Origin of the sequence: Heminiphilus faecis (assembly GCF_008728965.1) — a bacterium.
Taxonomy (GTDB): Bacteria; Bacteroidota; Bacteroidia; order Bacteroidales; family Muribaculaceae; genus Muribaculum; species Muribaculum faecis.
On the sequence record NZ_VSMC01000014.1, the window covers coordinates 1 to 57,671 of the forward strand.

Below are 57,671 nucleotides of genomic sequence, written 5' to 3' on the forward strand. Positions count from 1 at the left end.
AATAGAGAATTAAAAGGGTAAAATAAAATTGACCCCTAACACCAGGACTTTAAAGGGTCAATCATATTATGGCCAAGGTGGGTAAATTCTGTTTGGCCAAAAGGGTCAAAGTAGAGTGGCTTTTCCAACGCCGAGGATTGGAAAATTTACTTTGCCTTTCGGCATTCTCGGCTATATTGCCGAAGGATCGCCCTCTCTTGGGTCTGACCCTATTCTTTTTCTCCTAAATACCGCTCAAGAATATTGCAGACTATTTCTTTGGCTTGACCGATTCCATCCTTATAGCCACTGGCGTAATCCGATTACTGCGAAAGATGGGCATGACTACTATTTGCCCATAGGCGTATTTCCTCAAGAGCCATGTGTTCGGCGTTATCTTTATTCCTTAACTTGAATTGTTCAGCTTGACTGAGCTCGAAGTTCAAATGGTTAAGTTCATTGATGGCAATCGTCAGTTCTGATGGCGTATGAGCCTTGTCTACTTTGCGCTTTGCAACGCAGATATCTTCCTCGATTTCCGATATTGTTCTCATCTTTTTATTCACTTAATTTTATATAGTCCTAAAATTCGTTAATCTCACGCTTTTTTTGTATCTTTGGCGCAGTGGTAACATTGTAACCACATCGCAAAGATAGATGATAATTTTCAACCCACAAAATAAAACGGAGTAAATTTTCAACAGATGTGTAAAATTCTTCCCCGCCTAAAGGACATAGCAGACCACGAAGGCATAACGATAGGCGCTCTTGAACGAGCCATAGGTGCCAGTAAAGGCGTGATTTCTCGCGCTATTGCCAACGGAACAGACATACAATCAAAATGGATTCAAGCGATAGTTGAAAATTATCCCCAATACTCACCCGCGTGGCTCTTGACCGGAGAAGGTGATATGCTCAAAACAAAGCGGTCTGCCGACAGTGACTCCACGCTTCACGAGTCTAAAATTGATAAAAAAGAAGTTATATCGCAGGAAACCCGACCTCGGATCCCTTTTGATGCCGCAGCCGGAAGTCTCTCTATTGCGTTAGGCTCAGTATCAGAAAGCGACTGCGAACGATTGCCATTAATCCCCATCCTGCCACGCTATGACTTCACGATTATAGCACGTGGCGAGTCCATGGAACCGCAATATATGTCCGGCGATGAACTTGCTTGTTTATTCATTAAAGAATCATCGTTCATACAATGGGGGCGTACTCATGTTCTCGACACAGCGCAAGGTATAGTCGTAAAACGCATCTATGATCACGGCACATCCATCACGTGCAAATCCAACAACCCCGACTATCCTGATTTTGACATCCCCAAAGAAGACATCTACCGCATAGCCCTCGTGGTCGGTTACTTACGAATTGAATAAATATTTTGATAATGAATAATATTACCAAGATTATTTGCTATCTATTTTTCACCCTTTCAATATCATGCGCCCCCTCAAAAGAAGAAAAAGCGCAGAATTTAATTCGCGCTTCACTAAATCAGATGCTACCAAATATTGAAAGTTATGAAGCAATTGAATTCGGAGAATTTGAGCCGGCAAAAATTTGTTTTCAAGAAACAGATGAAGCTTTCACTCTATTAAATGAACTTCAAGAGATTAGTGATAATATGGAGCAGGAAATAGACAATGCTAAGTGTTCCTACAACCCTGTTATTGCTGAAAAGCATTTGGAAACGTTTAAAAATCTTGATATACAATTTAAAGCACTATCCGATTCTATAAACAAGAGATCTGAAGCATTTCATTATGATACGACCATGGTATCTATATTTCACAAATTTAGATATTATGATGATAAAAGAAAATGTTATCAAATAATACCTATGACATTTTATTTTGATAAAAACATAACAAAAATCAAGGGTGTAAAATATTTATACAACGATGATAGCGGACCTGAAATATACTCCGAAATGCCATAATTTATATGTTCAAACATATCCATTCGACACAGATGCACGGCCTCATAATACCCTATTTACACGGCACGCACATGTTGTTTCGGTTATTCGAGGGCATAGACAGTAATAATGCGCTAAAGTACAAAGCATTACGCCATAAAATCAAATCAAAAAGTGGCGGGTATTTTCCTACTTGTATATTACCATATTTTTAGGTTATAATAAATTTTGGAGTCGCTATCATATAAAATATTAACCTAAAAAAAATCGGAAATGTAACCCTAAATGTAACCCTAAATTTTATTTTGGTGTAACCCTAAACCATAACCCTAAATGTAACCCTAAATGTAACCCTAAACAATATAAGCACAAAAAAGGGAGCGAAAACCGCTCCCTTCAGCATAAAAATGAATAACGCACGAAAACAATTTTAACAGCGTTATTTTATCGTTAAAATATCATCCGGATCTACTGCCACTGATGAGCGTAGATTGCTTAATTATAGCCCTTTTAGTTATAACAGAGCCATTGCCTGACAGCCCGGCATGAAGCAGATAGCTCTTGGATGCTCCTACTTGTTCCGGTGTCAAGACAGAATACACCGCAGAGATACTGGCAAAGTACCAGTCCCGCTGTTTTTCACCCACTATCGGGCATATAAGATGTACATGTATAATCTTGCTCATTACAGCAACAAAAATAGCCAAAATATTCCAAATAGTGATTATTTGGAATATTTTTGAGAAAAATTTTAGAAACTGGGGCAAAAAAATGCGATCAATATACCATAGATCGCCTACACTTCAAAAGACCTCCTATTTGGATAAAAAGGCACGCACACGCCAACAAAGTGCCATCCAAGCCCATTTATACACAAATTGCACAGGCGATGTAAAGAAACCGAGGCGTTTTCGCCCCAAACAGCCCCATTTTGTAAAGCTGATGTAAGAACCATGTAAAAGAAAAACCGCTTGGAAATATCGCTTCATTTTTCAGATAGCCACCTAACCTATTGAACTGCAAATCGTTTAACATCATTTGCCCGACCAACAAACAAATCGCTTCGTTTTATGCCCCATAAATGGATCTTGTAATCGGGAAGGGTCAGAAAAGCGCGGTCCTTACAATGATCGAGCGCAAGACAAACATGTTTCTGCAGTCTAAGCTGACATCGAAAAAGCCGGAGGTCGTCGCTATGGCCGCATGGCGGTTATTGCTGCCATACAAGGCCAATGTGCTCACGATCACAACGGACAACGGAAGTGAATTCATGAATCATCAATGGCTGGCACGACGAATCGGAGCCTCGGTCTATTTTGCCGACCCGTTCTGCTCAGGACAAAAAGGCGCGGTTGAAAACGCAAACAAGCTGTTGAGGCAATACTTCCCAAAAGGCACCGACTTCCGTGATGTCGAACAGGCAGAACTTGACAGAATACAAGCAAAAATCAACAGAAGACCGCGAGAAAAATTAGGTTTCTCAGCGCCTCGTATTGAGTTCTTCAAACTATTGACTTAATTTTGCACTTGCTTGTTGACTCTACATTTCGCTCGGCAAAAGACAAATATTTGGTTTTGCCCCGACTTATCGCTATCTTTGTAAGTTAATCAGCAAACACAATTCTATGAATTTTCAACTTGAATCGCAGTATAGTCCCACCGGTGACCAGCCACAAGCCATAAAAGAACTTGTGGAAGGCCTCAATGATGGAACTGCGGCACAGACACTGCTTGGCGTGACCGGCTCGGGTAAAACCTTTACCATGGCCAATGTCATAGCGCAGATAAACCGTCCGACCCTTATCTTAAGCCACAACAAGACTCTCGCCGCACAGTTGTACGGTGAGTTCAAGCAATTTTTCCCCCACAACGCCGTGGAGTATTTCGTAAGCTATTACGACTACTACCAGCCCGAAGCATATATACCATCATCGGACAAATATATAGAAAAAGACCTGATGATAAACGACGAGATCGACAAGTTGCGTCTCGCTACTGTCTCGGCCCTGCTGTCGGGGCGCCGCGACGTAGTGGTGGTGTCGTCGGTGTCATGCCTTTACGGTATGGGCAATCCCGAGGACTTCAATGCCGGCGTAGTCGAAATCAAAGTCGGTCAGAAGATAGCGCGCAACGCCTTTCTTCGCAAACTGGTTGACGCTCTTTACAGCCGCAACGAAATAGAACTCGCACGAGGCACATTCAGAGTAAAAGGCGACACAGTAGATATACGCCTCGCTTACGAGGAGATAACTCTGCGCGTAATATTCTGGGGCGACGAAATCGAGTCAATCTCCACCATACACTCCGAGGACGGAACTTCGCTCGGCAGCCATGACCGTTTCAACATATATCCGGCCAATCTTTTCGTTACTTCGCGCGAAAGGACAGGACAAGCTATAGCACGCATGGAAATAGACCTCGGCGAGCAAGTGAATTTTTTCCGCCGTGAGGCAAAGGAACTTGAAGCAAGCCGCCTATATGAACGTACCACCTATGATATAGAGATGATACGCGAAATCGGTCACTGCTCCGGTATAGAAAATTACAGCCGTTATTTTGACGGTCGCCAGCCGGGCATGCGTCCGTTCTGTCTGCTTGACTATTTTCCGAAAGACTTTCTTACCATAATAGACGAAAGCCATGTTACAATACCTCAGATAAGAGCTATGTACGGAGGCGATGTGTCACGCAAAATGAATCTTGTGGAGTACGGCTTCCGACTTCCGGCAGCACTCGATAACCGACCGTTGAAGTTTAACGAATTTGAAGCACTGACGCGGCAGACCATATATGTAAGCGCTACGCCGGCCGACTACGAACTTGAAAAGAGCGAGGGTGTTATTGTCGAACAGATAATACGTCCCACCGGATTGCTTGACCCGCTTATAAGCGTAAGACCGTCGTTGAATCAGATTGATGACCTGCTCGAAGAGATACAACAGCGCATAGAGCGTGACGAGCGCGTGCTTGTCACCACGCTTACCAAACGTATGGCGGAAGAATTAAACGAGTATATGCTGAAGCTGCGGGTCAAAGCGGCCTATATCCACAGCGATGTAGACACCCTTGACCGAATAAAGATTCTCGATGATCTGCGGGCCGGGACATATGACGTACTTATCGGCGTGAATCTGTTGCGTGAAGGTCTCGACCTGCCTGAAGTATCGCTTGTAGCCATCCTTGATGCTGATAAGGAAGGCTTCCTCCGCAGTCACCGATCGCTGACACAGACCGTAGGACGCGCCGCCCGAAACCTAAACGGCACGGTCATCATGTATGCCGATAAAATCACCGACTCCATGAGGCTCACCATAGAGGAGACAGAACGCCGACGCTCGCTTCAACTCGCGTACAACGAAGAGCACGGCATAACACCTCAGGCTATCGTAAAAGCACGTCAGGCCATTATAGGCATAGATGACGAAGACTCAGTACCGGTACATCAGACGAGAGCATCAGGTAAACACGAGAAAGGTAAATCTGACAACAAGAAAGTACCATATCTAAGTGAATATACTCATACAGTAAATATTGCCGCCGACCCGGTCATACCATACATGAACAAAGCCGAACTGCAACGTGCCATAACCAGATTGCGAGGAGAGATGGTCGAAGCGGCAAAGCGAATGGAGTTTATGGAGGCCGCACGCATGCGTGACGAGATAATGAAAATGGAGGACCATTTAAATACTATGGCATGAGAGCAGAACAATCAATATGGCTCCCTACCTCGGCAAAAGAAATCGAGGCTCTTGGCTGGGATTATATAGATGTCATCATATTCTCCGGTGACGCTTATGTGGATCACCCTTCATTCGGAGCCGCGGTAATAGGACGTACACTTCAGGCACATGGGCTAAGAGTCGCCATTGTGCCGCAGCCCAACTGGCGCGATGATCTGCGTGATTTCCGCAAGCTCGGTCGCCCGCGTTTATTTTTCGGAGTATCGGCCGGAGCTATGGACTCGATGGTCAACCACTATACGGCCGCTCGACGCAGACGGAGTGACGACGCTTATACTCCGGGAGGCCGCCACGGCATGCGACCCGACTATCCAACCATCGTCTACTCCGAAATACTGCGCCGGCTATATCCCGATACCCCAATCGTGGCAGGCGGTATTGAAGCCTCGTTAAGACGGGTGTCGCACTATGACTATTGGCAAGATCGGTTAAGACCATCCATACTTCTTGATGCACCGGTGGATATCGTTATCTACGGAATGGGCGAAAAGCCCGTAACTGAAATTGCCGACAGATTATCGGCCGGCGAGCCTATACAGAGTCTTACCGATGTACCGCAGACAGCTGTTCTTGTTACGGCATCTGAAATTCCAGCAGCCGACGAAAACAATATAATATTAAGTTCTTTCGAGGAATGTCGGCGCGACAAGAAAAAACAGTCCGCCAATTTCAAGCATGTCGAGCAACAGTCCAACCGCATGCAAGGCGCCGTCATATGGCAACGTCACGGTGACAAAGCGGTAAAAATCACGCCTATGTTGCCTCCGATGACTACACGCGAAATCGATGCCTCATTTGACCTGCCCTACACCCGTCTGCCACATCCTCGTTATCGTGGAAAAACCATTCCGGCATGGGACATGATAAAACACTCGGTCAACATGCACCGTGGATGCTTCGGCGGTTGCGCATTCTGTACCATATCGGCCCATCAGGGCAAGTTCATCGCATCACGCAGTAAAGAGTCGATATTGCGAGAAGTACGGCAAATAACCGCAATGGATGATTTCAAAGGGTACATAAGCGATCTTGGTGGCCCGTCAGCCAACATGTACCTCATGGGCGGCAAAGACCTGTCGATATGCCAAAAATGCCTGAAGCCCTCTTGTCTTCATCCTAAGCCATGCCCTAACCTGAACAATGACCACGGTCCGCTGCTTGACATATATCATGCCGTCGACTCCCTGCCGGGTATCAAAAAGTCATTTATAGGCAGCGGGGTACGCTACGACCTGTCAATGCACCGCTCAGGCAACGATAAAACCGACCACACCAACAGACGGTACAACGAAGAACTCATCGAACGCCATGTATCGGGCCGTCTTAAAGTGGCACCGGAACATACATGTCCTCACGTGCTGGATATCATGCGCAAACCGTCTTTTGAGCTTTTTTACGATTTCAAAAAGATATTTGACCGCGTCAATCGCACAGCCGGCCTTAATCAGCAGCTTATCCCCTACTTCATATCATCTCATCCCGGATGTAGAGAAGTCGACATGGCCCAGCTTGCCGCAGAGACAAAAGATCTGAACATGCATCTCGAACAGGTTCAGGACTTTACTCCGACACCGATGACCGTCGCTACCGAAATTTACTACTCGGGCTATCATCCTTATACGGGAGAGCGTGTGTTTTGTGCCGTTAAACCGGAAGAAAAACTGGCTCAACGACGCTATTTCTTCTGGTACGACAAGACTTATCGAAGTGATATAATAAATGCATTACATCGTCTACACCGTCCCGACCTCATACGACGTCTGTATCCTGCCTATAGAGATCCACGCAATCGCCGATAGACTTTGGATGCGGGACATATATATAATCATTATTATCAAATGACTGCCATACGGTTCTGCGGGCGCCGATATTACGGCGCCCACCTTTGGGCAAGGCATATTTTTCAACAGATCAGCCGGGTTTTGCTGCTTCATTCTTACCGATGAAAAAATAAAAAGCCTTGATAAAAAATCAAGGCCGTCCGGCTTAATAAAGCCTTATAATAGTAGCAGGCGACATTTCCCTTAAATGGGGTAATGTTAGGTTTGGCATCATAGGATTAGGTTTATTTACATGCAAATGTAATCATTATTTTTAACATTACAAAATTTTAGTTAATTCCCCTCGATCATTTTACATACAAACACTGATACAGACCACTGTATGCTCTAAATATTAAAAATAGTTGCTTCTTGCAATAAACGTATAGGTTATGGAGTTTTATTGATAACTTTGCAACCGCAAAAAACGCATATTTGTATCTGATGAAAAATTCGCATAAGCATAGATCCCCTTCTCTCGTGGCCTCCCTCATACCCATATTTATATTGATAGCAGGGCTTGTCACGATCATATTGACCTATGGAGCCGGGGCAGTACAGGATATGAGCCATTATATATTACTGTCGGCGGCAGCCATTGCCGCTGCCATATCAATGGTTTTATATCGGCGCCCCGTGAGAGCCATGCGCATAGGGTTGTTGAAGAGTGCGGCACAAGTATTGCCTACAATACCCATATTGCTCATGATAGCTACTGTAGCGGCTACTTGGATGCTGTCGGGAGTTGTTCCCACTCTTATATGCTATGGCCTTGAGTCGCTTAATCCGTCGGCATTTCTTGTGACTGCATGTGCTGTATGTGCGGTAATATCGGTATTGAGCGGAAGTTCGTGGACTACGATAGCCACCATAGGAGTGGCCTTCATGGGCATAGGCTCGGTATGGGGCTATAATCCTGCATGGATAGCGGGTGCCATAATTTCGGGAGCCTATTTCGGTGACAAGGTATCGCCTCTTTCCGATACTACTGTACTCGCGTCATCGACATGCGACGTGAATCTGTTCACCCACATACGATACCTGATGTGGACATCAATACCAGCTATGGGTGTTGCCTTAACCGTATTTGCTATCGTAGGTACTACAGGCAATCATAATGCCGATCAGCAATCAACGATGATGCTCGTACATCTTCACGAGATGTTCAACATCACACCATGGTGTCTGCTCATACCTCTTGCCACAATAGGACTGATTGTATTAAGACTAAACACCGCCGTAACCCTCGGACTAAGCAGTATACTCGGTATAGTCGGAATATTCTTGTGGCAGCCAAGTATATTGGCCTCTTTATCCTCGTCAGCCGACATTACCGATGTCGCCACGGCCATAGTTAAACTGCTCGTGACAGAAACATCGCTAACCACAGGCGACCCTACGCTCGACTCTCTCATATCGACAGGCGGTATGAAGGGTATGTTACCTACCATATACCTTATACTAAGCGCAATGATATTCGGAGGGGTTCTTATGGGCTCGGGTATGTTGTCACGCATCACACACTCCATTACCAAACGTATTAATTCATCACGAAGCACTGTAACGACCACAATAGCTACAGGATTAATGCTTAACGGATGTACCGGTGACCAATATCTGTCTATTATATTAAACGGCAACCTGTATCGCAATCTGTATAGACGCAACGGACTCGAGCCGAGACTGTTGAGCCGTTCAATCGAAGACTCCACTTCGGTAACCTCGGTGCTTATTCCGTGGAATTCATGCGGACTGACCCAATCAACAGTACTCGGAGTAGCCACACTATCATATCTGCCCTACTGCATCTTCAACATTGCAAGTCCGTTGGTGTCGATTGCTACGGCATGGATAGGCTTCCGTATACGCCGCGTGATGAAACAGGTCGCGGCATGACACTGCGCAATTAATTGCCCTCGTTGAGGCATCGTAGTGAATTTCTTTGTAAATTTGTGCCGCAATACATTTGGCAATGGGAAAAACTATACTCATAACGGGCGGCCAGCGTTCCGGCAAAAGTGAATTTGCCGAACGATTGGCGATGGCCATAAGTGACCGTCCGGTTTATATAGCGACTGCGCGCGTTTATGACGAAGAGTTTCGACAGCGGGTAGAAGCTCATAAAGCCCGAAGAGGCCCATGCTGGATATCGGTCGAAGAGCCGTTGTACCCAAGCCGATACAGTCATATCGGGACTACCGTACTCGTCGATTGTGTCACCCTGTGGGCCACCAATATGTTTTTCGAGCATGGTGAAGATGTCAATAAAGCTTATGCTGCTTTCTGCGATGAGTTTGACTCATTTGTCACCGAAGACGCCGACTATATACTTGTAACAAACGAGATAGGCATGGGAGGCACAAGTGACAATCCTATGCAGCGTCGGTTCACGGACCTTCAAGGCCTCGTCAACCGATACGTGGCTGAAAAATCAGATGAAGTGTATTTGCTAATATCAGGCATCGACATAAAAATAAAAGGATAACCATATCATGACTACATTTAACATCGCGCGTCCCGACAAGGCCATAGAACATAAACTTATCGACAAAATCGACAATCTTACAAAGCCAAAAGGGTCGCTCGGAATGCTTGAACAGTTGGCGCTGAAAATAGGTATCATACAGCAGACCCTGACTCCTTCATTGAAAAATCCGTGCAATATACTGTTTGCAGCCGACCACGGTATAATAGAAGAAGGAGTGACTGTATCGCCCAAAGAGGTGACATGGCAACAGCTCAGTCACTTCTCCAAGGGAGGTGCGGGCATAAATTTTCTATGCGACCAACATGGATTCAAACTTGTACTTGTCGATGCGGGTGTTGACTACGACATTCCCGCCGGACATGGCATAATAGACCTCAAGGTAAGAAAATCGACACGCAATTTTCTCTATGAGGCAGCCATGACTGCCGACGAACTGGAACTGTGCATGCAACGAGGTGCCGGAGTTGTGGCTGATGTTCACGCCCGGGGATGCAATGTGGTAAGTTTCGGAGAGATGGGTAGCGGCAACACTTCCTCGTCATCGATGTGGATGCACCTATTCACCGATATTCCCCTTGACCGGTGCATCGGCGCCGGAGCGGGTCTTAACGGCAGCGGCATAAGCCATAAATACGATGTATTGTCGCGTGCACTCGCCAACTACAAAGGAGGCGACAGTGTGCAAGACAAGATGGCTTGGTTTGGCGGATACGAACTCGCCATGGCCGTGGGAGGCATGCTGAAAGCTGCAGAACTCGGCATGGTGATACTTGTAGACGGGTTCATAATGACAGCCTGTATACTCGCGGCGAGCCGACTCTATCCTGAAGTCATGGATTATGCCATATTCTGTCATCAAGGCGACGAGTCGGGGCACAAACTTATGCTCGAACATATGGGTGTAAAAGCCGTACTTCATCTTGACTTAAGGCTTGGCGAAGGTTCAGGCGCGGTATGTGCCTATCCCATAATACAGTCAGCAGTCAATATGATCAACAATATGGACTCGTTTCAAAGCGTGAACGTGACCAAATACTTCTAAACGATGTACAGCCTTCTTGCCGCCCTGACATTCTTCACCCGATTGCCGTTCTGGAAAATTGCCGAACTCCCCAAAGAGAGCTACAAACGGGTCGTTACGTTCTGGCCACTTACCGGATGGCTTACAGGCGGCGTCATGTGTGCCGTATACTGGATTATGGCTCAAATGTTTAATCCGATTATAGCCGCCGTGTTTGCCATAGTATCACGACTGTTTGTGACGGGCGCACTGCATGAGGACGGCCTCGCCGACTTCTTCGACGGCATGGGCGGAGGCACTACGCGCTCGCGCACACTTGCTATAATGAAAGACAGTCATATAGGCACATATGGAGTAATCGGTCTTATACTGTATTTTTTGCTTGCTACACTTTTTATAGCTGACATAGGATTCATAAACGTCATATATGTCATCGCAGTTCTTATTGCCGGCGATGCATGGAGCAAATTTTGTGCAGGACAGATTATAAATTTTCTGCCCTACGCAAGAAAAGAGGAGGAAGCTAAAAACAAAACAATCTACAACCGAATGTCAACGACCGACATTATAATATCTTTCATCACCGGTTCCCTGCCATTATTGTTGCTCCCACCGGCGCTGCTCCCTGCGGCTGCCGCTCCAGTAATGGTATCAGGCATTATAATCCTGTATCTGCGCCGGCGTCTCGGCGGATATACCGGTGATTGTTGCGGGGCCTTGTTTCTGATGTGCGAGCTGTCTTTTTACATTACCGCAGGTCTACTCGTAAATCATTCGTCATGAAAGTAACATTTATTAGACATACATCGGTCAATGTCGCTCCGGGCACATGCTACGGACAGACCGATGTAGCGCTGGCGTCTACTTTTCCGATTGAAGCGGAGTCGGTAAAAAAGCGTCTTGAAGGACGGCGGTTTAACAGAGTATTCACAAGCCCGCTGTCAAGATGCTGGCGACTTGCCGAATATTGCGGATACCCCGGCGCCATCATTGATGACCGATTGATGGAGATGGACTTCGGGGCTTGGGAAATGCAACGCTTCGACTCCATAAGCGACCCTCGTTTGCAGGAATGGTATGACGACTATATCAATGTCAGGGCTACTGAAGGTGAATCATTCATGGACCAACGCACCCGTTTCATGTCTTTTATTGAAGAAATAACGGCCTCGTCAAATGAAGATGATGAGGTTGCCCTTTTCACCCACGGTGGCATCCTTATACAGGCCATGATGCTTTACAACGGCCTGACGGCAGAAGAGGCATTTAACAGCCAACCCTCTTATGGAACTATAATGACAATCGAGCCTTAGTGAGGATGCCGATTTTCTTGTCAGATTATCACCAAGTTACAAGGTTTTGTTATAACTTCGCGTATGGCAACACTTTATAAGATATTGATTCTGTGTATTGACTTTACTCTCTCCACTAACCTATGGGCGCAAAGTCAATCATACCTGCTCTTTCAGAAAGGAGGCAAGCGATGAGACTGATATATCGGATGAATAACCGTATTGACATATATCCAAGTATTTGGCGGGTAATTGTATTGATATTTGTCAGCGCATTATTTGTCATGGGTGGTTTCCTTATGACTATTCATCCTCGTACGGGCATAGATATATTCATAGGGTATCTCGGTGTTGTCTTCTTCTCTTTCACCGCTATTATTGGAATTGTTTGGCTGATATTGAGAGCAATGCGAAAGCCGCTTGCAAGGATATATGACGACAGGCTCGAATATCTGATACCGGTAAAAATGAAGTATGAGATTATTCCGTTTCTATATGTCGAGATGTTTGTAACAGTAAAAGTGGGCGCAAAACTCATAAGAGCCGACTACTTGACTGGAGGCTGTAAAAATACAGGGATAATTAATACTCTTGTTCCTGTCGGAAAAATGTGTGATATGCTCAACGATCGGTTGGAAAAATTTTGGTCACAACCATTGAACAAAGCATCTGTAACAAAATATCTCTCAATGACGGGCATTGAGTCTTGGCGTTTTGTCCATTTCTGTACTCGCGAAAACTGTGCTTCACTGAAAAAGTGGAATTCTCTTGACGATTTCCTGACATCGGAGATTCATCGAATTTACACCTTGTTTGATGACAAAGGAGTTGAAATTGACGAATCAACTCCTACAATTCCAATCTGATTTACGATTAAAACAGGGATGAAATCTGACAGCAAAACATACAGGTTTTTCTTGGGGCGGCGGGGTAAGACACGCTTGCCTTTTGGTGTTATGCTGCTGATTCTCGTGCTGTTTATAATTGCAGGCCAGTATTTTCAAAATCGCAAATACAGCGCATTGTCGGCAAATCCGGAATTCACATCATCTGAAATTTCAAATATCAGCAGCATTGGAAACAGTGGTCCTATAATACATTATAGTATTATGGTAAATGGCATAGCTTATGACGGTGGAGCACATGCCAACGGTTTTGCCGTAGGCGACAGTATAGAAGTGGTGTACCAGAAGGACAAGCCGGAAAATAATATGACGGTGTTTGAATTTTATGATGGGCCAGAGTATGGATCTGTCGTAATATTTGTAATTGTTGCGATTGTCTTGGCCATATATCGTTGGCTAAGAATCAACCGAAAATACAACGACAGATGCCCCGAGTTGGAGAGTTCCGGAAGGTGTATGATATACCGCACTGACAAGGAGTATATATTTGTCACAGTATATTATGCGAACTCGAGTTATCCGATCAAATTCTTGCCTCTTGACTGCGATAATGGAGCGTTTGAGGATACCCTGACGGATATTTTCCATGCAAGTCTGCATGATAAATACACAGAGATAAAGACCTCCGAGCTAATCAAAGCGATGAAACAACGCTCATGGCGGCAGCTTTATATGCACTCTACCAGTGTGCGTGTTACTCACGATAGCCATCGACTGAAAATACTATCAACCCGAAAAGCCACCGACAAAGGACTTGATTGGGATTATGACCGGGAATTGTCTTTTGACCTTGACGGTGCCTCTTGGAAAGATATTATAAACTCAATCCGAAAACTCCTTGAAACCAATGAAACTGACCGATAAACGATTTTGGATATTTGAAGTATTTGTATTTCTTATCTCAGTAGGAATAGGTTATAGTATGTTGTATATGGAATGGGACATGTACTATACGGTCATATTCCTATTATGCGGTTTGTTGAGTGGCTTCATAGCTTATAAGTGGTTTAGAAAAAGCACTCTCAGACTTTCTTTGTCGGTTTGGATTGCCAACAGTCTATCTGTTGCAATTTGTTTTCTTTTACCTAATTTAAATAAATCCACAACACATTTAGATTACCTGATATTGTTTTTGATTGTATACTCGTTAATCTCACTCATTCCCTATATTGTTGTGACGAAAATTTATTCGCTTATTTCAAAATAGCTATGACATACATATTGAATGTGTTTTGGATAGCATATTGGACCGGTCAATTTAGTTGACCGCCGTACATTATAATATGGGGAATATTTCGTATCTTCGCGAAAAATATTCACGACATGGCAGAAAATTCCCTACTCTCACGTCTTGACGGTATAGAAAGCCGATTTGAAGAAGTGAGCACACTCATAACCGATCCGGCTGTCATCGCCGACATGAAGCGCTACGTAAAACTCACAAAGGAGTACAAGGATCTTGAAAAATTGACAAAGACCACACGCGCTTACCGTACACTCATTGACAATATAAAAGAAGCCCGCGAAGTACTTGATACCGAAAGCGACGACGAGTTGCGCACCATGGCAAAAGAGGAACTCGACGAAGCCAATGACAAAATACCGCAACTTGAAGAAGAGATAAAGCTATTGCTTATTCCGGCCGATCCCGAGGACGGGAAAAACGCCATTGTTGAGATACGTGGGGGCACAGGTGGTGACGAAGCCGCAATATTTGCCGGCGACCTGTTCAAGATGTACACAAAGTATTGCGAAGCCAAAGGATGGAATGTCGCCGTGACAAGTTTCAACGAAGGCACGGCAGGAGGCTTCAAAGAAGTTGTATTTTCAGTTACAGGCGAGGGCGTTTACGGTATTCTCAAGTATGAAAGCGGTGTGCACCGTGTGCAACGCGTACCGGCTACGGAGACACAAGGGCGTGTACACACATCGGCCGCTACAGTGGCGGTGCTCCCGGAGGCCGAGGAATTCGACGTCGAAATCAACGAAGGCGAAATCAAGTGGGATACATTCCGAAGTGGCGGTGCCGGCGGACAGAATGTCAACAAGGTCGAGTCGGGAGTGCGTCTGCGCTATATGTGGAAAAATCCCAACACAGGCGAAACCGAAGAGATACTGATCGAGTGTACCGAGACTCGCGACCAGCCCAAAAACAAGGAGCGCGCTCTTAGCCGTCTGCGTACTTTTATTTACGACAAAGAGCACCAGAAGTATATCGACGACATAGCGTCGCGTCGCAAGACCATGGTGTCTACCGGCGACCGCTCGGCCAAAATACGCACCTACAATTATCCGCAAGGGCGCATCACCGACCACCGCATCAACTACACTATATATAACCTGTCGGCATTTATGGATGGTGATATTCAGGATTGCATCGACCACCTTATTGTAGCCGAAAACGCAGAGAAGCTCAAAGAATCGGAACTTTAAGCTAAACCGATATTGTCATGACGCCTCCTCCACTGCCGCCGCCCATACCGCAACGAGAGTCTGAAAAGCGTTTTTCAATGCTTGACATAATCGTCATGGCTGAACAGATCTGCCGTCGGTTTCCTGTCACTATATGCTACATAGTCTACGCTGTCATAGTAGCCGAAATGTCAATCTGGGATTACAAGATTGACTCCGCATTCCAGTACACGGCTATACTCGGGCCTCTGCTCACGTTGGCCGCCTATATCTGGTGCGAGCCATATGCCAAGAGCAGGGCCGGTATAAAAACGTTTGTACAAGTCATTGTCAACTTGGCCATTATAGGCGATTTGGTATACATGCTTATGACCGAACACTTCGGCGAGGCCGAAACAGCGGGACATGCAGTAGCCGTAGCGGCATCGGCGATAGCCATATTCTTCGCCCCCGCACGCGGCAATGTCATTAAGGCATGGCGCTTCAGCTACCGGCAGACAGTATCGGCTGTTATAGCCGCGCTTATATCGTCGGCAGTCGAGATAGCCATAGTCATAATAATGATGGCACTCCTTTTATTGCTGAAATATGGCGACGACATGGCGCGCATGATTTTAACCATGGCCATAGTATTGGCCGTGGCGCTTCCTATGATGATATTCATCTCACGTATCCCCTATCCCGATGATGCCAATCTTGACCGACATGAGGAACCGCGCATCATAGTCGCGCTTGTCAAGTATCTGTTTCTGCCTTTGTTGGGCGCCTACATGCTGGTACTATATATATATGGCATAAAAATACTTGTGACATGGGAACTGCCTGAGGGCTACGTCACATGGTCGGTCACCGCGCTCGTAGCCGAGGTGCTTGTAGTGGAGTTTTTCCTGTTTCCGCTGTCGGAGAAAAGTCTGCGACCTCTCGGCGGATTGATTAAAACCGCACTACCGGCCCTTACACTTCCTCTGCTTGTGCTGATGAGTGTTGCCATAGGCTACCGTATCAACCAGTACGGTTTTACAACCGATAGGCTTTACGTGCTTACATTCAACATCTGGTGCTATATGATAATGGGCTATCTGTTTATCGACAGATGCCGTCATATAAACCCTATACCTCTCTCTTTCTCAGCAGTCATGCTCTTGACATCGATTATTCCCGGCTTCAACTACACCACGATTGGCGCAATGCTTCAGCGCGAAGACACGACAACAGACGATGACGTCATGGTAGAAACGATAGAGCTGCCTGACGAGGATGTCATTGAAGAGGTGCCTGATGAAGAAATCGATGCCGTATACAGCGGCTTGACCAAGAACAAAGGTATCGTCACCTACCGTTGGGAAGTGTCGCCTCACAAAATGATAACCATACCCCGGGGAGTCACCGGCATGAAGCCTTTCATGTGTTCTGTAAAAAATGTCATTCCCGACAAAGCAGGACGCATATCGACAGGTACATCGGAAGCCCGCGGCAAACTTAACATTGACAGCCTTGTGGCCGGCGGCGACTCGCTGGTTTTCAATCCGGTGCTTGTCAACGTTACCGGACGCCCCGACAAAAAGCTGCTCATAACCGCCATGACAGTGACCACAAGACAGCACAATGACTCGGTAAATGCCGGACAGCACTCTGTCAGCGCACGCATCGACGGCTACATATTTGAATACAATTTAAATACCCAATAATGAAACGCAACGAATTAATAGAAAACATCAAGCGCAAGGGCTCGTTCCTGTGCGTAGGTCTTGACACCGACATCAAGAAAATACCGTCGCATCTCCTCGACTCCGACGATCCGGTCTACGAATTCAACAAAGCCATCATCGATGCCACAGCCCCCTACTGCGTGGCCTACAAACCCAACCTCGCTTTTTATGAAGCAACAGGCGCACAAGGCTGGATAACTCTTGAAAAGACACTTAGATATCTGAAGGAAAACTATCCTGACCAGTTTATAATTGCCGATGCCAAGCGCGGCGACATAGGCAATACTTCAAAACTTTATGCCCGTAGCTTCTTCGAGCACCTCGATGTCGATGCCATAACAGTAGCACCTTATATGGGCGAAGACAGCGTGACGCCATTTCTCGGCTATGAAGGCAAATGGGTGATATTGCTGGCTCTGACTTCCAACAAAGGGTCGCGCGACTTCCAGTTTATCGAAGACAAAGAAGGCACACGCCTCTTTGAGCACGTGATAACCACCTCGCAGAAATGGGCTTCGCCGGAAGAGATGATGTATGTGGTAGGAGCCACTCAAGGCGAGATGTTCAAAGACATACGCCGTGTAGCTCCCGACAGCTTCCTGCTTGTTCCCGGTGTAGGTGCACAAGGCGGTAGCCTTGAAGACGTAGCCCGCTATGGCATGAACGCCGACTGCGGTCTTCTCGTCAATTCCTCGCGAGGCATAATATTTGCCTCGTCGGGTACTGACTATGCTGAAGCGGCGGCCAATGAAGCTGAAAAACTGCAAAAACAGATGCATGCCATCCTGTCGGAGGCCGGCATCATCTGAATTAATCAATTTTAGCACCTTTTCTCACAAATATGTAGTATATTTGCTCCTAATAAATATTGTCAACTTTATAATTTAACCAAAATGCAAAAGATAGACAACTACAACTTTGCCGGCAAAAAGGCAATTGTCAGAGTGGACTTCAACGTACCCTTGGATGAAAACGGTAAAATCACAGACGACACCCGTATCCGTGGCGCTCTTCCCACCCTCAAAAAAATTCTTGAAGACGGTGGTAGCCTTATAATCATGTCGCATATGGGCAAGCCCAAAGGCAAGGTAAACCCCAAGTTCTCGCTCGCACAGATCAAGGACGACGTAGCCAAGGCGCTCGGCCGTGACGTGAAATTCGCTCCTGACTGCGCCAACGCTGCCGAAGCAGCAGCCAATCTCAAACCCGGTGAAGTGCTTCTTCTTGAAAACCTCCGCTTCTATCCCGAAGAAGAGGGCAAGCCCGTAGGCATCGACAAAGAAGATCCCGGCTACGAAGCAGCCAAAAAAGAAATGAAAGAGCGTCAGAAAGCATTTGCCAAGACTCTTGCAAGCTATGCCGACGTGTATGTAAACGATGCATTCGGAACAGCTCACCGCAAACATGCTTCTACAGCTGTTATCGCCGACTCCTTCCAGCCCGACAGCAAAATGCTCGGTTATCTTATGGAAAAGGAAGTACAAGCCGTTGACAACATCCTCAGCAATATCAAACGTCCGTTCACAGCCATCATGGGCGGTTCAAAAGTTTCTACCAAAATCGGTATTATCGAGAACCTCATGGATAAAGTGGACAATCTCATCCTTTGCGGCGGCATGACCTACACTTTCGCCAAAGCTCAGGGCGGCAAAATCGGCAAATCAATAGTTGAAGACGATAAACTCGACCTCGCTCTCGACATCATCAAGAAAGCCAAAGAAAAAGGAGTCAATCTCATTCTCGGCACCGACTGTGTGGCAGCCGACGACTTCAGCAATGACGCCAAGACAATGATATGCCCCTGCAATGACATACCTGACGGATGGGAAGGTCTTGATGCAGGTCCCGAAACCCGTAAAGCATTCGCCGACGCCATACGTCCCTCGAAGACCATCCTTTGGAACGGCCCCGCAGGAGTATTTGAATTTGACAACTTCACCGCCGGCTCACGCGCCATAGCAGAAGCCATCGTAGAAGCTACCGACAACGGCGCATTCTCGCTCGTAGGCGGCGGCGACTCTGTAGCTTGTGTCAACAAGTTCGGTCTTGCCGATCAGGTGTCTTACGTATCTACAGGTGGCGGCGCTCTTCTCGAAGCCATCGAAGGCAAAGTGCTCCCCGGTGTGGCAGCAGTCAAAGGCTAAAGATTATATACTATTGAAAATGAAAGGTATGCGCTGTCAGCGTCGTACCTTTCATTTTTTTATAAATATCAAAACATGTGCTCCGAATACGACAACGATGAATTCTGGGAGTGGGTACACGCCAACTCCGATAATGACCCGGTAAAATTGCGACTTAAGTGGCAAGGAAAATTACCGTGGGCCAATCTCGCCATACTCCAGATAGAATGTCGACGCAAGTCACGCAAGAAGTTGGCCGAAGAACTCACCTGCCCTACTTTCTTTTTCCCTACAGCACTTTCGGCCGAACAGTGTACAAGCGACATCCTCGCCGACTTTCATGCATCGCTGATAGCTCCCGGATGTACCATGCTCGACCTCACATGCGGCCTTGGCATCGATGTATATCACGCAGCCCGTCGCGCATCGGAGGTCACGGCAGTAGACATGAACCCCGAGATAACCGGAGCAGTCAGGCACAATGCCGCCGCACTCGGCCATGACAACATAACGGCCGTCACCGCCGACTGCCGCGAATTTATCAAAAGCACCGACAAGCACTATGACATCGTGTTTATCGACCCCGCACGTCGAGGCACAAACGGAGAGCGCAGATATAGGCTGACCGACTGCTCGCCCGACGTGACATCAATGCTTGATGACATCGCGGCTGTCGCTGACAGACTCATACTCAAGGCTTCGCCCATGCTCGACATAACACAGGTGCTTCGCGAACTTCCCCACACGACCGACATATACGTTACCGGCACATCGACAGAATGCAAAGAGATTGTAGCCGATGTAATATTTGACAACAAGCACACGTCCGAGCCGGTAATACACGTCATGACCCCTCTGTACGACTTCTCGTTCACGCAAAGCGAGGAAGCCTCGGCCACCCCCGATTACGACCTGCCTGTTGCCGGAGAGTATCTTTACGAACCGGGAGCTGCCGTGATGAAAGCGGCTCCGTTCAAGTTGCTGTCGCAACGTTACGGGCTAAAAAAACTCCACCCCAACACGCATCTGTATCACTCCGCGGCCCGCATCGCTGACTTCCCCGGCGAGACATGGCGCATAGACCGCGTAGCCGACTTCTCGTCACACGAGATAAAAGCCATATCCCGGCAATACGACCGCCTGAACATAGCCACACGCAACTTCGACATGCCGGCCGACACCCTGCGCAAAAAACTGAAAGTAAAAGACGGAGGCACCCAACGCCTCATAGCCGCCACCCTCGCCGACAACAGCAAAGCCATGCTCCTCCTCTCCACGCCCTGACCCCGCTCTGTGACATTACCTCCAACCATCGGGTCAATGACTGTAAACAACTGATAAACAGCGGCTGTAGTAGGGACGCCAGTACCACGGCGTCCGGCTGCGACCCGAATGGTCTTCGGCAAAAGCCCGACAAGCATGACCATACGGATATGCGGGCGCCGTACTACCGGCTCCCCTACCGACTTGTTAACCTACCAAAATCAACCTACAACAGTGAAACAACAGATTATGTCAGAAAAGGAGCGTAACGAAATTCTTGAAAAAATAACAAGAGGACTTCAGTTGGCCAACGAGAATATGCTGCGGGCAAAGAAAGCACGTGGAGAAAAAGTCGTATACGCACGACCCAACGGCAAGATCTATACTATAAAAGCCAGTACAGCACTAAAAAAATACCTTGCCAACAAACAAGCCAACTCTTAAGCGACAACCGTCAGACCCTCGGTCGGGATCCGCTTACCGCACACTTGGTAACGAATGTGTCCCAAGTAAACAATACAGGGAATTCAATCAATACGTTGTATAACCTCCCCCACAACCCTTTTTCATGGAAGAGGCGGTAGAACGCACGCAGATTATACTTGTTGACCCAGTCGGGATAATAATTTATGGCATTGGCCGACTGATGCAAAAAACCTCCACAGGTAAAAACGATGCCTTTATAACCTGCATTTTTCAGATCCAAGGCAAACTGTTCCTGAAGCGGCGACCCCATGCCCACTATTGTAAAATCACTACCCGCACTGACTATATCGGCAATAGCTTTACAACGATCCTCCACATCTATAAAATAGCCATTGCGATAGCCGGCAATCGCCATCGACGGATAGCTTTTACGGAACTGGGCTATGGTACGCTCAAGAGTTTCCTGCCGAGTGCCCAAAAAGTATATGCTTCGCCCTACTCCCCGACCATTAAGATAAGAAAACAAATCGGCTGCCATACTCGACATATCGAAACTCAACCTCGGCACACGCCGCCCCCAGAGCAACCGTATAAGCCAGCACATAGTCATCCCGTCAACAAACAATCCATCCATTGATTCATACAATTCAGGATGACAGCGCACAAGATGATAAGAATACGGATTTACGCAAGTATAGACACGACCGTTTTCGGCAATAAATGTGCCTATCGGATACGTATAAGCGGAGTCTGCGATTTTTCGCACAAACCCTCGGTTATTCATAAAATTCAAACCTAAGATTTATAATATCTATATGGCCAAATGATGCCATATTGGTATCCTTGAATCAAAAAATATAATTGGAATACTCGTATTTGATCAGTTATAGGAGTACTCATCCCAACAATTAGGGCTGATATCAACCACAAAAGATTTGCTGTTGAGAATTTGCTTATAAACAAATCCTTCAATTTTAATCCTCTAGCAGCCACCACAAAAAAATTCAATTGAATAGAAACAAATACGATAGTACCGATAATACCCCACGAAGATAAATAATAACCTAATTGAATTTCAATCGGATAATTATTTTTAGCTGGTCCAACTCCAAAAAGTATTGATTTCAAAAGCCGCTCTATAGCCACTGCCAATTGTCCACTTCTAGTACCTAGTGAACCATCAGCTTCCTTTCCTGAAAGAGCATTAATTAATCGTTCGGAATATTTAATAGAATCAGAGACTACTGGTATTTCCCATGTTACAGCAACTATATACAAAAATATTATAAGGGCTATTACAATTGGAATTATTATTGTCTTTTTTAAAGCTGATATTTTTGAAAATACAAAAAAATATAATAGAGTTACAATAATAAATGCTAAGATTACTGATCTAGATCCAATCAGCATCATTACAATACAACTAACAAAAAACGTTATTGCTTTATGAGAATAAAATGTCAGAGCAATCGCATATCCAAATAAACAGACAAAGCCAAAATTATAACAAAATCCAAATGTTCCAGAATACCTTATATAATTCAATTCTCCATATTCAAAAACAGCATAGAGATTTGTTATTGCCTGAAATGACTCATTAAATTTTAATATGTCAAATATAAATGATAAGAGAGTCAGTACGACAACTGAGGTAACTAAAAAATAACTTTTCTCAAGTTTTATGCCCAGAACATATCCAATGATAAAAAAATATAAATAGAATAATGGTCGAAGTATATCTGAGAAATCTTTTAGGATAATTTCATTATTAATGAAAGGCTGTATTGCTAATGTTGCAATATATGTTAAACTCCATAAAAAGAATAATTTGTATATCGTGGGAAGTGGAAATCTATAAGACTTAGTTTCTAAAAAAAATGGTAGTGTAAGGACAATAATAGCAAACAAATATATTAATTGTCCTGTGCCCAATGAGGTATATCCCCAAAATGTTGGGAAATACAGAATTAAAAATAATAATAATACTGTTTTTAATTTAAATCTAAAATAAGTCGACGTACTCTTCAAATTGGTTCTTTTTATCATTTGAATTATTCCAAATTCTAGTGCCAATTACAGATGATTTTGTTTTCATCTGATTCATAATCTTATTAGTGATATCTTCCGTCTCTGGTCCCAAACAAGCACCAAATTCTTCAAATTCACTAATCTCAAATGTCGCGTCTTTCCAATATGAAGAATTTACGTCAAAATATTCTTTGGGTATTGCTTTTTCACTACCGACAAATGGAATACCTAAAGCAACTACTTCGCTAAGAACTATAGGACATCCTTCAAAGAAGCTGGGAAGTAAAAAAAGATTTGACTTAGCAATAAATTTGTAAGGATTACTTTGGTATGGAAGTATTATTATATCTTTTTCCAAATTTAAATCGCTAATAAATTCCATCAATTTACTTTTTAATATGCCCTCACCAATAATCAGTCCTTTTACATTTAATTGAGGATATTCCGTTTTTAGCTTTTTTATAACTTTAACTATTTTCCATTGTGCTTTTTGATAACAAAATCTACCAATGTTTGTAATATAACATGAATCGTTGTCTAATTCAAATTCAGTAATTGGCTCAGACGCCTGTTTTATTATTTCAGCCTTATCAATCCGATTGTTTATTGTAAATATTTTATTACTAGGGATGTTATATTCTTGAATTAAATCTTGTCGTATATTGTCAGAAACAACGATTATTTTATCTACTTTTGAATACGCCCTATTTATATCTGACTTAACAAACTTGTTAATCAAACTATTTAACTTGCGATATTGAATTGACAATATATTGTGAACTGTTACAATTTTAGTAGCATCTATGTCTAACTTTGATACAAGAACATTACTCCGTTCAAGAAATGAAAATATGATATCAGGAGAAAAAGAGGACGCATATTTTCTTAACTTCTTAAAAAGTATTTTTTGTTGAATATATTTAATAACAATATTCGCTGAATTATTTTTTAAACCTGAAGCAGCAATCGTTTCATTATTCCCATATAAAGAAAATATCTTAGTACTATATCCTTGAGATTTTAGGTAATTATTAAATTCCAACAATATTTTTTCAGCTCCACCTGAAGCTATTTGATCTATTACCAGTAGTACACGTTTATTCATCACTTAATGTTTTATCGTTTGATCTTATTAAAAAACATGTAATTTCCTACTGGCTACAACTAACAACTTTAATAACTTAGGCGATGTTAGATATGCAATATATCCTAATCGCTTAACTTTAGATGGAAGAAGTAATTTGGGAAATTTTTTATTCAATGATCCGCGATAATTTTCATACCATAAAAAGTCAAAATTGTCAGAATAAAAGAATGTTTGCCAAAATTTATGTAGATAGCAAAAAGTTTGAAACTCATTATTGAATTCTTCCATAAGCCCATTCTTATTTAATTCCGCCTCAATCAAATTTAACATTATTGATATATCTTTCTCTCCTTTTTTCCCAGACGATTTTACCAATGAGTTCTGATTAGTAAGCCTATAATGATATAATGGAATTTTAACAGTTGCTAATTTGGTCGCTTTTAAGTGAAGCATAAAATTTGCATAACAATCTTCACCCATGCTAAATCTTGGATCAAATAATATTTCATTTTTAGTATAAAGAGTCCTTTTCACTAATCGTTGCCATACATTGAAATGCATTTGATTCATACATAGAAATCTCTTTATGCCTTCTTTATTAGAACAGTCAAAATCATCAAGTACTATGGTCTCTTTATGCAACCGATTTTCATAAAACCCGCAACCAACTATATCCGCATCTGTTTCTATAGCACACTTATACATTAACTGACACATCTCTGGCTCCACCCAATCATCACTATCGCAATGAATTATATACTCACCTGAAACATTATGCAATGCAGTATTTCTCGCGCTTGGCAACCCCATATTTTTATTGTGATTGACAATTTTTACTTGATTACTACGCTCAGGATATTCTGAAACTATTTTCTTGAGAATTTCTATACTTTTATCCCGTGTGCAATCATTCACAAAAACGAATTCAATGCTATCTTTCATAGTTTGTTCCATTAGGGAGCGTACACATTTTTCAATGTACTTTTCTACACCATAGACTGGGACACAAACTGATACTTTTATGGTAGTTTCCATATCATTCACTAGCATTACACTCTATTCCATCAATAGTGAGTCCTGTTTTCAACGGTGGTATGATGGGAACAGAAACAGGGGACGTCAAGCGTTTGGAGAGCATAAATGCCATTTCAAACCGAAAATCATTAAACAATTCCTTTGCTCTATTAGTGGGAACTCCTGTTATTATATTTATTTTCCTATTTTTTAATTTATTGTGCTTCAGCCACAATCCGAGAGCCGTTTCAGCAAGATAGCCAAATACACGGCGCTGACGCGTATAACCGGAAATTTTTATCCTGCTTTCAGTAAGTTGAATTATAGGAAAAATGAAGTTGCAGTATTCATAAAACTTCTCTTTTGACATCAGCATCATATTGCATTGACTGAATTTATTTTCCATAAAGTAATATGAAATTACATCCTCTTTGTATTCAGGAAATAGTGATAAGATTGAATCGATAAAAACCGTTGCATCTTCAAGACATGTCCAATAGACAAGTTCATTGTAGACTGATGTTGAAAGTGTAAGTGGTTTTGCCAATAAAATGTCACGTGAGTTCATCGCCTCACTTAATTCCGCATTTGTCATTTTGAAATAACGGCGGTAATGACAGAGACCGATGTAGTCGACGTCTTTGAGGTTTTTCCATGCCCAGTAGAGAGCGGTGAGCTCACAGTAGGATCCGTTTTTCTCGGAAATGTTGTCGCCGGTGTTGTCGCATTGGAATCCGAGGTCGAGTTCAGGGTGGAGTGCTTTGCCGACTTGTATTGGCATGTAGATATCGTCTTGACGTATATTAGGGTCTGCCTTATGGCAAGCCACAAGTATCTTTATTCGAGGCTGTTTCTTCTCATCCATTGCTTTACTATTTAAAAAGGTTGAGGACTTGAGCGATGATGGGAGCCATGTCGTAATACTTGTATTCGGCGAGGCGGCCGCCGAAGATTACATTGGGCTCTTGCGTGGCGAGGGCGCGGTATTGCTCGTAGACGGCTTGGTTGCGGGCGTCGTTGACGGGATAGAACGGCTCCATGCCGTCGCGCCACTCGGTTGAGTATTCGCGCGAGATGACCGTCTTGGGGTTTTCATATACGGCGGCCCCGAAGGTCTCGAAGTGCTTGTGCTCGATGATGCGGGTGTAGGGCACGTCGGCCGAGGTGTAGTTGACCACGGCATTGCCCTGACGGTTGGCCTCGTCAAGAGTCTCCGTTTCAAAGCGCACGGTGCGGTATTCGAGCTTGCCGAAGCGGTAGTCATAAAACTCGTCGATTTTGCCGGTAAACACAATCCGGTCAGCCATCGACTCCCAATGCGCGCGGTTGGCGAAGAAGTCAGTGTCAAGCTTCACGTCGATGCCGTCGAGGAGTCCGTCGATCAGTCGGTTGTAACCGCCTATGGGTATGCCCTGATATGAGTCGTTGAAGTAGTTGTTGTCAAAGGTCATACGTACCGGCAGACGGCGTATGATAAAGGCCGGAAGCTCCGTGCACGGGCGCCCCCACTGCTTCTCGGTGTAGCCCTTTATAAGCTGCTCATATATATCCTTGCCGATAAGTGTAAGTGCCTGCTCTTCAAGATTGCGCGGCTCGGTCACTCCCTCGGCTTCCATTGCGGCAACGGCATCGCGGCGCTGCTCTTCGAGCTTGGCCTGCGCCTCGGCGGGAGTCCTGACTCCCCACATCTGATAGAAGGTGTTCATGTTGAACGGCAGATTATACAACCGCCCGTCAGGAGCCTGTGCCACAGGAGAGTTTGTGTAGCGGTTAAACGGCACAATGGAGTTGACAAAATCCCACACCTCACAGTCAGACGTGTGGAATATGTGCGCCCCATACTTGTGCACGTTAATCCCCTCAATCTCCTCGCAATAGATATTGCCGCCCGAATGAGGCCGCTTGTCGATGACAAGGCATCGCTTGCCCCGCTTCCGGGCCAGATGCGCAAACGTGGCGCCGAACAACCCGGCCCCCACTATCAGATAATCATGATTCATTATTGTAAGCCTCAAATAAGGTTTTTCATTTGCATCGCCTCATCAGCCAGAGATTTAGCTCTATGTTTAATTTTATCTCTTAATTCTAAATCTCCTATAATCTTAATCGTATCTGCAACTATTTTCTTAATCTCTTCTGCTGATGGTACAGAATCATATTCCATAATCTTATCATATTCCAATAAGGCCTGTAGACTCCATGTTTTATGTGAATTAGAGCCCATAAAAACACATGGTGTTCCGCCCAATGAAGCCATTATTGCCGGATGATATCGGCCTGACACATAAGCCTGTGCATTTGCTAAAATCTTAGCGGCGGCGATTATAGGCGTCTCCATTGATATCAATGGTACAGACGTTTTTTTAGAGACCTCTTTTAAAAAGGTATCGCCCTCGCAAACCTGTATCAAAAAAATATTACCATTATAATTAGCTCGTAATTCTTTCACTAAAGAACTGTAGCTAGATATTGCCTGTTCTTCATCAATTGTTATTTTAGCAGATGAAGATCCGGATATTAAAATATATGGTTCTGTAAAATCAAGATTATAATATGCTTCATCACATTCGGCATCATGGGATAAATAATACTTACCATTATCAATTACATGACTATCATTAACCAAATTATACCATGAAAACAATGCATCGGGTATTAATACCGGCTTTACATCAGGCAGATGTTCTTTTACATAATTAAATGATATATTTTCCCTTGCTACTACCAATTCCGCTTTCCCAAGTATTTCATTTACTAATGCAAGAGTCTTTTCATTGCGTGTATTATTGGGTCTATCAGAAAACATCGCATTCATAAAGAATACTTTTTTACCCAATTTTTCAGCCCAATACATGCACATTGTCATTACCAATGGCTCTCGCCATTGTGGCGTACAGAAAATAAATGACCCTTCCCCATTTACGACCATTGCATCAAAATCATATTGGTCAATATTCAACTCTGATAAAACAGGATTCGCAGGTAAGCACTTTTTCAAATTTTTTATGGATTTCTCCATATCATGAGAGATGAAATCAAACCATTCAGCTTTTTTAGTCACTTGTTGCAACTTGTAACAAACTCTAGCCGCAAATGGCTGCACTTTATTCCAATACTTTAGTTTACCTAGAATTTTATATATAAATGATGGAAAGTATTTAAAGTACACTATACGAGGAAATAAAAATGTAACATTGCCCGTAACTCGACCTACGATTGAATGTTTTGATCCAACAATTAATGACAGAGCCGTACTTGTCGCTCTACATCCATAATTACCTCGTATACGATTATCACCTATGTATAAAATTCTCATATCTAAAGTTTTACAAATCTTAATATCGGTTTTATAAACAATTCTTTTTCTAACTTATTCATACCGAATAAGAAAAACAAGATTAAATAAGTCACAGTATATGTAAGTATGCCGACAACCAATGATATAGGCTCGGAGTAATCACAATAATTTAATGATATTAAACCCATTAATGTAAATACTATTGGAATTGGTAGCATTTTTATTATTTCTTTCCAAAATACGCCTATTGCTATGTTCTGATAAAGTTTATAATAAAGATTCATTATGATACCTTGTCCTATAATCAATGCACCTCCGATTGCGATGGCACATCCTACAGGACCCATCTTTTTCGATAAAAACAATTGGAACCCGAGACTAACAACTGAAATTGCAACATACAATAACGATCGAAATTTCATCTGGTTACGCGCCTGCAAAATAGTAACTCCCGAATTCTGTATTAGCGGAACAAATAGAGCTACAAAAAAAATCAATGTAATATAATAAGAGTCTAAATAACCACTTCCCGCCCATAAGATTATAAAACTTTTTCCAAACACGATGAAACCCGAAAGGATAAAAAGCATTACTATACCTTGCAACCGTCCTGTCTTAATAAATAAATCTGAAATTTCTTTATGATTATTACTCTTGGCAACCATAGCTGTCATTTTCGGCAATAATACACTCGCTATGGATGTAGAAAATTGCATGTACATTTGTTGAAGCATTATTGCTACTGAAAAAATTGCGACAGCTAATGTACCGGATATGGCCCCAAGAACGAATTGCCCTGTTCCCCAATAAATTCTATCCATTACTGCATTCAAGAATATCCAAAATGAGTATGTCGCAATTTCTTTTATAAAAGTCCAATTGAGTTTGCCGAATATAATTTTGACATGTAGTTTCCGCTTGCAATAAATTAAATTCAATATAAGTGTTACAAGATTAAAGATTGTTTGAACGATGACTAAAGCTACAGCTTTATATCCTACAGCAAGAACTAATATCAGAACACCGGTAGAAATTATTATACGAATTATATTTACAACCCTTTGAAACACAAAATTTTCATAAGCAGATATTATTGAGCCAAAAATACTTAATGGGAATGTAAATGCCAGATTAAATGTCAGAAGCAACATCATATATCTCGCTTGATTAAGTTCTGACATCGTCATTGTATTATCAAACAACTCATCAACATTAAAATAAAGCCCTAAGCCACCACATAATGCAATGATTCCTATGATTGAATATACAATAAGAAACATACCAAACATCTCCCATTGTTCTTTCTTTTTTCCTTCCGCACGAAATTTAGCTGTATACCGTATTATAGCATTACCAAAACCAAAATCCAATATTGTAAGGTATGCAATTACAGATGCTACCAGTGAATATAACCCATACTCATTTTGTCCCAAACACCGAAGCATATAAGGAGTATAAGCCAACCCAACTAAAGTGTTGAGAGCGATAATCACATAGTTTAAGACTACACCGGCTTTTAGCTGATTCACGTCTAAACAGACTTATGTATGAAATTAGTCGAGGGAGGGGGCGAGGAGGTAGTCGAGGTCGAGGCCGTAGGCTTGGCGGTCGTTGGGGTCGAGGTTGGGGTTACGGGAGAGCTGGCGGAGGAGATGCAGTTCAAGGTGAGCGGCGCAGTCGGCAGCTATGTATCGGTAGCGGGCGGTGCGCACAAAGTGAAAAGCGGCACGGAGAGTATCGGCGTCGCCGGCATCAATGTCGTCAAGACGTGATGCATAGTCGGCGGCAAGTCTGTGCTTGAACGCATCCTGATCAGGCACGAAAGCAATCAGGTCATTGTCGATAAGCGATGTGGCTATGCTTAAAGCTTCATCAAGAGTCATGTCAGCGAACTCCGCCGAACCGGCGCAGAGCTTCATCCATCGGTCAAGCGTGGATGAGTACCACAACAGCGGTCGATCGAAATACAATGGATCGCGACGTGAGAGTCGGGCCGATATGACCCCAAGCAATGCGGAATCGGATATCTGACGGTCGCCTTTAACTTTGGCATTGAATACATGCGTGTACCAACGGTTAAGAAACTTCATTGATGCAGGCCGGTGAAAAGCCATTCTATACACAAGATCAAACGGATACAGTGCCGTGAGTACAAGGTGGGGCGGTATGGTATGAATGTATCGCTCTACCCCGTCTATCCAATGCTTGGCCTCTTTAACCACGGCAGAAAGCGGTGCGGGAGCCACATCGCGAGTGCGGTATGGGGCTGTACGCTGCATCAGCGAAAGCAGCAGGTGACCGGCACCGAACACTTTATTGCCGTCGGTATAGTCGACGACAGAGCAGTCAGGGATATTGTAAGTCGTTAAAACGTCGGTTATCATTCAGCGTATAGGCTCGACATCAACAAGATCGATAGCGCATTTGGCGCACCCGAGTATATCAAGACGGACCAATAGTTCACTTTGCCCTTCATTTGACACAAGGACCTCGCCTTCAAGTCCACACAAGCTGCCGCGGATTACCCTGACTCTGTCGCCTCGTCCGTAAGTACGGTCGACAAGACCTACCGGAGTGTCGGAATGGCCTAACATGAAGCGCAGATTTCTAATCTGCACCTCGGGAATAGTGGCCACAGGCCTGCCGCCTACAGTCGACGCGGCGGCTTTATTGGTGAGGAAACGCGATATGTATGGCTCGTTGACTACAATTCTGCGCTCACACTCTGTACAATATATAAATACAGCGGAAGTGATGACCACACGGTCGACAGATACGCGCCGTCCGGTGCGCGATACCCTGACATCTTTTTGTGTGGCAACAAAGCAGTCGTAGCCCGCTTTATGGAGTTTTTGCGCCGCCGACTTCTCGGTATTGTTCTTAACAATAGCAATGAACCAATACCTTTTGTCCACGCCTACGGCGCTGCCGACATCAAAAGATTCCGGCGTAACAATGTGTGATTCAGTTTTGATATTTATGGAATTAATATCCATACGTCACAATCTCTTTATAAGAGATACTTAATCGTATGCAAAATTAGCAATTATTTATTAAACAGCGTAATTTGGACATGAAAAATTATATACAATTGGCTCAAACAAGTGAGTGTTTATCGAAAAGAGAAGCTCTGTGGGCGTAATTTACTGAATTACAAGTACATTGTTACTTATCACAATCTCTTATAAAGAGAGTTGCATTTTATAGTCATCAAAAGCCGGTAAAGGCTTTCGCCTCTGTAAGCCGAGGACGAAGTCCCCGAATCAGAGCGGTAAAACACCATAAAAGAGTCAGTCAATGACTCTCGCTCCATGTTTACAAGAGATGATTAATAAGCACAATTCTTTTTCAGACTCGAAACCGAATGGTGTATCACTAACCGGGCACTTCGTACCCGACTAACAGATAGCTTGAGTCTTTAACAGACTCAGCATGTTGCTACACAAAACATCATCACATAGGATATTTAGCAGGTCAGATGCAAAACCCGTTTGAAGAGTTAACGTCCTGTCGGAAAGCAGGTCCGCCAATACCATGGCGTCCGTTTATCCGTATGGCCATATAGTCCGGAACCGGCCGATGTATTACCGGCGCTCCTACAAGAAGAGTTATATTTAAACAACCGTTTTTTTACATTGACGGCCGAAACCGACCGATGCCGAGTCGGTTTATTTATTGCGGAAATCCAAAGAGAAATGTCCGGAGACATGAAGCATCGAGAGGAAATAGACCATCCCCTCATAGTAACGGTATTTTCCGGTAGGCGGCTCAACATCCCAAAGGCGTTGAACGTACTCCTTGGCAAGTTCACGATCAGCCTCGTCATCTGACGAAGCCAGCGCAAAAGCGGCCACGGCATTTGCGCCCGCCATACCTACGCTGTATTCTCCTTCTGAATATTTACCGTCGAGAGTGAAACGAGAGTGCCTGAAGCCGTCATTTTTAAAAAAGCGAAGCAATCGGCGCATACCGTCGGTCTGCCGTTCTTTATCCTCACCGGTCAAGTAATAGTCCATACCCACGTTCATGGCACAACGGATAGCGTCGTACATGTACATAGACGTGTCATAACCAGAATATTTCCAGCGGAAAGGAGAACCGTCATAATTGCTGTAGTCCGGGTAAAGTCCGGTCACAGGATGGGCGGCATCTATAAGATGAGATCGAGATGCTGATGCGGCTTTAGCCCAAAAATCACGATTATCGGCAGCGGTGGCCGACCACATCTGCAGAAATGCCGGCAGATGATATGACGGGTCGGTGAAATAGTATCCGCCCCTATCGGGCACAAACGTTATCATATAATTGTCGGAGTTAAACAGGTTGTAGACTCCTGTCGCCTCTCCGTTCTTGTTCATTATTTTATGAAGTATAGCATTGGCCTCATCGGTATAAAGGGGTTCATCCCATCGCTGCCCCGCAAGCAATAATGATGTGACGTAATACAATTCGCCGTCGGAAGCGTTGCTGTTACCTATCTTATTGCCTTCCGCGTCGCACTGCCAGCAAAAATATCCGTCCCACGGTGTGGATTTATCATAGGCCATATTGGCTTTACTCCACGACCAGAGCCGATCAAACTCATCGCGCCTGTCAAGCTGAACGCTTATCATCATTCCATACGACATACCCTCGGTGCGCACATCATTGTTTCCGGTGTCCATTATAAAGGCCATACCGTCATCAGACAGATAATATACGCTCTTCTCGCCATCACGATCGTAACGGTCCAAATCGCCCGGAGTGAAAAAATGGTGCCACAAGTCATCTATACGCCTATCCACCTCTTCCCTATCTTTACCGAGAAGTGTTGTAAATAGATTCTCGCCCGACATGGGAAATGCAGTCAACACGACAGCGATTGTCAAGGTCAGACGTAGGGCTATGTTCATCATTAAGTTCATATTATATATGTATCCTTTTTATTTTTCAAACAGGCGTGCCATAGAGCGCTTGTCCTCACGCTCTTTGATAGACTGGCGTTTGTCGTATTCTTTTTTACCGCGACCGATGCCTATTACAAGCTTGGCAAGACCGCGCTCGTTTATAAACAAGCGCAGGGGCACGATAGTGAATCCGGTTTCCTTGCCGTTTTTTTCAAGTTTTGCAATCTCTTTTTTATTAAGGAGCAATTTACGGTCGCGGCGTTCGGCATGGTTGTTGTACGTGCCATAAAAATACTCGGCGATGTACATGTTTTTAACCCACACCTCGCCGTTATTTACAAAGCAGAACGTATCGACAAGACTTGCCTTGCCTTGACGTATAGATTTAATCTCTGTTCCCGTCAACACTATGCCGGCGGTGAAAGTATCGGTAATCGCATAATCAAAGCTGGCCCTGCGATTCTTTATGTTGATATCCTTAGCATTCATAATCAAGCGTGCAGTAATAATCTTCTAAACAAAAATTCAAGCACATAAGGCGGAAGCAGGATGGAAATTGTGCTTAAAAATATATATTTCACGCCACTGTTATCTTTTATGCACATATATCGTGCGCCCATCCACATAACCAGCAATACAAATACAGGCAAAAACTGTACAACGGAAAGCTCCATCGGTATACAGTTGCCTATTACAGATATCACAGCCAACAATGACAGATTATATATAATATATGTGTGATACTTCTTTTCATTCAATTCACCGTCGACCATTGACCGACCGAATACCGAGAACATGAATGACGCAAAAAAATATGACGCAAAATAGGCTATGAAAGTTATTATAGCCCTTTGCACAAGCTCAATAAGTCCGGCATCAATGTCATAAAAGTGCCTTATAAACACGGTGCAAGCGGTTATGCCAAGGAGCGGATAAAACCCTTCGGCACATATCTTTCGCGGATCATCACCTTTGGCGGCAATGTCCTCCCATCCTTTGGCGGGAGATATAATAAGTTGTATGAGAAGTCCTAAAAACTTTAACATCAGAAGCAATTTGATACCGCAAAGTTAGCAATATATCTTAAAAAAACAGTAATTTTGTATTTACGAAATTTTTTTAATAAAATACCATATGTTAAAGACAATTTTAGCAATTGCCGGAAAGCCCGGACTTTTCAAGCTGGTGAGCCAAGGCAAAAACATGCTTATTGTAGAAGCTCTCGCAACCGGCAAGCGTACGCCCGCTTACGCCCATGACAAAGTGATATCGCTCGGTGATATCGCCATCTATACAACAGAAGATGACGTGCCCCTCGGCGATGTATTGGAAACGATAAAGACCAAGAACGAAGGTAAGGAGGTCGACGTGAAATCATTCAGCGACGATCATGAACTCCGCAAGTACTTCAAAGAGATACTGCCCGGCTTTGACGAAGACCGTGTGTACACCAACGATATAAAGAAAGTGTTTAACTGGTACAACCTGCTTGTAGCCGCAGGTATAACCGACTTCGTTGAAAAAGAAGAGGCTCCGGCTGAAGAACAGGCCGAAGAATAAAACAGTATACACCTAAAGCAGAGAGGAGCTGCATCGGGCCATTACGCACCGATACAGCTCCTTACCTGTTTATAGAGCTATGGCATTGTCAACCTTTTCAGGCAACAGTGCTATGTCAAATACCTCCATGACGGTATTGACATAATGAAATGTAAGTCCGTCGACATAAACCGCATCAATGTCAGCTATATCTTTACGATTTTCAACGGAAAGCACGATATCGGTTATTCCGGCACGCTTGGCGGCGAGTATCTTTTCCTTTATTCCGCCGACAGGCAACACTTTACCTCGTAAAGTTATCTCGCCGGTCATGGCGAGTTTCGATTTTATACGACGCTGAGTGAAAGCCGAAGCTATAGATGTGGCCATTGTGATACCGGCCGATGGTCCGTCCTTTGGTATAGCTCCTTCGGGAACATGAAGATGTAGCTGATATTTTTCAAACAGTTCGTCATCAATGCCGATTTCAGCGGAATGACTGCGCACATACTGCAAGGCTATTGCCGCTGATTCTTTCATGACATTGCCGAGGTTGCCAGTCAGAGTAAGTTTATCGCCTTTAGTCTTTGACAGAGAAGATTCAATGAACAGAATCTCGCCCCCCACCGCAGTCCAAGCAAGACCGGTAACGACTCCGGCAAATTCATTGCCCTCGTAACGGTCCTTGTTAAATTTCTCCACACCGAGAAATGCATTAAGATGCTTCGGCAATATCTTGGACGGAACCTTGTTGCCAAGCATCTTTTCCAAAATCACTTTTCTTACGATTTTCGAAATCTCCTTCTCAAGCTGACGAACACCGCTCTCCGATGTATACTTCTCAATGATTACGGCAATCGTCTCCGGTGCAATCTTTATATCTTTCGAACCGAGATTGTTCTCCGCTATGATGCGAGGTATTATATGACGTACGGCAATCTCTACCTTTTCCTCAAGCAAATATCCGGCAAGGTCTATAATCTCCATACGGTCAAGAAGCGGCTGCGACAGAGTGGACAGTGTATTGGCCGTTGCGATAAACAAGACTTTTGACAAGTCGTAATCCACATCGACATAATTGTCATGGAAACGGCAGTTCTGCTCCGGATCAAGCACTTCAAGAAGCGCCGCCGACGGATCGCCTTTGAAATCACTGCCTATTTTGTCTATTTCGTCAAGCAGAAGCACCGGATTCGAGTCACCGGCACGCTTTATCGCATCTATTATACGTCCCGGCATAGCACCTATATAAGTACGACGATGCCCGCGTATCTCAGCCTCGTCATGCAGACCGCCAAGCGAAACACGCTGATATGAACGCCCCAAGGCATTGGCAATCGACTGGCCCAAAGAGGTTTTACCTACCCCGGGAGGTCCTACAAGACATATGATCGGCGACTTGCCGCCGGGATTATTCATAAGCACGGCTATCTGTTCAAGAATACGCTGCTTTACTTTAGGCAGTCCGTAATGCTCTTTGTCAAGGATGTCACGTGCAAGCTGAAGGTCTGTGTTCAATTCGGAATACTTCTGCCACGGCAAATCGAGCAAAGTCTCAAGATAGGTATATTGTACGGAATAATCAGGACTTTGCGGATTCAGACGAGCCAGCTTGTCAAGCTCCTTGGCAAATACTTTTGCCGCAGCATCGGTGAAATTGACCTTCTCCCCTCTTTTGCGAAGTGAATCAAGTTCATCTTCCGTGTCACCATACAATTCCTGACGAATGGCCTCCATCTGCTGCTGAAGAAACGCCTGACGCTGGTTCTGCTCGAAGTTCTCACGCGCCTGCGATTGAATCTTCTGCGCCACCTCATGCATATGTTCCTGTTCGGTAAGTTCCAGCAAAAGTGTGCGAGCTCGTTCTTTTATATTATTCTCAGCCAGCAGAGCGCCTTTGACACTTGATGAAAAAGGCGACTGACTGCATATCATATTGATAAGCCCCACGGAGTCGGGATAATTCTGTATGTTGTGAACAAAATCCTGAGCTCCCTCCATATTACGGAGCAATTTAAGCATCAGTTCTTTTACGGCCTTTACTATAGCCGGGAAAGTCATGTCATTTTTACGAGGCTTCTGCTCCTTAAGCATCATGACTTTCAGATGTATGCGTCCGTCAAAAGAATAACGGTCTGAATACCCGAGGACCTGAAATTTGTTACGCGCTCTTACAAGAGCCGTACGCTGACCGTCAGGCAAATCAAATATCTTCAGCACATCGGCCACCACACCAAACTGCTGCAGTTGATCGATACTTGGATTTTCAACTTCCGGATCAAGCTGACACACTACACCGATCGGTGTACCTGTCTCATAAGCCATCTGAGCAATCTGCTTGGATTGTTCTCTCACCAATGCCAAAGGAGTTGTTACTCCCGGGAAAAGCACAAGATTCTGTGTGGCAAGTATCGGCAAAGCGTCCGGATTAGGCTCACTGTTAAATTTGTCAGGGTTAATCTCAATCTGCCCCAACGATATTATGCGCGGATTATCTTTATCTGTTCCGTTGTTCATCTGCTAACAATGCATTAAATACTTCTTGAAAGCCGGGAATTGGGCCGGCATTTTAACCGTAGACTTCTCTCCTTTCATAAATGCGGCCAGTTTAGCCGGCACTTCAACCGGTCGGTCTATTATACACTCAACCGTGTCCTTGAACTTGGCGGGATGCGCAGTTTCAAGAAAAACCCCGACTTCACCGGGACGCATGTATTCGGCCAACGCTCTGTATGCTACGGCACCATGCGGGTCAAGAAGATATCCGTCTGTATCATAAACTGAACGAAGTGTAGCCTTGATCTGTCCATCATCATAACTGCATCCTGATATATCAGCTGTTATAGCTTCATGAGAATTTCCGTAAAGGTCAAGTATACGGGCAAAATTGGACGGATCGCCGACATCCATGGCATTAGCTATGGTAGCCACCGATTTCCGCGGATTGTAACTGCCGGTCAGGAGATATTCAAGAAATACGTCATTTCTGTTATTAGCGGCAATAAAACGTTTTATCGGCAGGCCCATGCGTTTTGCTATCAGACCGGCACAGATATTGCCGAAATTACCGCTCGGTACAGCCACAACAATATTGTCAAGATTCACACCGGCACGTGCCAACTGTGCGTAGGCATGAAAATAATAAAACATCTGAGGCAGGAAACGTGCCACATTTATCGAGTTAGCCGAAGTCAGTTTCATCGCTTCATTCAGCTCCTTATCCATAAACGCCGACTTAACGAGAGCCTGACAGTCATCAAACGTACCGTCGACCTCCAGTGCGGTAATATTGGCTCCAAGTGTGGTGAACTGCGCTTCCTGAATTTTGCTTACCTTGCCTTTCGGATAAAGCACATGTACTTTAACCCCCTCAACATTAAGAAAGCCGTTAGCCACGGCACTGCCTGTATCACCCGACGTGGCTACAAGCACATTTACCGTTCCGCGTCCTTCACGCTCATTGAAATATCCTAACAGACGCGCCATAAAACGCGCGCCAACATCCTTGAATGCGAGAGTAGGACCATGAAACAGTTCAAGCGCATAACGGTCATTGCCAACTTTTACCAACGGTATTTCGAAGTTGAGTGTGTCGTTGACTATATTCTTCAACGTCGAAGAGTCAATATCCTCCCCGAAAAGCGTATTAGCTACAACATAGGCAATATCACCAAGCGACATCTCCCCTATATGCTTGAAAAACGCGGAGGGAATAGTCGTTATGCGTTCAGGCATGTAGAGCCCTCTGTCAGGAGCAAGCCCACGCACCACAGCTTCTTTAAGCGAGGCTGTCGGTGATGTCTTGTTGGTACTGTAATATCTCATTATATAGTTATGTTTATTTTATCAGTAAGTTCATAAACGTATCACCGGCTACAGTTCCGTATGCTCCTTTCGCGGCGGCCGCCTCCGAGAAGACCTGAGTGGCATCAGGCTTGTCTCCGGGCCGGTATATAAGAAACGGCACCGCATCGGAAGTATGAGTACGCAGACGGCACGGTGTAGGATGATCGGGCAACACGGCTATAGCAAGCGGCTCATCCATGGTATCAGCAACCTCCACAATCGGCGCGAGTATGCGTCTGTCAAGATACTCGATTGTGCGTACCTTCAACTCGACATCGCCCTCGTGACCCGCTTCATCACTTGCTTCTACATGAAGAAACACGAAGTCATTCCCGGCACGCAACGCATCAATGGCGGCTTGCGCCTTACCCTCGTAATTGGTATCATACAGACCGGTGGCTCCATCGACATGAACAGGCTCAAGCCCGGCATAGCGTCCTATACCGAAAATGAGGTCAACAGCCGATATTACCACTCCCCGCCGTATGGGATAAGTGTCGCTCAAGTGACGCATAAACGGGCGATAACCCGGCGACCACGGCCATATACTGTTGGCCGGTTCTTTACCTTCCGCTATACGACGCAGGTTAACAGGATGCTCTGACAATATACGCTGCGACTCAACGATAAGTTCATTAAGTATATGTGCTGTGGACTCCGACTCGACACACAACGGTTTTACCATGACCTCCGATACTACAGCTCCGGGCACATCATGAGGCGGCGTACAGTCAAGACGTTTGTCACCATCTTTTATAAGAAGCAGGTGACGATAAGATACTCCGGGATAAAACATAATACGGTCACTCCCGAGACTATCCTGCAATGTCTGTATAAGTTCCCGAGCTTCTTCGGTAGAGATATGTCCTCCTGAATGATTCTTTATCCTACCGTCATTAACGGTTATAAGATTACAGCGCATGGCCATATATCCCTCAGGAATATCAACCCCCATGCTCGCCGCCTCAAGAACGCCACGACCTTCAAATGCCTCGTTCACATCATACCCGAGTACCGTCATGTTAGCGACCTCGCTACCGGGATGAAATCCGTCAGGCACTGTATGAAAAAGGCCGGTGCAGCCTTTGGCTGCCAACATATCCATTACAGGAGTGTCGGCAGCTTCAAGAGGGGTCCTGCCTCCGAGTGCATCGACAGGTTCATCGGCCATACCGTCGCCCAATACTATCAAATACTTCATCTATATATACTACAGGTTGGTTATTTGTATGTAGCCGGCATCATCATCTGATATTAGCAATGCCTATTATATCAGAAAACACCCCCGCGGCGGTAACTTCCGCTCCGGCACCATAGCCCTTTATGACCATCGGATATTCGTTGTAGCGCTCGGTTGTTATCAGTATCACATTGTTGCTACCCTCGAGATGATAGAACGGATGTGACGAGGGCACTGTGTGTAATCCGACACTGACTTTTCCGTCATCAAGCCGGGCCACAAAACGGAAGTGCATTCCTGACGTCTCGGCCTCGGCACGCTTTTTCTCAAACTCGCCGTCAAGTTCTTTTATGTCATTGAAAAAATCAGACAGTTCTCCTTCGAAAAAACGTTGCGGAATAAACAAATCGGCCACGACATCCTCCTGTTCTACCTTATAACCGGCTTCACGAGCAAGAATGACAAGTTTTCTTATCACATCCTTGCCGCTAAGATCGGTACGAGGATCAGGCTCACTGTATCCTGCCTCTTTGGCCATCATTATGGCGCGGCTCATAGGCACATCGGTACTCAACACATTAAATATGTAATTGAGCGTGCCGCTGACCACTGCTTCTATTTTAAGTATACGGTCGCCGGAATTAATAAGATTGTTTATTGTATTGATAATAGGAAGACCGGCACCGACATTTGTCTCGAACAGGAACTTCACATCTTTTTTACGAGCTATGTTTTTCAACTTCGCATACTCATCATAACGATCGGATGCGGCAATCTTGTTAGCCGCCACCACATTTATATTATGACTCAACATGTCGGCATACAACGCGGCGATTTCCCGGCTTGATGTGCAGTCGACAAATACGGAATTGAATATATTCATCCCTATCACTCCGTTTCTGATATTTTCAGGTGTAGCCTCAATATCGGAATTTTCGAGCAGTTCATGATAGTTCTCGGTATCGATACCGTCGCGTGTAAATACACATTTACGCGAATTGGCAAGACCAACCAATCTGAGACGCAACGCTTTTTTTTCCAACAGATTTTCCTGCTGGGCATGGATCTGCGCCAGAAGATGGCGGCCCACATTTCCCACTCCGACAACAAACAGGTTTAAGACCTGAGTGTCAGATAAGAAAAAACTGTCATGGATTACGTTAAGCGCCTTACGGAGGTTCTTATGTTCGATAACAAACGATATATTGGTCTCCGATGCGCCCTGTGCGCAGGCTATGACGCTTATACCGTTGCGGCCGAGTGTGTTGAACAGTTTACCGGCTATACCGGTGGTATGCTTCATATTCTCACCTACAATCGCCACCGTGGCGAGATTGGGCTCGGCGCTTATGTTGTTGAACGTACCCGCCGCAAGTTCGGCGGCAAACTCTTCACGCAATACGCTGATCGCATGGTCGGCATCGGCATTACGCACCGCAAAGGATGTGGTATGCTCACTCGCCGCCTGACTAACCAAGAACACAGATATGCCGTGCTTGGTAAGAGCCGTGAATATACGTGCATTCACACCGATCACCCCCACCATACTAAGACTCTCGACCGTAATAAGGCAGGTGTCATTGATTGAGGAAATGCCCTTTATAGCCTTACCTTCAGACGACGGATGCTGCTCACTGATGCACGTACCCGGAGCCGACGGATTGAAAGTATTTTTTATATGTATAGGTATGTTTTTGTGAAATACGGGATAGATCGTAGGAGGATAGATAACCTTAGCTCCGAAATTGCACAACTCCATAGCTTCGGTAAATGACAGATGATCTATGACAAGCGCACCGTTTATGACCCTCGGGTCGGCGGTCATGAAGCCGTCGACATCAGTCCATATTTCAAGGACAGCGGCATCAAGGGCGGCGGCAAGTATGGCAGCCGTATAATCGGAACCACCCCTGCCGAGGTTGGTGATGTTGCCTTCGGCATCGCTCGCTATGAAGCCCGGCACCAAGGCCACCTTGAAGTCGAGACGGTCAAATATATCGTGGATCAGCACCTGAGTGGCGTCATTGTCAAGCACGTGCTTGTCCCACTGCTTTTCAGTCTTTATGAAGTTGCGGCTGTCAAGGTGAACAGCTCCTTCAATGACCCGAGATATAATGACTGACGACAACCGCTCGCCATAGCTTACAATTATATCGAGAGTACGGTCGCTGAGGTCTTTTATCAGACTGACTCCGCGATATATGTTGCCAAGCTCCTCAAGAAGAGGATTTACTATCGACTGTACATCAAGTCGAGACGGCCCCGGAACTATGCCTTCAATCACCTGCTGATGCCGCTCAACTATACGGGCATAACTCTCAAGATAGCCGATATCGCCTTTAGCGGCAAGCCGGGCCGTATTTATAAGCTGGTCGGTGATGCCGCCGAGTGCCGACACCACTACGATGACCGGTTCGGTACAGCTCTCGACAATGGCCTTGACATTTCGCAGGCTTTCGACCGTGCCTACCGATGTGCCGCCAAATTTAAGAACTTTCATTTCAAATTTTAATGTAATATCATTGTATAGTGCAAAGTTAGTGTAAACGCACGTCTTTTAAAAACTGTCGTTTACATTTTTACATTGCCGACTAAAATTTTCTAAACTCAATAGTGGCATAATCAGAGTGCAGTGTCATGCCGCTATGTGAAAGATGCTTTACCTCAAATGTGGTTTCCTTCGCATCAATACCCCAACGGAGCATTGAAGACGCCTCATTGGTAGGAAATTTAAGCGTGAGAGTATTGCCTCCGTACTCCATATTACCGGTTATCATCGCACCCTTAACATTGGTTAGATTGACTGTGTGGAGGTACAGACAATAATAATATTGTTCGGGATTTTCAACCGTACCGTCAGCCAATGTTATTTCCATTATCTGCCACTGTCCGTCAAGGTCTCCGTTAATAGATCGTTTACGACAGCCTGTCATAAGTACAATGGCCGTCAAGAAAACGGCAAAAACCGTATATCTGTTTAAATATTTCATAACCATCCTGTTTTTCTTAATGTTAACATTGCGCCGTAGCTATGTCCGAGCATGCCTCCGCGGTCGGCACCGAATGACAGTGTACCCGACATTCCCTCAAGCCATTTAGGACTATAAGTTATCTCAAACAATCCGTTGGCATTGGACAATACGTCTTTAAGAGGTTTTTCATATGTACCCCAGTTACAGGTATACGACAGCAGCACCCTATACTCCAGCTCTTTAGTAGGGCGCCCCATGAAGCCTAAATGATGTCCGATGACACGATTGCTGCGAAACACAATCTGCCCGTTGCGATTATATATAGGCGATATTATCAGCGGATTGCCTATGCCCATGCCCCAGTGCTGCCAGCCGGTATATATGTAGTGGTTGTAATAGTTGTCACGTCCGCTGACCTGCTCGGGAATCTCGGGAGTATGATCCCAATACACAGGACCGCTCTGATCCTTTGTATAAAGAAACTCGTACACCAATGTGGCGATGACCGGATTTTCGGGAAATGACACCTCGACACCCCATAAACCGTCGCGCCAGTCATAATCAAAAAACATCTGGGAATGGTCCTCAAAAAAATGCTCGTAGTAAAGGCCCACATTCCACTTCGGGGTTATGTTCCATCCGATGCGAGCGTTCCAGCTTCCGACATGGTTGCCATAGCAGTTGGTCTGCTCGCCCTTCGGAGTGTTTGCCCCGCCGCTTGACGGAATGAATGCCTTCAGAAAATCCTTTAAGCTGTTGGGCATGTCAATCCACTTATTACCGTCAAATGACCTACCGCCGAATTGCGCCGCCATCTCAAGGCCACCTTCAAACCAAGCCGGAAACTTGTCAAGGTTCTGCACCTTAAGAAACAAGCCTTTGGAATGATATAGTATATGCTTGGTGCGTTTGGTGCCGGGAGCGGCAAAATCGCGTTGCCAGTTGTCATCGGTAAACATGCCATAAGCCACATACCCCTTCACGGCAAGCCAGTTCTTGGTATGAGGCACTATCGTATAGTCGGGTATTCCTACCCTCACCTGCGGCACAGGGCGTGCATTGCCTGAATACAGCAGGTTACCGCTGCTAAGACGCGGATTGTTGAACTCTCCGTAAATCTCCTTGCTGCCTATCATAGCGCCGAGGCAACGGTATTTTATCTCGGCATAAAGTTGCTGGACTATAAATGACGATGTAAAGTTGTAAGCGCCGGCAAGGTCGACTCCCGCGCCCCACGAAAAGCGTTTGTCCTTCTCAATATCACGGAATATACCCGCACGCAGATATCCGTTGTTTTTCTTTATTGACGACAACCCCTGCATGTTATTCACAAGCCAAAACGGTGTGTTCTGCCCATTGCTGAAACTCACTTCCCCCTCCACGCTATAGCGTAGACTGTCAATAGCTGACGCCGAAAATGCACAGGCAACAACCGCTACCAGACATAATTTTCTCAAATGTGTCAAAAAATTCATATTAAACAGAATGATTTCCGATGCAAAATTAGCCAAATTAAGCAACTTGACCAAATAACCTATAATTATATATGTATGTTAGCTACCGGTATAGAAAACAAAAGAGTAATTTTGTGAAAATTTTTCCGTCGGAGTGCAACCTTTATGGCATATAGCTGCATCTAAGGGTAAAAACAACGAAATTCAAACAACTATTATTTAATTATGAAACGTATCATTTTACCTCTTCTGTCGGTTGTACTCCTTGCTGTGTGCTCCGCATGTCATACCCAGAACGACAACCAGATGCTTCGCGATGAAATCGTCAATGAGTTAATGCAGATTGTGAGCGAACTGAACGACTCGTCGTTTAATGACATCGTGATTCTTGCCGAAAACGGCAACAACACGTCATTGGACATAGACAAGTCGCAACTTACACCCGACGGCAAGGGCAACGTGTTAATGACGGTGCAGATTGATGTCGAGGACAACGAAGGTTTAGGCGGTGAATACTTGGTATCAATAATATGCGGAGGGCTGGCAATTGCAGGTGCTTTTCTGACTCCGATACTAATAGGGTATTTCATCTGTTACTTCATATTCCGTAGCAAACGCGACCGCAACAATCTGATACGCGAGGCCATATCCTCCGGCTACGCGCTGCCTAAAGAGTTTTTCATAACCCACGTACCCCGTGAACGTCTACAATCGGCTGTCACGTATATAGCATGGGCTGTAGGACTGTTCCTGTTCTTTATGATAATCAACACTAAAGCTATCGCCTACCTATGCTTCATTCCGTTTATAATTGGTCTGGGCAAGTTGCTGGCCTACTTCCTGTACGAGCACAAAAAGCGCAACGGCAGCACAATCGATAATACAGATAATTCACTACAGAATAATGCTGACTAAGTGGGAAGAACTCAAACTTATCGCACAATGCGTGGCCGGTGACAACCGGCACGCATTTGAGCGATTGGTTGAAGAATACAACGACGGGCTGCGTCGCTTCCTGCTCAATCTCACTCTTGGCGACGTATCATTAACCGATGACTTGGCCCAAGAAACATTTATAAAAGCCTACCTGTCGCTACGTTCTTATCAGGGACTGGCTCGGTTTAAGACTTGGCTCTACCGCATAGCCTACAACGAATACTACACCTATCTTAGAAAGACCCGTGAGTTTCGCCTTGATGACAATATGACCGACAAACGCGATATAAGTCCGCATCTCGGCGACGATGCAAGAATGGATCTCGAACAGTGCATAGCGGCGCTCAACGAAAACGAACGTTCGGTAGTTTTGTTATTTTATATGGAAGACCGCCCCATAAAAGAGATAGCCCAAATAACAGGGATGCCCGCCGGCACGGTGAAATCCCATATAGCAAGAGCCAAAGTAAAAATGGCTAAAGTATTAGAAAACTAAAAACGCAGATATATGATAAAAAATATCGATGACACGGAATTGAAGCAATTGTTTAAGAAAGAGCTTCCGCAAGCTCCCGAAAATCCATGGTTCACGCGTAAAGTCATGAACAGACTGCCAGAAAAAGAATTCAAAGTATTTTCTTGGATAGAATACCTCTCATACGCCATAGCCATTGTGGGGCTTGTAATCTATTGGGCTATATTTTGTCGTGATCTTAAAGAGGCGGCAACCATAACAATGCAAGACATAATATCATACACGGCCCTTACAGTCACAGGCTTCTTTATTGCCATCAGTTTTGTGGCGCCAAAGGTAAAGCGCTGGCTTATGGAACCGTAGAAGCATAAGCCTCTGTCTGTCATAAATAAAGAGCATGGATGCTTGGCATCCATGCTCTTTCAGTCATTTGAACCGATTTATTGTCAAATCAGATATTGCGAAGATATCGACTGATTCTCGTGTACACGACGTATAGTATCGGCAAACAGACGAGCTACCGACAATATAGTGCACTTGCGGCAAGAACCGGTATAGGGAATACTATTGGTAAATATCATTTCCTCTATTGAAGAATCGTTTACACGGTCACTTGCCGGATCACTCATTATAGCGTGAGAGCACAATGCCCTGACACTCTTGGCGCCCTCCGACATCATAAGATCGGCAGCTTTGGTAATCGTACCGGCCGTATCGACCATATCATCGATCAGTATAACGTTTTTATCCTTGACGTCACCGATCACCGTCATCGAAGCCACTACGTTAGCCTTGGCCCGCTGCTTGTGACAGAGTACCAAAGGCACATCAAAGTATTTGGCATAATTGTTGGCTCTCTTGGCTCCTCCCACATCAGGAGTGGCTATAACCATATCATTAAGATGAAGCGATTCTATATACGGTATAAACACCGAAGAGGCATAAAGATGATCGACAGGAACATTGAAGAAGCCCTGTATCTGGTCGGCATGCAAATCCATGCATATCACACGGTCAACTCCAGCGGTGCTAAGCAGGTCAGCCACCAATTTTGCGGCGATAGACACACGGGGCTTATCCTTGCGGTCCTGACGGGCCCAGCCGAAATATGGCATCACTGCAATTATAGAAGCAGCCGAAGCACGCTTGGCCGCATCAATCATAAGCAGCAACTCCATGAGATTGTCGCTGTCAGGGAAAGTGGACTGTACAAGAAAAACTTCACATCCACGGATTGATTCTTCAAACGACACTTCAAACTCGCCGTCGGCAAAATGCAGAATATTCATTTTACCGAGTTCAACACCGAGATCCTTGCAAATCTCTTTTGCCATGTATTCTGACTTTGTGCCGGCAAAGACCTTAAATGGAGGTAACATTACTCAAGAAAATTTTTAGATTGGAATTTTGCTGCAAATTTATCGTTTTTTACTGTTATTTCCCCTATTGCCCGAGGATTTTTTATCATCATCAATGACATTTTTATGCTTTATCTTCCATACGACAGCATCATTAGGGCCGATTTCGGTATCAAAAGTCTTTTCCGACGAAATATTTTTCCTCATCATGTCTTTGGACAGCAACTCAGTAGCTACGCAATCGCCTTCAGGAATGCTGAGAACGTCAAATGCATGCCGGGGAATGTTTATTTTCAGGCTGCATGATTCGGAGCTGAAATTAACGGCGACAATCAATGTCTCGTCATCGCAACTTCTCAGAAACACATACTGACGATGCGGATTCAGAGTAGGATTGTCGTAGTTGACATACATAAGGTCGAAGAAACGCCCGCGCGCAATTGCTTTCTCACTATTGCATAGACGCAAAATAGCGATATACTTTTCACGTAACCATATCTCACGACCATCAAGCAACTCATTGTCGCACTTGCCGTCATTGAACCACCGTCTTAGTGTGGGCACACTCCAGTAATCAAATATAGTCGTGCGACCGTCATATCCGCTGTAGCCCTCGGCATCAAGAGCCTGCTCTCCCAATTCCTGACCGGCATATATCATCATAGGACCGGTACTGATAAACGCACTTACGACAAGCGAAGGTATGACAAGACTCGGGTCACCGGCGTAAAATTTTGAGCCGAAACGCTGCTCATCATGATTCTCAAGAAAGTTAAGCATATGCTCACCTATGCCGTCAACAGTCTGCCAGCAGTGAGTGAGCTGAGCGGCCGAAACATTATGACACTGTATGCCACGAAGAGTATCATAAAGATTCACCTTATCATAAAGATAATCAAAACCTCCGCGATTAATAAAGTCGCGGTACAATGCCACATCATATATCTCCGCTATAAATATGATATGCGGATAACGCTCTTTTATATTGGGTATAGCCCACTGCCAGAATTCAATAGGCACCATATGGGCCATATCGCAGCGGAAACCGTCAACACCTTTCTCGGCCCAATAACGCAGTATATCAAGCATCTGAAACCATGTCTTGGGTATCGGATAGAAGTGCTTAGAACCGTCACCGTAATCTATTCCGTAATTCAATTTCACCGTTTCATACCAGTCATAGGGTGAAGGGAAAGCGGTAAAGCAATCATTACCCGATGCCTTTGCAGGAAATTCGACATAAGCGTCATTGCCCTGCCCAAGATCAATTGACGGAGCAAAAAGCTGGTGAGGTATGTAATAGAAGTTATTGTCACGGTCAAAGAAGCGATTTCGGTTGTCACCAACTCCGAAATCCACCACACCGCGTGGTTTTGCATCGGATATATACTGTCGCGACACATGATTTGGCACAAAGTCGACTATCACCCTCATGCCGGTATCATGCGTTCTGACAAGAAGCGCCTCGAATTCCTCCATGCGTCGATTGACATCGACCGCTATGTCGGGATCTACATCATAGTAGTCCTTTATCGCATAAGGCGAACCCGCCTTACCCTTTACTACATGTTTGTTGTCGCGGGCTATGCCGTAACGCGAATAATCGGTCTGCACCGAATGCTCTATAATTCCCGTATACCATATATGAGTTATCCCGAGGTCCTTTATCTTTCTAAGGACCTTGGAAGTTATGTCATTCATTTTTCCCGAGCCGTTCTGCTCAATCGTACCGTTAGGCACGCAGTTCTGATTCCTGTTGGCAAACAGCCTCGGCAACATCTGGTAAATTACCGGTTTTCCATTGTTCATATCAACTTGTCATTCAAACATTAACGAGCCCCGATTTCAACAAGGCCTCTTTCGCACATTTATATCCACTTTTAAACACTCGTTCCTTTTCATGAAGATTGAATACCTTCAGGTCGGCAATAGCCTCGGTCGACACCACAAGATCGCACAATTTTATATCACCTACGGCGTTGGTGCGGGCCATCAGATGATAAGTACGCTGAGCCACATCGATTATAGTACCGTTATACGCCTTGCCTTTTACCAAGGGGCTCACATTGACTCCGATCAGATATTCACATTCATCCCTGATAGCCCATGACGGAAGATTATGAAGTACTCCTCCGTCAACATAATTGGCCCCGTCGATCCTTACAGGCTTAAATACTATAGGCATGGCACACGAGGCCATGACCCGATCGGCAATAATGCCCTCGCGCCATTGTACCGGAACACAGTGGTCAAGATCGGTAGCACATATCACAGTAGGCATCTTACAGTCTTCAAGGCGCTCAACCGCAAGACTTTTGCGCAGAAATGACTTAAAGCCGTTCATTTTGAAAAATCCGTCCTTCGGCACACTTATTTCGCAGAAGTCTGAAAATTTATTATTGTAAAACAGCTTCATTATTTCAAGCGGAGCAAGTCCTGACCCATACATGGCCGCCGCGATGGACCCGGCACTTACACCGGCTATGATGTCGGGCTTGACACCAAGCTCATCCAATGCATACAAGGCACCAAGATGCGCGAATCCGCGGGCACCTCCGCCGCTGAGGGCCAACCCTATCTTATATGGTTTATTTTTAGCCAATATTAAAAGAGTGTTTTTATTTATAACACAAAATTATAACATTTTCCCTATAATATAAGATGACCGACACAACTTTTTCACAAATTGCCGCCCATACGAAGTCAGCGACACCGTTCAAAACAATATGTCGCCCCTTTTATCTTACTGCTATATAAGCCTTAACCCGCCAAGTATACGTGTTTTTGAAAAAGCGGCCGATATTTCCCTCTTAAAAATTAGGACTATGTTGGGTAAAAGTACTATTTTTGTAGGTTAAATGACAACAATAAAACCAATATAGTTATGAAGTTCAATGTCTCCAGTAAGACGCTATACAGCTACGTTTCGGCTGTCAGCAAAGTGATTAACTCCAAAAACGCCCTTACCGTACTCAACAACTTCCTGTTTGAGCTAAATGACAATCTTCTGACTATCACGGCTTCCGACCTTGAAAACACACTTGTGGCAAGTCTTACCGTGATGGACGGAGAGGGCTCGGGAAAATTCTGTATCGACGCACGCCGCATCGTGGATCTGCTCAAGGAGATGCCTGATCAAGGCATAGAGTTCATAATAGACGACAACAATCTGTCGGTAGAAATCAAATACAACAACGGTAACTACAGTTTCATTGCACTTAACGGAAACGAATACCCGTCCAATGAGAATACCGATGACGAAAGCGCGTTCTCGTTCAATTACCCCACCGACCAGTTGATAAAAGGTATCGACAACACTTTATTTGCCGTCGGCAACGATGACCTTCGTCCGCAGATGATGGGTATACTATGGGACATAAAAGACGATGCCATAACATTTGTGGCCACCGATACACGCAAACTCGTCCGTTACTCCAACAACGCTAAAGCCCCGGGATATGAAGGGTCGTTCATACTTCCGGTAAAACCGGCAACCGTCATCAAAAACGTATTTGCAAAAGAAGCTGAAATCAAGATTACGGTATCGCCCAAAAGCGCTACATTCGAAAGTGCTTCGTTCAAGTTCAACTGCCGCTTCATAAAAGGTTCTTTCCCCGACTACAACCGCGTTATACCTACCAATAATCCTTATGTAGTCACGGTTGACCGCCATTCATTCCTTAATGCGGTGCGTCGTGTTGGAGTATTTGTAGACCAAGGCCACGGCCTTGTGAAATTCAAGATTGAGAAAGACAAGATGATACTACGCGCCACCGACAATAACTTCTGCACGTCGGCACGCGAGGAAGTAGCTTGCGACTTCACCGGCAATGATATGATCATAGGCTTCAGCGCTCCTTATCTTATCGAGATTTCAAGCACCATATCAACTGACGAACTTATCATAAAACTTTCCGATCCGAGCCGTCCCGGAGTATTTGTCCCCTCCGATGAAAAAGAGGGCGACAACCTGCTCATGCTGCTCATGCCCATGACCGTCACCGACTTCTAATTAAAGTATTATATTTAATGGAACTCAATCTGAGAAACCCTATAGTATTCTTCGACCTCGAAACTACAGGCACCAACATATTACGCGATAAAATAGTAGAAATATCATATATTAAGGTAATGCCCTCCGGCGCCGAAACCGAGCGTACACTGCGTATCAATCCGGGAATACCCATTCCGGCCGAAGCTACAGCCGTGCATCATATCACTGATGAAGATGTAAAAGAATGCCCTACGTTCAAGCAGGTGGCGCAAGACCTCGCCAAGGTATTTCTCGGCTGTGACATAGCCGGCTTCAACTCCAATCGCTTCGATGTGCCTCTGCTTATGCAGGAATTCTCGCTTGCAGGAGTGGATATCGATCTCGCCCGTCATAAATTTATTGATGTACAGAACATATTCCATAAGATGGAACAGCGCACTCTCGTGGCCGCCTACAAATTTTATTGCGGGAAAGACCTTGAAGAAGCTCACTCGGCCAACGCCGACACAAGAGCCACATACGAAGTGCTGAAAGCTCAACTCGACCGTTATCCCTCGCTCAAGAACGACATAGCTTACCTCTCTGAATTTTCATGTCATAACAAAAATGCCGATCTTATGGGCCGCATAATCTTCAACAATGAAGACAAGGAGGTATTTAACTTCGGTAAATATAAAGGTGAAGAGGTAGAAAAAGTATTTCGACGTGATCCCGGATATTACAGCTGGATGATGCAAGGCGAATTTGCCGAAAACACCAAACAGGTCATTACACGCATAAGAATGCGCATGAAATAACTATATAATCATGTTAAACGGCAAACATATAATTCTTGGCATAACAGGAGGAATAGCTGCATACAAATCGGCAGTGCTTCTGCGTCTGATGATAAAAGCCGGAGCCGAAGTACAGGTAGTCATGACTCCGTCGGCAAAAGAGTTTATCACTCCTGTGACTCTGTCGGCATTAAGCGGCAAACCGGTTGTAAGCGAGTTCTTCACCGCCAACACAGGTGAATGGCACAGCCATGTCGATCTCGGACTGTGGGCTGACGCCATGGTCATAGCACCCGCCACGGCATCGACCATCGCGAAAATGGCTACAGGCGTAGCCGACAATATACTTGTCACCACATATCTGTCGGCCAAAGCTCCGGTATTCGTAGCACCGGCCATGGACCTCGACATGTTTGCACACCCAACTACCCGGCATAATCTCGAGCTGTTGCGTTCTTATGGCAACACGATAATAGAGCCGGCTTCCGGTGAGCTCGCAAGCCATCTTATCGGAAAGGGGCGCATGGAAGAGCCGGAAAATATACTTGAAGTCCTTGAAAAGCACTTTGCTAAAGCAGACGACCTTAAAGGACGAAAAGTACTCATTACAGCAGGCCCCACATACGAGCGCATCGATCCCGTACGCTTCATCGGCAATTACAGCACCGGCAAAATGGGTTACGCAATTGCGGAGGAAGCTGCGTCAAGAGGCGCGGAGGTAGTCTTGGTAAGCGGTCCTGTAGATCTGAAAGCGAAGCATCAGTCGATTAAAATAATATCAGTGGAGTCGGCACGCGAAATGCTTGAGGCATGTGAAAAGGACTTCGATTCATGCGATATAGCCATAATGTGCGCGGCGGTAGCCGATTATGCTCCTGTTCATTGTGCCGGCACCAAAATAAAACGTGAGGGGCATGAGGCACCGGTTATCGAACTCAAAAAAAATCCGGATATAGCGAAGACTCTCGGTGCAAAGAAAAAGGCAGGACAGATACTTGTAGGATTTGCTCTTGAAACCGATCATGAAGAAACTAACGCCCATACAAAACTTGCATCAAAAAATCTCGATATGATAGTGCTTAACTCATTACGGGACAAAGGCGCAGGGTTTGGAACCGACACAAACAAGGTCACCATCTTCACTTCCGACGGTCAGACAATGCCTTATGACACCAAAAGCAAGCGTGATGTTGCGGCAGATATAATAAACGCCATCATTTCTTTATGATGACAGCACACACGGTCACGGCTTTATTCTTTTTACTCTTGACAGCTTCTTACATCGAAGCGCAGGAGTTGAATTGCCGTGTCACTGTGGATCGGTCGCAAGTGCAAGGTACCGGCGTTGCCGTATTCGCCACTCTTGAAGATGCCATATCAGACTATCTGAACACGCGTAAGCGCACCGACGCCTCAATCTCGACAAACGAAAGAATAGACTGCACTTTTTTCTTCACCATAACAGGTTACGAACCGCCAGAAATGAGCGGCACTCTTCAGATACAGTCATCAAGACCCGTATATAACAGCGTGTATACAACCACCCTGATTAACTTCAAGGATAATAAAATAAACTTCAAGTACAATGAAGGCGACCCTCTCGTATTTTCAGAAAACACGTTTGAAGGCAATCTCACCTCGATACTTGATTTTTACGCTTATCTGATAATTGCCATAGATTTCGACAGTTTTTCTCCCCGTGGCGGAGAGCCATATTATAAAAAGGCACAGGATATAGTATATCGGGCGCAGTCATCGGGCGAAAGCGGATGGAGAGCCTTTGAAGACACACGCAACCGCAGTGCGTTGCTGTCGGCCTATACCGACACCCACTCATCGGCACTACGCGACCTCCTGTACGAGTATCACCGCAATGGTCTTGATTTAATGGCATTAAGCCCCGATAAAGGACGCCACGCCATAACATCATCGCTTATACACCTCCAGAAAGTCCATGAGGCACATCCTGTGTCGGTAGGACTGGAGATATTCAGAGATGCCAAACTTGATGAACTCGTCAACCTGTATACACGGGCCGGGCAGGAAGAGCGAAACAAGGCCGTCGGCGTGCTTGAAAAGGTGTATCCTTCGGAGACACAACGGATGGCAATGATAAAACAAGGAGTAAACAAATAAATAGCACAAAACCGTATGTTAAAGACACTCCACATATCCAACTACGCACTTATAGACTCCGTCGATATCGAATTTAACGACGGCTTCAACATCATAACCGGCGAGACCGGAGCGGGAAAGTCAATCATGCTCGGAGCCCTATCGCTGATACTTGGCGAGCGCGCCGATTTGAAGGCAGTGCGCGACTCCGGTAAAAAATCGGTAATCGAGGCGGTATTTGACGTGGCCGGTTACGATACGCTGAAAAACTACTGTCTTATCAACGATATCGAATGGGACGATACGACTTGTATACTGCGCAGGGAGATTTCTCCTAACGGACGGTCACGCGCATTCATAAACGACTCCCCCGTCACGCTTGACCTGATGTCGCATGTGGCGCAGCAACTCGTCGACATACACTCTCAGCATCAGAACCGGCTTATAACATCGCCTGAATTTCAGTTGAAGATAATAGACAACCTCGCGGGCAACACAGGACTCCTTGCCGAATACTCGTCGCGCTATAGAGTGTACCGCAATGCCCTCAAACGATTGCATGAAACAAAAAAACTGATCGAGCGCAACCGCACCGACGAAGACTTCACACGCTTTCAGCTTGAACAGCTTGATGCCATGAAGCTGAAAGAGGGTGAGCAGGAACGTCTTGAACAGGACCGCGACGTACTGTCTAACATGACCGAGATAAAATCCACGTTAAGCGGTGCGCTTGAAGCTCTGTCGGAAGGACGCGAAAATGCATTGTCGCTGTTGCGCGATGCTTCGGAGTATTGCGAGGAACTGGCACGTGTGCTTGAAGATGCCGATTCTCTCGGCGAGCGGCTTGAGTCGGCACGTATAGAGCTACAGGATATTGCCGAGACCCTGTCATCATACGATCAGGAATTGCACGCCGACCCTGACGAACTTGAAGCGATAGAGCAGCGTCTAAACGACATATACTCACTCCAGCAGAAACATCACGTCAACTCCATAACTGAACTTATCGAGCTTCGTGAAAGCCTGCGCACAAAACTTGATGAGCTTGAAAATAGCTCGTTTACCGTTGAAGAGCTTGAAAAGGAGGCCAGAAGAGCAAAAAACGCGGCAAAAGAGCTCGCGCTTGAATTATCTGTACGCCGCGAGAAAGAGGCCAAACATTTCGAAACCATGCTGCGTGAGCGTGCCATGCCGCTCGGAATGAAAAATCTTAGTACAAAAGTAAAAATAACCCACGGCGAACTGACTCCCGACGGATGCGACAATGTCGAATTTCTGTTTTCGTTCAACAAAAATCAGCCGCTCATGCCTGTCGGCGGCACTGCCTCCGGCGGAGAGATATCACGGCTCATGCTTTCGATAAAAGCCATAATCGCAGCCAAGATGCAGTTGCCGTCAATAATATTTGACGAAGTGGACACCGGAGTATCCGGCGATGTGGCCGACCGCATGGGCCTTATGATGAAGGATATAGCACAAAACATTCAAGTGACGGCCATAACCCATCTGCCTCAAGTTGCGGCAAAAGGCAGCGCCCACTTCAAAGTATATAAAGAGGATGACGAGCATGCGACACATACGCGTATCAGGCGTCTGTCACAGGAAGAACGTATAGAAGAACTGGCTGTGATGTTGAGCGGATCCAAAGTCGACGATGCGGCGAAAGCCAATGCAAAATCATTGCTAAATATTTAATTGTTTATGGAATCAAGCGATTATATCTTCGGCCTGAGAGCCGTAATGGAGGCCATAGAGGCCGGAAAAGAGATTGACAAAATATTTGTAAAAAAAGACATGCACGGTGATCTTGCCGCCGAGTTTTTCGATATGGCACGCGCAAACGACATTTTGATTCAACGCGTACCCGTAGAAAAACTCAATAAAATAACACGCAAGAATCATCAAGGAGTCATAGCCATTCTATCGGCGGTAACCTACCATAGACTTGATCATATAGTACCCCAGTTATATGAAGACGGCATGCTGCCGTTTATTGTCATACTCGACGGCATAACCGATGTAAGAAATTTCGGAGCCATAGCACGTACATGCGAGTGTGCCGGAGTGGACGCAATAGTCATACCACAACGTGGAAGCGTATCGGTAGGCGGAGATGCCGTAAAAACCTCGGCTGGAGCGTTGCTGCACCTTCCCGTATGTCGCGAACGTAGCGTGACCGGCGCCCTTCATTTCCTCAAAGATAACGGTTATAGGATTGTTGCCGCTTCTGAAAAGGCCGACATAAACTATACAAAAGCCGACTATACAGTGCCCGTGGCTATCGTTATGGGAGCGGAAGATACCGGCATTTCACCCGAAGCGCTTAAACTGTGCGACACGTTTGTGTCCATACCTCAGTTCGGCAATATCAGCTCACTAAACGTATCGGTCGCTGCCGGTGTCATAATGTATGAAGTCGTAAGACAACGTCTGGAAGCCGACATGGAAGTAATTTAACCGGAAAAATATCATCCTTTCATAGGATGTCCGTGTGACAGAACATACTGTTTCACTTTCTGGAAGAGGTCTGTGGCAAACACAAAGTTGCTCAACGCCTCGTTTGTTGTCTCGTAAATAAGATCTTTATTCCCTACCCATTCGCGGTATCCCTTGTTAATAAAGATAATATTTTCACCTATGCCAAGCACTGAGTTCATGTCATGGGTATTGATTACGGTTGTAATGCCATACTCATGAGTTATGTCGCTCAGCAACTCGTCGATAAGTATCGACGTCTTCGGATCAAGGCCTGAATTGGGCTCGTCGCAAAACAGATATTTCGGATTAAGGGCTATCGCGCGGGCTATGGCTACACGCTTCTGCATACCGCCCGATATCTCGCTGGGATATTTATCATCGGCACCCTTCAGGCCCACACGTTCGAGACAGAACCGGGCACGCTCGCGGCGCTCGGCATCGGTCATCTTCGTGTACATCATAATAGGAAACTCTACGTTGCCCAATACAGTCTCTGAATCAAAAAGAGCCGAGCCTTGAAACAGCATTCCTATCTCCGTGCGCAGGTGTCGCAATTGCTCTCGGTCGAGTTTAAGCAAATCACGACCATCATACAATATCTCGCCATGTTCTGGTCTTACAAGCCCCACAAGCGACTTCATCAGTACAGTCTTGCCCGAGCCGCTCTGCCCTATTATAAGATTGGTCTTTCCTGTCTCGAATACGGCGCTGACGCCTTTCAGCACTTTCACTCCGTCAAATGACTTCTCTATGTCTTTTATCTCTATCATTGCATCAGGAGTTTTGTTAGTATCACATCAAAAAGAAGAATCAGTATGGAACTGGCCACAACGGCATTGGTCGATGCCTTGCCGACCTCGAGCGCCCCACCCTTTACATAATATCCGTAAAATGAAGCTACTGAAGTTATAATGACAGAAAACACAAGAGCTTTTATTATAGTATACCATACATACCACTCCACAAACATGGTCTGTATACCGTATATATAGCGCGACACAGGTATCATGTCGGTAAACGCGGCTATCAGCCATCCTCCGAAAAGCCCCGTGGCAATGGAAAATATCACCAGCACCGGTATAAAGGCCATAAACGCCAATATCTTGGGAAGTACAAGAAACTGGGCCGAG

54 protein-coding genes (1 of these 54 running past the window's edge) are annotated in these 57,671 nt (G+C 45.1%); 28 read left to right on the forward strand and 26 right to left on the reverse strand.

The genetic code is table 11. The features are described from left to right. Nucleotides 1–302: 302 nt before the first annotated feature. Nucleotides 303–533, reverse strand: coding sequence for a hypothetical protein (locus FW767_RS07290; protein WP_150980439.1), 231 nt, complete (start codon nt 531–533; stop codon nt 303–305). A 150-nt stretch (nt 534–683) separates the two neighbouring features. On the opposite strand from FW767_RS07290, the gene FW767_RS07295 reads away from it, so the two are divergent. Beyond that, the gene (locus FW767_RS07295) at nt 684–1,361 is read left to right on the forward strand and encodes a S24 family peptidase (protein WP_235898081.1); all 678 of its coding nucleotides are present in this window, start codon (nt 684–686) and stop codon (nt 1,359–1,361) included. An 11-nt stretch (nt 1,362–1,372) separates the two neighbouring features. Further along, the gene (locus FW767_RS07300) at nt 1,373–1,924 is read left to right on the forward strand and encodes a hypothetical protein (protein ID WP_150980441.1); all 552 of its coding nucleotides are present in this window, start codon (nt 1,373–1,375) and stop codon (nt 1,922–1,924) included. A 437-nt stretch (nt 1,925–2,361) separates the two neighbouring features. Here the strand turns inward: FW767_RS07300 and FW767_RS13325 are convergent, their stop codons facing one another. Next, nucleotides 2,362–2,589 carry a hypothetical protein gene (locus FW767_RS13325; RefSeq protein WP_150980444.1) on the reverse strand — a complete coding sequence of 76 codons (228 nt, stop codon included), beginning with the start codon at nt 2,587–2,589 and terminating at the stop codon, nt 2,362–2,364. Nucleotides 2,590–2,984: 395 nt separating this feature from the next. Between FW767_RS13325 and FW767_RS07310 the strand changes: the two genes are divergently transcribed. From FW767_RS07310 to FW767_RS07385, 16 genes are all read left to right on the forward strand, one after another. Then, on the forward strand, nt 2,985–3,422 hold the full coding sequence (locus tag FW767_RS07310) for an IS30 family transposase (protein WP_150980447.1): 438 nt from the start codon (nt 2,985–2,987) through the stop codon (nt 3,420–3,422). A gap of 106 nt (nt 3,423–3,528) precedes the next feature. Further along, nucleotides 3,529–5,604 carry an excinuclease ABC subunit UvrB gene (uvrB, locus tag FW767_RS07315; RefSeq protein WP_121699393.1) on the forward strand — a complete coding sequence of 692 codons (2,076 nt, stop codon included), beginning with the start codon at nt 3,529–3,531 and terminating at the stop codon, nt 5,602–5,604. Then, entirely contained in the window at nt 5,601–7,445 is a 1,845-nt protein-coding gene (locus tag FW767_RS07320; protein ID WP_121699394.1) for a YgiQ family radical SAM protein, read from the forward strand. Before uvrB ends, FW767_RS07320 begins: the two co-directional genes overlap by 4 nt. Nucleotides 7,446–7,910: 465 nt before the next feature. Then, nucleotides 7,911–9,362, forward strand: a complete 1,452-nt coding sequence (locus tag FW767_RS07325) for a Na+/H+ antiporter NhaC family protein (protein ID WP_121699395.1) — start codon at nt 7,911–7,913, stop codon at nt 9,360–9,362. A gap of 76 nt (nt 9,363–9,438) precedes the next feature. Next, nucleotides 9,439–9,951 (forward strand): bifunctional adenosylcobinamide kinase/adenosylcobinamide-phosphate guanylyltransferase, encoded by a 513-nt coding sequence (locus FW767_RS07330; RefSeq protein WP_121699396.1) that lies wholly within the window; start codon nt 9,439–9,441, stop codon nt 9,949–9,951. 7 nt (nt 9,952–9,958) lie between these two features. Then, nucleotides 9,959–10,996: a nicotinate-nucleotide--dimethylbenzimidazole phosphoribosyltransferase gene (cobT, locus tag FW767_RS07335; RefSeq protein WP_121699397.1), complete on the forward strand. Its 1,038-nt coding sequence runs from the start codon at nt 9,959–9,961 to the stop codon at nt 10,994–10,996. 3 nt (nt 10,997–10,999) lie between these two features. Then, nucleotides 11,000–11,758, forward strand: coding sequence for an adenosylcobinamide-GDP ribazoletransferase (gene cobS / locus FW767_RS07340; RefSeq protein WP_121699398.1), 759 nt, complete (start codon nt 11,000–11,002; stop codon nt 11,756–11,758). Beyond that, entirely contained in the window at nt 11,755–12,288 is a 534-nt protein-coding gene (gene cobC, locus FW767_RS07345) for an alpha-ribazole phosphatase (RefSeq protein WP_121699399.1), read from the forward strand. The genes cobS and cobC overlap by 4 nt, the downstream gene beginning before the upstream one ends. A gap of 122 nt (nt 12,289–12,410) precedes the next feature. Then, nucleotides 12,411–13,133: a hypothetical protein gene (locus FW767_RS07350; protein WP_148464360.1), complete on the forward strand. Its 723-nt coding sequence runs from the start codon at nt 12,411–12,413 to the stop codon at nt 13,131–13,133. A gap of 243 nt (nt 13,134–13,376) precedes the next feature. Beyond that, a complete protein-coding gene (locus FW767_RS07355; RefSeq protein WP_147438771.1) occupies nt 13,377–14,036 on the forward strand; it encodes a hypothetical protein in 660 nt (219 codons plus the stop codon). Between the two features lie 459 nt (nt 14,037–14,495). After that, a complete protein-coding gene (gene prfA / locus FW767_RS07360; RefSeq protein ID WP_121699403.1) occupies nt 14,496–15,605 on the forward strand; it encodes a peptide chain release factor 1 in 1,110 nt (369 codons plus the stop codon). 17 nt (nt 15,606–15,622) lie between these two features. Continuing rightward, nucleotides 15,623–17,272: a DUF4153 domain-containing protein gene (locus FW767_RS07365; protein ID WP_121699404.1), complete on the forward strand. Its 1,650-nt coding sequence runs from the start codon at nt 15,623–15,625 to the stop codon at nt 17,270–17,272. Next, nucleotides 17,272–18,102: an orotidine-5'-phosphate decarboxylase gene (gene pyrF / locus FW767_RS07370; protein ID WP_121699405.1), complete on the forward strand. Its 831-nt coding sequence runs from the start codon at nt 17,272–17,274 to the stop codon at nt 18,100–18,102. Before FW767_RS07365 ends, pyrF begins: the two co-directional genes overlap by 1 nt. A gap of 84 nt (nt 18,103–18,186) precedes the next feature. Then, nucleotides 18,187–19,437: a phosphoglycerate kinase gene (locus FW767_RS07375; RefSeq protein WP_121699406.1), complete on the forward strand. Its 1,251-nt coding sequence runs from the start codon at nt 18,187–18,189 to the stop codon at nt 19,435–19,437. Nucleotides 19,438–19,512: 75 nt separating this feature from the next. After that, on the forward strand, nt 19,513–20,700 hold the full coding sequence (locus FW767_RS07380; protein ID WP_121699407.1) for a THUMP-like domain-containing protein: 1,188 nt from the start codon (nt 19,513–19,515) through the stop codon (nt 20,698–20,700). Between the two features lie 213 nt (nt 20,701–20,913). Further along, on the forward strand, nt 20,914–21,123 hold the full coding sequence (locus FW767_RS07385) for a hypothetical protein (protein WP_147438772.1): 210 nt from the start codon (nt 20,914–20,916) through the stop codon (nt 21,121–21,123). A gap of 10 nt (nt 21,124–21,133) precedes the next feature. On the opposite strand, the gene FW767_RS07390 is transcribed toward FW767_RS07385, so the two are convergent. The 13 genes from FW767_RS07390 to FW767_RS07450 form a co-directional block, all read right to left on the reverse strand. Beyond that, entirely contained in the window at nt 21,134–21,871 is a 738-nt protein-coding gene (locus FW767_RS07390) for a WecB/TagA/CpsF family glycosyltransferase (protein ID WP_205523856.1), read from the reverse strand. A gap of 29 nt (nt 21,872–21,900) precedes the next feature. Continuing rightward, nucleotides 21,901–23,178 carry an O-antigen ligase family protein gene (locus FW767_RS07395; RefSeq protein ID WP_147438773.1) on the reverse strand — a complete coding sequence of 426 codons (1,278 nt, stop codon included), beginning with the start codon at nt 23,176–23,178 and terminating at the stop codon, nt 21,901–21,903. Continuing rightward, nucleotides 23,108–24,238: a glycosyltransferase gene (locus FW767_RS07400; RefSeq protein WP_121699411.1), complete on the reverse strand. Its 1,131-nt coding sequence runs from the start codon at nt 24,236–24,238 to the stop codon at nt 23,108–23,110. The genes FW767_RS07395 and FW767_RS07400 overlap by 71 nt, the downstream gene beginning before the upstream one ends. 27 nt (nt 24,239–24,265) lie before the next feature. Further along, nucleotides 24,266–25,270, reverse strand: coding sequence for a glycosyltransferase family 2 protein (locus FW767_RS07405; RefSeq protein WP_121699412.1), 1,005 nt, complete (start codon nt 25,268–25,270; stop codon nt 24,266–24,268). Beyond that, nucleotides 25,257–26,099 (reverse strand): DUF4422 domain-containing protein, encoded by an 843-nt coding sequence (locus FW767_RS07410; RefSeq protein WP_121699413.1) that lies wholly within the window; start codon nt 26,097–26,099, stop codon nt 25,257–25,259. Before FW767_RS07410 ends, FW767_RS07405 begins: the two co-directional genes overlap by 14 nt. Nucleotides 26,100–26,106: 7 nt before the next feature. After that, nucleotides 26,107–27,234: a UDP-galactopyranose mutase gene (gene glf, locus FW767_RS07415; protein ID WP_121699414.1), complete on the reverse strand. Its 1,128-nt coding sequence runs from the start codon at nt 27,232–27,234 to the stop codon at nt 26,107–26,109. Between the two features lie 11 nt (nt 27,235–27,245). Continuing rightward, nucleotides 27,246–28,550, reverse strand: coding sequence for a polysaccharide pyruvyl transferase family protein (locus FW767_RS07420; RefSeq protein ID WP_121699415.1), 1,305 nt, complete (start codon nt 28,548–28,550; stop codon nt 27,246–27,248). 2 nt (nt 28,551–28,552) lie between these two features. Next, nucleotides 28,553–30,061 carry an oligosaccharide flippase family protein gene (locus FW767_RS07425; RefSeq protein WP_150980449.1) on the reverse strand — a complete coding sequence of 503 codons (1,509 nt, stop codon included), beginning with the start codon at nt 30,059–30,061 and terminating at the stop codon, nt 28,553–28,555. Nucleotides 30,062–30,085: 24 nt separating this feature from the next. Beyond that, nucleotides 30,086–30,916 (reverse strand): hypothetical protein, encoded by an 831-nt coding sequence (locus FW767_RS07430; protein ID WP_121699417.1) that lies wholly within the window; start codon nt 30,914–30,916, stop codon nt 30,086–30,088. Next, the gene (locus FW767_RS07435; RefSeq protein WP_150980452.1) at nt 30,917–31,528 is read right to left on the reverse strand and encodes a UpxY family transcription antiterminator; all 612 of its coding nucleotides are present in this window, start codon (nt 31,526–31,528) and stop codon (nt 30,917–30,919) included. It abuts the gene before it with no gap. A 672-nt stretch (nt 31,529–32,200) separates the two neighbouring features. Continuing rightward, complete coding sequence (locus tag FW767_RS07440) at nt 32,201–33,427, reverse strand: glycosyl hydrolase family 8 (protein WP_205523858.1); 1,227 nt, start codon at nt 33,425–33,427, stop codon at nt 32,201–32,203. Between the two features lie 27 nt (nt 33,428–33,454). Beyond that, the gene (gene smpB / locus FW767_RS07445) at nt 33,455–33,907 is read right to left on the reverse strand and encodes an SsrA-binding protein SmpB (protein ID WP_121699420.1); all 453 of its coding nucleotides are present in this window, start codon (nt 33,905–33,907) and stop codon (nt 33,455–33,457) included. 2 nt (nt 33,908–33,909) lie between these two features. Continuing rightward, nucleotides 33,910–34,464 carry a hypothetical protein gene (locus FW767_RS07450; protein ID WP_121699421.1) on the reverse strand — a complete coding sequence of 185 codons (555 nt, stop codon included), beginning with the start codon at nt 34,462–34,464 and terminating at the stop codon, nt 33,910–33,912. Nucleotides 34,465–34,552: 88 nt separating this feature from the next. Between FW767_RS07450 and FW767_RS07455 the strand changes: the two genes are divergently transcribed. Then, nucleotides 34,553–34,978: a DUF5606 family protein gene (locus FW767_RS07455; RefSeq protein WP_121699422.1), complete on the forward strand. Its 426-nt coding sequence runs from the start codon at nt 34,553–34,555 to the stop codon at nt 34,976–34,978. A gap of 69 nt (nt 34,979–35,047) precedes the next feature. Here the strand turns inward: FW767_RS07455 and lon are convergent, their stop codons facing one another. The 6 genes from lon to FW767_RS07485 form a co-directional block, all read right to left on the reverse strand. Next, nucleotides 35,048–37,474: an endopeptidase La gene (gene lon, locus FW767_RS07460; RefSeq protein WP_121699423.1), complete on the reverse strand. Its 2,427-nt coding sequence runs from the start codon at nt 37,472–37,474 to the stop codon at nt 35,048–35,050. Nucleotides 37,475–37,477: 3 nt separating this feature from the next. Then, nucleotides 37,478–38,782 carry a threonine synthase gene (gene thrC, locus FW767_RS07465; RefSeq protein WP_121699424.1) on the reverse strand — a complete coding sequence of 435 codons (1,305 nt, stop codon included), beginning with the start codon at nt 38,780–38,782 and terminating at the stop codon, nt 37,478–37,480. A gap of 13 nt (nt 38,783–38,795) precedes the next feature. Continuing rightward, nucleotides 38,796–40,004 (reverse strand): cofactor-independent phosphoglycerate mutase, encoded by a 1,209-nt coding sequence (locus tag FW767_RS07470; protein ID WP_121699425.1) that lies wholly within the window; start codon nt 40,002–40,004, stop codon nt 38,796–38,798. Between the two features lie 43 nt (nt 40,005–40,047). After that, complete coding sequence (gene thrA / locus FW767_RS07475; RefSeq protein ID WP_121699426.1) at nt 40,048–42,483, reverse strand: bifunctional aspartate kinase/homoserine dehydrogenase I; 2,436 nt, start codon at nt 42,481–42,483, stop codon at nt 40,048–40,050. Between the two features lie 91 nt (nt 42,484–42,574). After that, on the reverse strand, nt 42,575–42,973 hold the full coding sequence (locus tag FW767_RS07480) for a lipocalin-like domain-containing protein (RefSeq protein ID WP_205523859.1): 399 nt from the start codon (nt 42,971–42,973) through the stop codon (nt 42,575–42,577). Further along, on the reverse strand, nt 42,970–44,430 hold the full coding sequence (locus FW767_RS07485) for a capsule assembly Wzi family protein (protein ID WP_121699428.1): 1,461 nt from the start codon (nt 44,428–44,430) through the stop codon (nt 42,970–42,972). Before FW767_RS07485 ends, FW767_RS07480 begins: the two co-directional genes overlap by 4 nt. 204 nt (nt 44,431–44,634) lie before the next feature. On the opposite strand from FW767_RS07485, the gene FW767_RS07490 reads away from it, so the two are divergent. Genes FW767_RS07490 through FW767_RS07500 form a run of 3 tightly spaced genes read left to right on the forward strand, consistent with a single transcriptional unit; the run spans nt 44,635 to nt 46,183 of the window. Continuing rightward, nucleotides 44,635–45,324: a DUF6249 domain-containing protein gene (locus FW767_RS07490; protein WP_121699429.1), complete on the forward strand. Its 690-nt coding sequence runs from the start codon at nt 44,635–44,637 to the stop codon at nt 45,322–45,324. After that, on the forward strand, nt 45,314–45,841 hold the full coding sequence (locus tag FW767_RS07495) for an RNA polymerase sigma factor (RefSeq protein ID WP_317133120.1): 528 nt from the start codon (nt 45,314–45,316) through the stop codon (nt 45,839–45,841). The genes FW767_RS07490 and FW767_RS07495 overlap by 11 nt, the downstream gene beginning before the upstream one ends. 12 nt (nt 45,842–45,853) lie before the next feature. Continuing rightward, a complete protein-coding gene (locus tag FW767_RS07500; RefSeq protein ID WP_121699430.1) occupies nt 45,854–46,183 on the forward strand; it encodes a hypothetical protein in 330 nt (109 codons plus the stop codon). A gap of 83 nt (nt 46,184–46,266) precedes the next feature. On the opposite strand, the gene FW767_RS07505 is transcribed toward FW767_RS07500, so the two are convergent. From FW767_RS07505 to FW767_RS07515, 3 genes are read right to left on the reverse strand one after another with little or no spacing between them, the layout of a single operon-like run. After that, the gene (locus FW767_RS07505; protein ID WP_121699431.1) at nt 46,267–47,199 is read right to left on the reverse strand and encodes a ribose-phosphate pyrophosphokinase; all 933 of its coding nucleotides are present in this window, start codon (nt 47,197–47,199) and stop codon (nt 46,267–46,269) included. 39 nt (nt 47,200–47,238) lie between these two features. Then, entirely contained in the window at nt 47,239–48,987 is a 1,749-nt protein-coding gene (locus tag FW767_RS07510; RefSeq protein ID WP_121699432.1) for an alpha-amylase family glycosyl hydrolase, read from the reverse strand. A 13-nt stretch (nt 48,988–49,000) separates the two neighbouring features. Continuing rightward, on the reverse strand, nt 49,001–49,780 hold the full coding sequence (locus FW767_RS07515; RefSeq protein ID WP_205523860.1) for a patatin-like phospholipase family protein: 780 nt from the start codon (nt 49,778–49,780) through the stop codon (nt 49,001–49,003). Nucleotides 49,781–50,062: 282 nt separating this feature from the next. Here FW767_RS07515 and dnaN point away from each other — a divergent pair, with 282 nt between their 5' ends. The 6 genes from dnaN to rlmB are packed head-to-tail and all read left to right on the forward strand — an operon-like array spanning nt 50,063 to nt 56,520. After that, nucleotides 50,063–51,190: a DNA polymerase III subunit beta gene (gene dnaN / locus FW767_RS07520; RefSeq protein WP_121699434.1), complete on the forward strand. Its 1,128-nt coding sequence runs from the start codon at nt 50,063–50,065 to the stop codon at nt 51,188–51,190. A 17-nt stretch (nt 51,191–51,207) separates the two neighbouring features. Beyond that, a complete protein-coding gene (locus tag FW767_RS07525) occupies nt 51,208–51,969 on the forward strand; it encodes a 3'-5' exonuclease (protein ID WP_121699435.1) in 762 nt (253 codons plus the stop codon). A gap of 7 nt (nt 51,970–51,976) precedes the next feature. Further along, nucleotides 51,977–53,176, forward strand: a complete 1,200-nt coding sequence (coaBC, locus tag FW767_RS07530) for a bifunctional phosphopantothenoylcysteine decarboxylase/phosphopantothenate--cysteine ligase CoaBC (RefSeq protein WP_121699436.1) — start codon at nt 51,977–51,979, stop codon at nt 53,174–53,176. Further along, entirely contained in the window at nt 53,173–54,084 is a 912-nt protein-coding gene (gene porD / locus FW767_RS07535; RefSeq protein ID WP_121699437.1) for a type IX secretion system protein PorD, read from the forward strand. Before coaBC ends, porD begins: the two co-directional genes overlap by 4 nt. A 15-nt stretch (nt 54,085–54,099) precedes the next feature. Continuing rightward, the gene (gene recN, locus FW767_RS07540) at nt 54,100–55,758 is read left to right on the forward strand and encodes a DNA repair protein RecN (RefSeq protein WP_121699438.1); all 1,659 of its coding nucleotides are present in this window, start codon (nt 54,100–54,102) and stop codon (nt 55,756–55,758) included. A gap of 6 nt (nt 55,759–55,764) precedes the next feature. Continuing rightward, a complete protein-coding gene (gene rlmB, locus FW767_RS07545; RefSeq protein WP_121699439.1) occupies nt 55,765–56,520 on the forward strand; it encodes a 23S rRNA (guanosine(2251)-2'-O)-methyltransferase RlmB in 756 nt (251 codons plus the stop codon). A gap of 11 nt (nt 56,521–56,531) precedes the next feature. Here rlmB and FW767_RS07550 read toward each other — a convergent pair whose 3' ends face one another. Both FW767_RS07550 and FW767_RS07555 read right to left on the reverse strand, forming a co-directional pair. After that, nucleotides 56,532–57,311, reverse strand: a complete 780-nt coding sequence (locus tag FW767_RS07550; RefSeq protein WP_121699440.1) for an ABC transporter ATP-binding protein — start codon at nt 57,309–57,311, stop codon at nt 56,532–56,534. Beyond that, nucleotides 57,308–57,671 carry the 3' end of an MlaE family ABC transporter permease gene (locus FW767_RS07555; protein ID WP_121699441.1) on the reverse strand. 386 nt of this gene lie beyond the right edge of the window, so only the last 364 of its 750 coding nucleotides appear in the window; its start codon lies beyond the right edge, outside the window; it ends in the stop codon at nt 57,308–57,310. The genes FW767_RS07550 and FW767_RS07555 overlap by 4 nt, the downstream gene beginning before the upstream one ends.

Excerpts from the sequence above, each read along its gene's own strand:
- FW767_RS07290 (WP_150980439.1), bottom strand. The coding sequence starts at position 533 with ATGAGAACAATATCGGAAATCGAGGAAGATATCTGCGTTGCAAAGCGC.
- FW767_RS07295 (WP_235898081.1), top strand. The coding sequence starts at position 684 with ATGTGTAAAATTCTTCCCCGCCTAAAGGACATAGCAGACCACGAAGGC.
- FW767_RS07300 (WP_150980441.1), top strand. The coding sequence starts at position 1,373 with ATGAATAATATTACCAAGATTATTTGCTATCTATTTTTCACCCTTTCA.
- FW767_RS13325 (WP_150980444.1), bottom strand. The coding sequence starts at position 2,589 with ATGAGCAAGATTATACATGTACATCTTATATGCCCGATAGTGGGTGAA.
- FW767_RS07310 (WP_150980447.1), top strand. The coding sequence starts at position 2,985 with ATGGATCTTGTAATCGGGAAGGGTCAGAAAAGCGCGGTCCTTACAATG.
- uvrB (WP_121699393.1), top strand. The coding sequence starts at position 3,529 with ATGAATTTTCAACTTGAATCGCAGTATAGTCCCACCGGTGACCAGCCA.
- FW767_RS07320 (WP_121699394.1), top strand. The coding sequence starts at position 5,601 with ATGAGAGCAGAACAATCAATATGGCTCCCTACCTCGGCAAAAGAAATC.
- FW767_RS07325 (WP_121699395.1), top strand. The coding sequence starts at position 7,911 with ATGAAAAATTCGCATAAGCATAGATCCCCTTCTCTCGTGGCCTCCCTC.
- FW767_RS07330 (WP_121699396.1), top strand. The coding sequence starts at position 9,439 with ATGGGAAAAACTATACTCATAACGGGCGGCCAGCGTTCCGGCAAAAGT.
- cobT (WP_121699397.1), top strand. The coding sequence starts at position 9,959 with ATGACTACATTTAACATCGCGCGTCCCGACAAGGCCATAGAACATAAA.
- cobS (WP_121699398.1), top strand. The coding sequence starts at position 11,000 with ATGTACAGCCTTCTTGCCGCCCTGACATTCTTCACCCGATTGCCGTTC.
- cobC (WP_121699399.1), top strand. The coding sequence starts at position 11,755 with ATGAAAGTAACATTTATTAGACATACATCGGTCAATGTCGCTCCGGGC.
- FW767_RS07350 (WP_148464360.1), top strand. The coding sequence starts at position 12,411 with ATGGGCGCAAAGTCAATCATACCTGCTCTTTCAGAAAGGAGGCAAGCG.
- FW767_RS07355 (WP_147438771.1), top strand. The coding sequence starts at position 13,377 with ATGGTAAATGGCATAGCTTATGACGGTGGAGCACATGCCAACGGTTTT.
- prfA (WP_121699403.1), top strand. The coding sequence starts at position 14,496 with ATGGCAGAAAATTCCCTACTCTCACGTCTTGACGGTATAGAAAGCCGA.
- FW767_RS07365 (WP_121699404.1), top strand. The coding sequence starts at position 15,623 with ATGACGCCTCCTCCACTGCCGCCGCCCATACCGCAACGAGAGTCTGAA.
- pyrF (WP_121699405.1), top strand. The coding sequence starts at position 17,272 with ATGAAACGCAACGAATTAATAGAAAACATCAAGCGCAAGGGCTCGTTC.
- FW767_RS07375 (WP_121699406.1), top strand. The coding sequence starts at position 18,187 with ATGCAAAAGATAGACAACTACAACTTTGCCGGCAAAAAGGCAATTGTC.
- FW767_RS07380 (WP_121699407.1), top strand. The coding sequence starts at position 19,513 with ATGTGCTCCGAATACGACAACGATGAATTCTGGGAGTGGGTACACGCC.
- FW767_RS07400 (WP_121699411.1), bottom strand. The coding sequence starts at position 24,238 with ATGAATAAACGTGTACTACTGGTAATAGATCAAATAGCTTCAGGTGGA.
- FW767_RS07405 (WP_121699412.1), bottom strand. The coding sequence starts at position 25,270 with ATGCTAGTGAATGATATGGAAACTACCATAAAAGTATCAGTTTGTGTC.
- FW767_RS07410 (WP_121699413.1), bottom strand. The coding sequence starts at position 26,099 with ATGGATGAGAAGAAACAGCCTCGAATAAAGATACTTGTGGCTTGCCAT.
- glf (WP_121699414.1), bottom strand. The coding sequence starts at position 27,234 with ATGAATCATGATTATCTGATAGTGGGGGCCGGGTTGTTCGGCGCCACG.
- FW767_RS07420 (WP_121699415.1), bottom strand. The coding sequence starts at position 28,550 with ATGAGAATTTTATACATAGGTGATAATCGTATACGAGGTAATTATGGA.
- FW767_RS07430 (WP_121699417.1), bottom strand. The coding sequence starts at position 30,916 with ATGATAACCGACGTTTTAACGACTTACAATATCCCTGACTGCTCTGTC.
- FW767_RS07435 (WP_150980452.1), bottom strand. The coding sequence starts at position 31,528 with ATGGATATTAATTCCATAAATATCAAAACTGAATCACACATTGTTACG.
- FW767_RS07440 (WP_205523858.1), bottom strand. The coding sequence starts at position 33,427 with ATGATGAACATAGCCCTACGTCTGACCTTGACAATCGCTGTCGTGTTG.
- smpB (WP_121699420.1), bottom strand. The coding sequence starts at position 33,907 with ATGAATGCTAAGGATATCAACATAAAGAATCGCAGGGCCAGCTTTGAT.
- FW767_RS07450 (WP_121699421.1), bottom strand. The coding sequence starts at position 34,464 with ATGTTAAAGTTTTTAGGACTTCTCATACAACTTATTATATCTCCCGCC.
- FW767_RS07455 (WP_121699422.1), top strand. The coding sequence starts at position 34,553 with ATGTTAAAGACAATTTTAGCAATTGCCGGAAAGCCCGGACTTTTCAAG.
- lon (WP_121699423.1), bottom strand. The coding sequence starts at position 37,474 with ATGAACAACGGAACAGATAAAGATAATCCGCGCATAATATCGTTGGGG.
- thrC (WP_121699424.1), bottom strand. The coding sequence starts at position 38,782 with ATGAGATATTACAGTACCAACAAGACATCACCGACAGCCTCGCTTAAA.
- FW767_RS07470 (WP_121699425.1), bottom strand. The coding sequence starts at position 40,004 with ATGAAGTATTTGATAGTATTGGGCGACGGTATGGCCGATGAACCTGTC.
- thrA (WP_121699426.1), bottom strand. The coding sequence starts at position 42,483 with ATGAAAGTTCTTAAATTTGGCGGCACATCGGTAGGCACGGTCGAAAGC.
- FW767_RS07480 (WP_205523859.1), bottom strand. The coding sequence starts at position 42,973 with ATGAAATATTTAAACAGATATACGGTTTTTGCCGTTTTCTTGACGGCC.
- FW767_RS07485 (WP_121699428.1), bottom strand. The coding sequence starts at position 44,430 with ATGAATTTTTTGACACATTTGAGAAAATTATGTCTGGTAGCGGTTGTT.
- FW767_RS07490 (WP_121699429.1), top strand. The coding sequence starts at position 44,635 with ATGAAACGTATCATTTTACCTCTTCTGTCGGTTGTACTCCTTGCTGTG.
- FW767_RS07495 (WP_317133120.1), top strand. The coding sequence starts at position 45,314 with ATGCTGACTAAGTGGGAAGAACTCAAACTTATCGCACAATGCGTGGCC.
- FW767_RS07500 (WP_121699430.1), top strand. The coding sequence starts at position 45,854 with ATGATAAAAAATATCGATGACACGGAATTGAAGCAATTGTTTAAGAAA.
- FW767_RS07505 (WP_121699431.1), bottom strand. The coding sequence starts at position 47,199 with ATGTTACCTCCATTTAAGGTCTTTGCCGGCACAAAGTCAGAATACATG.
- FW767_RS07510 (WP_121699432.1), bottom strand. The coding sequence starts at position 48,987 with ATGAACAATGGAAAACCGGTAATTTACCAGATGTTGCCGAGGCTGTTT.
- dnaN (WP_121699434.1), top strand. The coding sequence starts at position 50,063 with ATGAAGTTCAATGTCTCCAGTAAGACGCTATACAGCTACGTTTCGGCT.
- FW767_RS07525 (WP_121699435.1), top strand. The coding sequence starts at position 51,208 with ATGGAACTCAATCTGAGAAACCCTATAGTATTCTTCGACCTCGAAACT.
- porD (WP_121699437.1), top strand. The coding sequence starts at position 53,173 with ATGATGACAGCACACACGGTCACGGCTTTATTCTTTTTACTCTTGACA.
- recN (WP_121699438.1), top strand. The coding sequence starts at position 54,100 with ATGTTAAAGACACTCCACATATCCAACTACGCACTTATAGACTCCGTC.
- rlmB (WP_121699439.1), top strand. The coding sequence starts at position 55,765 with ATGGAATCAAGCGATTATATCTTCGGCCTGAGAGCCGTAATGGAGGCC.
- FW767_RS07550 (WP_121699440.1), bottom strand. The coding sequence starts at position 57,311 with ATGATAGAGATAAAAGACATAGAGAAGTCATTTGACGGAGTGAAAGTG.